Here is a 57,671-nt window from a genome sequence, read left to right on the forward strand (position 1 = left end):
CCAACCACCCCCAGGCAACAGCAGGAATGACACCACACGACGGGACTTGACCCGGGGCGCGGTCGGAGCGCCGGGCGCTGCCCCGCCGACCAGCGCCGGGCGCTGCCCCGCCGACCAGCGCCGGGCGCTGCCCCGCCGACCAGGGCCGGGCGCTGCCCCGCCAACCAGCGCCCAGCGCTACGCCGCAGCCTGCGCCTCGGCGATGAGCTCGAGGGTGCGCGTGCGGCCGGGCGCAGCATCCATCGGCTCACTCTCGTACGCACCGGCGATGGGCGAGATCATGACCTCGTCGACCCCGTAGCGGGCGGCGAACTCGATGATGGATGCCGCGACCGACGCGCCGGTTCCGATGAACCAGCCCGCCCGCGCTGCCTGCCCCATCGTGTCGCCCATCGCGTCGAAGTCGCCCGCACCTGCGAGGGACTGCTCGACGGTCTCCTGCGCGATGAGGGGACGGTTCGTGCGCAGGCGGATCATCGTCCGCAGGTTCGGCAGGGTGCGCTCTTCCGCCTCTTCGTGGGTGGGTGCGGCGACGGCGTTGACCGTGAGGAACGTGCGGGGCTCGGGGTTCTCTTCGGTCGGCTGGTACTGCGTGCGGTACAGGTCGAGCGCGCGCTCGAGTCCCTGACCTGAGAAGTGGTTCGCGAAGACGTACGGCAGACCGTGCGCGGCCGCCAGCTGCGCGGAATAGTCGCTGGACCCGAGCAGCCACACCTCGGGCGTCGTCACGGCGGCGGGAGTCGCGTGCACGTCATAGGTGCCGCCCGAGGTGAATCGCACTGTCGCGCCGTCGCGCGAGACGAGCGAGCGGATGTCGGTGACATGGTCCGGAAAGCGGTCGACGTCGCTCGTGGTGCCGCTCTGCCGCAGCAGCTGGGTGATCACGGGGTCCGAGCCCGGAGCGCGTCCGATTCCCAGGTCGATGCGCCCAGGGGCGATCGCCTCGAGCGCGGCGAACTGCTCGGCCACGACAAGGGGGGAGTGGTTGGGCAGCATCACGCCGCCCGAGCCGACACGGATCCGCGAGGTGCGCGCAGCAGCCGCCGCGACGAGCACGGGCGGAGTGGTGGATGCCACGGCCGGCATGTTGTGGTGCTCGGCGAACCAGAACCGGCGATAGTCGAGCTGGTCGGCACGTGCGGCGAGCGTCATCGAGGCGGTGATCGCCTGGGCGCTGGTCTGCCCGGTGCGCACCGGCACCAGATCGAGAACCGACAGAGCGGGGCGGGGCGTAATACTCATCGCCCCGACACAACGACGGCGGCGGTCAGATATTCCGCTAGGCCGAGCCGCGCCACACCACGGGGCACTCGAGCACGCGCGCCCCGGTGCCGGCATCCTCTCCGCGCAGCTGCCGCAGCACCGACTCGGCGGCGGCGCGGCCCAGCTCAGTCGCCGGCTGGCGCACTGTCGACAGTGCCGGTTCGCACCGCAGCGCCCACGAGCTGTCGTCGAAGCCGACGATGCCGACGTCCTCGGGCACGCGACGTCCTGCGGATTGCAGGACGTCGAGGGCGCCGGCGGCCACGGCGTCGCTCGAGGCGAACAGGCCATCGATGTCGGGTGCCCGCTCGAGCAGTGCACGCATGCCGGCCTGCCCGTCGGAGTACGAGTACAGCGGCACGCTCTGCACGAGCTGCGGGTCGAAGTCTGCGCCCAGGGCGTCGACGAACCCGGCGAGTCGGTCCGAGCCTGAGTCGCGGTCGAGGGCGGCGGCGACCATGCCGATCCGGCGGCGTCCCGTCGCCTTCAGCCGTGTGGTGATCTCACGCGCCGCACCCCGGTTGTCGATCGCGACATACGCGGCTTCGCCGATGTCGCGCGGGTGCCCCACGAACGTGGCGGGCAGGCCGAGGTTGTCGATCGCGCGCGTGATGGGATCGCCGACGCGGGCCGAGACGACGATCACGCCGTCGATCAGCCCGCCGCTCAGATAGCGTGCGAGGCGGTCGATGTCGCGCGACGTGTCGGCTATGAGGCAGGACAGCTGGTAGTCGGCGTCCGAGAGCGCGGCATTGGCTCCGAGCAGGATCGCCCCGATGTTGGGATCTTCCACGAACAGCGAGTGCGGTTCGTGGACGATCAGTCCGATCGCCTGCGAGCTCTGCATCACGAGGCTGCGTGCCGCACGGTTGGGGATGAAGCCGACCTTGGCGATGGCGGCATCGATGGCCGCCCGTGCTTCGTCAGACACGTAGCGCTGCCCGTTGAGCACGCGGCTGACAGTCCCGCGTGAGACGCCGGCTTCGATCGCGACGTCCTTGACCGTTGCGCGTCGCCTTCTGCCGTTGGGTTCGTCCACGCCCTCATCGTATGTGCACGAGCACATGCGATGAAAGAGATGTTGACAAGGATTACGGGTCGACTTAGTGTGTACACGTTCACAGAACCTCAAGGCGGAGAATGCGCGATCGGATCTGTGCACGTTCACAGATCCGAGGAGACCATGACAGCCCCCGCCCGCGAGTTCACGCACGACGGCATCGCCTTCGGCTGCGACTACAACCCCGAGCAGTGGTCTCCTGACGTCTGGGACGAAGACATTGCCCTGATGGGCGAGGCGGGCGTCGACCTCGTGGCGCTCAACATCTTCGGCTGGTCGCACCTCGAGCCGCGTCCGGGGGAATATGACTTCGCGCGCCTGGACGACGTGATCGATCGCCTTCACCGTGCCGGCATCCGTGTGAACCTGGGCACCGCGACGGCGTCGCCGCCGGCGTGGCTGACACGTCGGCATCCCGAGATCCTGCCCATGGCTGCAGACGGCACGCGCCGCTTCCCGGGCGGCCGACAGGCGTACTGCCCGAGCTCACCGGTATTCCGCGACGCCGCCCTGAAGCTTGTCGCTGCGGTCGCCGAGCGCTACGGCTCGCACCCCGCGGTGGCGCTGTGGCACGTGTCGAATGAACTCGGATGCCACAACGCACTCTGCTACTGCGACGAGAGCGCCCGGGCGTTCCGCGAGTGGCTGCAGGCGCGCTACGGCACTCTCGATGCGCTCAACCAGGCCTGGGGCACGGCGTTCTGGAGTCAGACGTACGGCGAATGGGGCGAGATCCTCCCGCCGCGCGCGACGCTGTCGGCGGCGAACCCCGGTCAGGCCCTCGATTTCCACCGGTTCAGCTCGGACCAGCTGCTGGACTACTACCGTGCAGAGGTCGAGGTCATCCGCCCGCGCAGCGCCGTGCCGATCACCACGAACTTCATGGTCACCGCGCACATCGAGAACCTCGACTACTGGACGTGGGCGGGTGACATGGACATCGTCGCCAATGACCACTACCTCGACAACCGTCTGGGCGACCCCACCACCGAACTGGCCTTCGCCGCCGACCTCACCCGTGGCCTGTCGCGGGGAGAGCCCTGGCTGCTCATGGAGCATTCGACCGGTGCCGTGAATTGGCAGCCGCTGAACCTCGCGAAAGAGCCGGGTGAGCTGCTGCGCAACTCGCTCACCCACGTCGCGCGCGGCGCAGACGGGGTGTGCTTCTTCCAGTGGCGCGCCTCGGTGCAGGGCAGCGAGAAGTTCCACTCGGCGATGCTCCCGCACGCCGGCACCGACAGTGCGCTGTGGCGCGAGGTCATCGGGCTCGGCGCGACGCTCGACCGTCTCGATGAGGTCGCCGGGTCGCGCGTGGTCGCCGACGTGGCGATGGTGTTCTCGTGGGAGTCGTGGTGGACCGCCAACACCGAGTCGCGTCCGTCGCAGTCGATCAGCTATCTCGACCAGGTGCACGCCGCCTACGACGCACTCCACGCGCACGGCTGCGCCATCGACATCGTGCGACCGGGCGCAGACTTGTCGGCCTACTCGCTCGTGGTCGTTCCGGGACTGCACCTGGTGTCAGAGGCGGATGCCGCGACCATCACCGACTGGATCCACGCCGGCGGCACCGCGCTGATCACCTTCAACAGCGGCATCGTCGACGAGCAGGACAGCGTCTACACCGGCGGATACACCGGTCCGTTCCGCGACGCGCTGGGCCTGCACATCGAAGAGTTCGCGCCGGTCGTCCCGGGCGTCGAGGTCTCGCTCAGCGACGGCACGAGCGGACGCCTCTGGAGCGAACGCAGCCGCGCGACGACCGCCGAGGTCGTGGCGACCTTCGTCGACGGTCCCTCGGCGGGCCTCCCCGCGCTCACCCGCAACACCTTCGGTACCGGCGCGGCGTGGTACACCGCAACCCTGCCCACCCGCGACGCCTATCGGGGTCTGCTGTCGCGGATCGCGCGCGAAGCCGGCGTGCGAGCGGTCGCCGAGACCGAGGGCGATCCCGCCTCGCTCGAACTCGTGCGCCGCCGCCACGACGACGGCACGACATACCTGTTCGTCGTGAACCACGGTGCGGATGCCGCTGAAGTCACGGCCCGCGGGCGTGAGCTGATCACCGACGAGGGCGTCGCAGGCGTCCTCGTCGTTCCCGGCGGCGCCGTGCGGGTCGTCAAGGAAACAACCGGCGACGTCGCCGGCATCCATCGAGAGGAGGTGGCCGAATGACCGCCACTGAAGTCCTCGTGACCGGCAACGGGTCACGCGACAGACGGCGCGCGCCCAAGCCCCCGCGGCGCAAGACGCCGCACAAGGGCGCGATCGCCATGTTCACCGGCCCGTTCAGCGTGCTGTTCCTGCTGTTCTACCTGCTGCCCATCGGCTATGCGATCTGGCAGTCGCTGCAGGTCGTCGAGCGCGATGGCACATACGGCGAACCGCGCCAGGTCTTCGGCGGGTTGGCGCAGTACGCGCTGGTGTTCCAGAACGCCCCGTTCTGGGAGTCGGTGGGCCGGGTGCTGCTGTTCGGCGTCGTTCAGGTCCCCGTCATGCTCGGCCTCGCCCTGCTGTTCGCCCTGCTGCTGGATTCGCCCGTGCTGAAGGGCAAGAAGTTCTTCCGGCTGGCGTTCTTCGCCCCCTACGCCGTACCCGGCGTCATCGCGGCCATCATGTGGGGTTTCCTCTACTCGCCCAACCTGTCGCCGTTCACCGACGTCACCCGCACGATCGACTTCCTGTCGCCCGAGCTGGTGCTGTGGTCGATCGCGAACGTCGTCACGTGGGTCTATGTGGGCTACAACATGCTGATCATCTACTCGTCGCTGCTGGCGATCCCCTCCGAGGTGTACGAAGCCGCACGCCTGGACGGCGCCGGTCAGGTGCGCATCGCCTGGTCGATCAAGATCCCGATGGTGGCGCCCGCGATCGTGCTGACCGCGGTGTTCTCGATCATCGGAACGCTGCAGCTGCTGGCGGAGCCGCAGGTGTTCCGCTCGTTCAGTGCCGCGGTCTCGAGCACCTACACACCCAACATGACGGTGTACGCGACCAGCGCGATCCCCAACGTCAACCTCGCCGCCGCGTTCTCGGTGGTGCTCGCCCTCGCGACGTTCGTCCTGTCGTTCGCGTTCTTGAAGTTCACCCAGCGGAAGGCGGACTCATGAGCATGCTCACCCGCACACGCGGCGCCACCGCCGACGACCTGAAGCCCGCGCGGGGGCCGCGCGAGAGCGTCGTGTCGCGCAGCGCCGCGCTGATCGTCATGGGCGTGTTCACGCTCTACTTCCTCGTGCCGATCTGGTGGCTGTTCATCGCCGCCACCAAGGATCGCGGCGACCTGCTGACCACCAACGCGCTGTGGTTCGCCGACTGGAACTTCTTCGCCAACGTCGGCGACCTGCTCGCCTACGGCGACGGGGTGTACCTGCGCTGGCTGCTCAACAGTGCAGGCTACGCCGGCTTGGGCGCCCTGCTGGCGACGGTCATCGCCGGCATGTGCGGGTACGCCCTCGCCAAGTACCGGTTCCGCGGGCGCGAGGTCTACTTCAACGTGGTGCTCGGTGGGGTGCTCGTCCCGGCCACGGCGCTCGCCCTGCCGTTGTTCCTGCTGTTCAGCCAGGTCAACCTCACGAACACGTTCTGGGCGGTGCTCCTGCCCAGCATCGTCAGCCCGTTCGGCGTCTACCTCAGCCGCATCTACGCGTCGGCGAGCGTGCCCGACGAGCTGATCGAAGCCGGCCGCATCGACGGGGCGAGCGAGCTGCGCACGTTCTTCACGGTCTCGATCCGGCTGATGACGCCGGCGCTGATCACGGTGTTCCTGTTCCAGTTCGTCGCGATCTGGAACAACTTCTTCCTGCCGCTGATCATGCTGCGCAGCGAAGAGCTGTTCCCCGTCACCTACGGCCTCTACACGTGGAACACGCAGCTCAACCAGATCCCCGAGCTGCGCACCTATGTGCTGGTCGGATCGTTCCTGTCGATCCTGCCGCTCATCGTCACCTTCCTCTTGCTTCAGCGCTTCTGGCGCAACGGACTCGGCACCGGGTCCGTGAAGTGAGTTCCCCCGCCGACGGCCTGGCCACGGCATCCCTCAGAAAAATCCGCATCACACCATCGAAAAGGAACATCATGCAGCACTCCAAGAGAGCAGTCGTCACCGGCGTCGCACTGCTCAGCGCGCTCACCCTTGCCGGATGCAGCTCGACCACCGGATCGACCGACGGCGGCGCGGATGCCGCTGCCTGCGCGCCCGCTGACGGAGACGTCACTCTCGAGTTCACCTCGTGGATCCCCGGCATCGAGGACGTCGCCGCCATGTGGAACGAAGAGAACCCCGACATCCAGGTCGAGGTGCAGACCGGCCCGAACGGCAACTCGGGAACCTACCAGAACTTCTTCAGCCAGCTCGCCGCCGGCAACGCACCCGACCTCGGGCAGATCGAGTACGACGCGCTGTCGAGCTTCCGTGTGCAGGACGGCCTTGAGGACCTCGCCGCGTGCGAGGACGTCGTCGCCGCCGAGTCGGAGTTCATCCCGTGGACGTGGGGTCAGGTCACGCTCGGCTCCGAGGACGCCGTGTACGGCATCCCGCAGGACTCGGGTCCCATGGCGCTGTTCTACCGCGCCGACCTGTTCGAGGAGAACGGCATCGAGATCCCCACCACGTGGGAGGAGTACAAGGAAGCGGCCGTCAAGGTGCGCGACGCGGGCGGCTACATCACCAACTTCTCCACCGCCGACATCAACCAGTTCGCCGGCTTCGTCTGGCAGGCCAACGGCGACTGGTTCACCAACGACGGCGACCAGTGGACCGTCGACCTGACCGGTGACGAGTCGACCACGGTGGCCGACTACTGGCAGGAGCTCCTCGACGAGGACCTCGTGGCGACGTACCCCGCATGGACCGAAGAGTGGAACAACGCCTACAACTCCGGCGAGGTCTGGACCTGGAACTCCGCAGTCTGGGGCGCGAACTCGATCGCCTCGGGCGCTCCCGACACCGCCGGCAGCTGGGCTGTCGCACCGTCGCCGCAGTGGGAAGCCGGCGGCACGAGCTCGGGCAACTGGGGCGGATCGTCGATCGCGGTGTTCAAGGGCACCGATCACCTGTACGAGGCGACCAAGTTCGCCCTGTGGCTGAACACCTCGGACGAGGCGCTCACCGCGCTCAACGAGTCGGCGAACATCTACCCCGCCACCACCGACGGACTCACGCTGCCGTCGCTGCAGGAAGGTGTGGAGTTCTACGGCGGTCAGAAGATCTACGATGTGTTCGCTGAGGCTGCCGCGCAGGTCAACCCCGACTTCGTGTGGGGCCCGACCATGACGCAGACGTACGCCGACGTGTCGGACGGATTCCAGAAGGCCGTCACCGGACAGGGCACGCTGCTGGACGCCCTCGCCTCTGCACAGGAGTCGACGATCTCGACCCTCAAGGCACAGTCGATTCCCGTCGCGGAGTGATCGTAGGGTTGACCGCGTGATTCACCACTTCCGCGCCGCGGGAGTCAGCTTCGTGCTCGACTCCCGCGGCGCGGGCGTTCCCGCGATCCTCCATTGGGGACGCGACCTGGGCGCCCTCGCAGACGCAGATCTCCTGACATTCGCGGAGGCATCGACGCCTGCCGTTTCACCGAGTTCGATCGATAGCCCGCTCCGGTTCTCCGTGCTCCCGGGCCTCGCCGACGGATGGTCGGGTCGCCCGGCCGTCGACATCGCCGGCCCGACCGTGGCGTGGGACCGCGTCTCTACGCGCCGCGACGGTGCCGTGCTCGAGATCTCGAGCGAGCGAGTGGATGCCACGGCCACCACGACGCTCGAACTCACTCCCCAGGGTGTGCTGCTCGTGGCTCACCGCGTGCGCAACGTCGGCGACCGGCCGTTGACGCTCGTCTCGGCCGATGTCGTGTTCCCGTTGCCGGAGCGGGCGCGTGAAGTGCTCGACTTCGCGGGTCTCTGGTCGCGCGAGCGGCGCCCGCAGCGGACACAACCGGGCCACGGAGTCTGGCTTCGCGAAACCCGTCACGGGCGCGGGGGCCATGACGATCCGTTCTTGATGGTGGCCGGCGTGCCGGGGTTTTCGTTTCGTTCGGGAGAGGTGTGGTCGACGCACGTCGCGTGGAGTGGCGATACGCGTCAGTTCGTCGAGCGCGCGGCGTTGGGTCGCACGGTGCTGGGCGCAGGCGAGCGCTTTGACCCCGTCACGCTCGCCCCCGGCGAGCAGTACACGTCGCCGACGGTGGTGGCCACCTGGTCGGGCGAAGGACTCGATGGGCTGTCGGATCGGCTCCACCCGTGGGTGCGGTCGTGGTCGACGATCCGATCACCTCGCCCCGTCACGCTCAACACGTGGGAGGCGGTGTACTTCGACCACTCGCTTGAGCGACTCGAGCCATTGGTGGCGCGCGCGGCAGAGGTAGGAGTCGAGCGCTTCGTGCTCGACGACGGCTGGTTTCAAGGACGTCTGGATGATCGTCGCGCGCTCGGCGACTGGACCGTCGACCTCGCGAAGTGGCCTACAGGGCTGCACCCGCTCGCGGCACTCGTCGAGGACGCGGGCATGCAGTTCGGGTTGTGGGTGGAACCCGAGATGGTCAGCGTGGATTCGGACCTCGCCCGCGCGCATCCCGACTGGTTGCTCACCTCCGCGGAGGGACTCACCTGGCGGTGGCAGCACGTGTTGGATGTCGCCAACCCGGCGGTCGAGCAGTACCTGTTTGAACGAATCGATGCACTGCTGACGGAGTACCGCATCGCGTATCTGAAGTGGGATCACAACCGCGATTTGCTGGTTTCGACCACCCGCCCGCAGGTCGAGGCCCTGTACCGGCTGCTCGATCGCGTGCGGGCCGCGCATCCCGGCGTCGAAATCGAGTCGTGCGCGTCCGGTGGCGGGCGCATCGACCTGGAGATTCTGCGCCGGGTCGACCGGGTATGGACGAGTGACACCAATGATCCCCTCGAGCGTCAGCGGATTCAGCGGTGGACGGGCATCGTCGTGCCGCCGGAGTATCTGGGAAGCCACGTCGGCGACGCACGCGCACACACCACCGGCCGGGTTGCTGAGCTCGGGTTCCGGCTCGCGACGGCGCTGTTCGGACACGCCGGCATCGAGTCTGATCTCACGCGGGTCTCGGCCGCCGACCTGGCGGCGCTGCGCACTTGGACGGCCCTCTTCACCCACCACCGCGGGCTGCTCCACCATGGGCGTACAGTGCGGGTGGATTCCGCCGACCCAGCGGTCATGATCCACTCCGTCGTGGCACATGACCTCGGAGAGGCGATCTGCTCATACGCGGTGCTCGAGGGAGCGGATGCCGCGCTCGCCGAGCCGTTGCGCTTCGCCGGGCTTGACCCCGACCGCCGTTACACGGTGACGGCCGTGGACGTCGGCGCGCCCGCGATGAGCCTGCAGGACGCGCCACCGCCGTGGTTGGTCGAGGGGGTGACTCTCCTCGGTAGCGTGCTGATGCAGGTCGGTCTGCCGATGCCGCTTCTCTCGCCCGGCAATGCCGTGGTCTTGCGCGCTGTCGCGTCGTGACGCCCGCCCGTCCCCGCGTTCCGCACCTCCACTCCGCCCCCACGTTCCGGCCCCGCTCCGCCCCCAGTTTCTGCACCGGGATGGCGCAGATCTTGAGGGCGGAGCCTTGGGGGCTGACGGAAGCACCGCTCCACCCCCACTCTCTGCACCGGGATGGCGCAGATCTTGAGTGCGGAGCCCTGGGCGGGGGCGGGACCGTTCCTCGACCCCCAGAGTCTGCACGCCGGTGAGGCAGATTTTGAGGGGGGAGCAGCGGGGAGTGCCCCTATCTAGTTCGTCAAGCTCTGCGTCGAAGTCGCGGTCGGATATGGCAGGGTGCTGTCATGGCTGATGATGCTGTGCCGCGTATTCCGTTTCGCCCTGTGCCTCGCGATTTCGAGGGTTTCCCGATGCCTGCAACCGTCCCGCCTGGGTTGCGCCTCGAGCTCAGCCGTTCGCGTGTTGTCGAGGGCAAGGAAGACGAGCTGGCGGAGTGGATGTCGATGCTCACGGAGCGATACGACGAATGTCTCGAGACCCTGCCGGCCGAACGCGCGGTGTTCGAAGCGACGTTCAAGCATCGCGAAGCAGATGGTTCGCTCTGGATCTATCATCTGGCGCTGATGGGTGAGGACGGGAGCGGGCTGGATGAGTCGCATCCGGTCGACGCCGCTCACGCTGCTTATAGTCGTCGGGTCAAGGAGCCCGGCTGGGAAGAGATCGAGCCAATGTTCATGCTGACGCCAGCGCATCTGCGTGACGTCATGCAACGGTGGGGTGCTTCGGGCCTCGCCGATTAAGCGCTCAAGCAGCGTCTCGCATTTCGTCTTTGCCCGCGTGCGGCTGGTAAAGGGTGCCGTCGCGGAGCATGGCGTAGAGGACGTCGGATCGACGCCTAGCAAGAGCGAGTAGCGCTTGGTTGTGACGTTTGCCCTGAGCGATCTTTCGGTCGTAGTAGGCGCGGGAGTCGGGGTCGCGGAGCGCGGCGAATGCGGAGAGGAACATCGCGTTCTTGAGGATCTTGTTCCCACGCCGTGACGAGTATTCCCCTCGGATCGAGGACCCGGATCTTCGGGTGACGGGGGCGAGGCCGGCGTAGGCGGCGAGGTGACCGGCGGTGGGGAAGTGCTTCCCGGCGACTTCGGTGAGGAGTCGGGCTGCGGTCCTGACGCCGACTCCGGGCATGCTCGTCAGGACGGGCTGAAGAGGGTGCGCATCGACCAGCTTCTGAACCTCGGCCGCAACCTCATCACGCTGTTGCCGCAAAGTTGCCAGCTGTGCGGCGAGGCGTGGAAGCACCAGTGCGGCCGCGTTCGTGCCGGTGACGACGACGGTCTGCTCGCCGAGCGCGACCATGATTTCGTGCGCCCATTCCCGACCCTTTCGAGGAGCGAGTTTCAGCATCCGCGTGGCGATCCGCTTCTGGCCCGCTGCACGCAGCTCAGCCGGGGACGGCCAGCGTTGCAGCAGATCGAGGACCGCGGGGTGATCGAGCCGTGGCCCGATCACGCGTTCCAGCGCGGGGTGGATCTGGGTGAGTAGTCCTCGGACTCGGTTGCCGACCTGGGTGATCTGGGCGGCCAGGTCATCGTCAAATCCGCAGAGCATCGTGAGCTCGGCCACCTGCTCATCCGTCGCCCGGATCGAGCGAAGCGTGTGCGGCATCGTCCGTGCGGTCTCCGCAATAATCGCCGCATCCCTCGCGTCGGTCTTGGCCTCGCCCGGGTGCAGATCAGCGATGCGTCGCATCGCAAGTCCCGGTAGATATCCGACCAAGGCGCCCGCGGCTTGCGCGACGGCGACAGGTAGCGCGCCGATCGTTGCTGGCTGGTCCACGATGAGCAGCACGACGCCGTGTTTCTGAAGGTCGGCGAGCACGGCTCGGAGTCGTCGCTCGTCGTTCGGGAGCGCCCGATCGTAGAGCTTCGTCCCGGTCCGGTCGAGAGCGACTGCGTGGTGCTCGCCTTTGCCAACATCGAGCCCGACGAACACGTCGACCTGGTCGTAGTTCTCAATCTGTGTGACCACTGCTCCTCCGTTCGATTGGGAACGACAGCTGCGACGGTGCGTCTCGGCATCCACGTTACGAACGACCTCGAGCGTGCTCGGGCCTGGCCCCTATCAGCGATCACCCACCGCCAACCAGGCTCGGTGACAACACCCCCCGGATCATCGAGGACAGGGGGGACCAATCATGCCGAGCCCGGCAGGCTGCCACCGGCCAGCATGCTCGCCGGACGGCTACGAAGAAAGTAACGGGGGGGAGCAGCGGGGAGGGGTAGCGTCGGGGAGGCGCGAGACGCGCGCCAAGTGCGTGCCTCAGCGCGAGCGCTTGACGACGTCGTACGCGTCGAGCGCGCGCTGGCGCGTCTCGCGCAGGTCGACGATCGGCTGCGGAGCCAGCCCGTCGCCGGCGCCGGTGTACTCCGGCGCCCACGAACGGATGTACTCGCCATGCGGGTCGAACTTCTGCGCCTGCAGCTCGGGATTGAACACGCGGAAGTAGGGCGCGGCATCCGCCCCAGAACCTGCGACCCACTGCCAGTTGAACGGGTTGCTGGCGGCATCCGCGTCGATCAGCGTGTCCCAGAACCACTGCTCACCGAGGCGCCAGTCGATCAGCAGGTTCTTGGTGAGGAACGAGGCGACGACCATGCGCACGCGGTTGTGCATGGTGCCGGTGTGCCACAGCTCGCGCATTCCCGCATCGACCAGGGGCACGCCGGTGACGCCCCGCTGCCACGCGCGCAGGTGGTCCTCGTCGAGCGGCGGCCAGGGGAACTCGTCGAACTCGCGCTTGATGTTCTTCGTCGCGAGGTCGGGCGAGTGGTACGCGATGTGCCACGCGAACTCGCGCCAGCCGATCTCAGAGAGGAAGCGATGAGCGGATGCCGCATGCCGGCCCGTTCCGGCGTGCGCGAGCGTCTCGTGCCAGACCGTGTAGGGACTGATCTCGCCCCAGCGCAGGGGTGCCGACAGGCGCGAGGTCGATCCGGCGGCGGGCTCGTCGCGAGCCGAGTCGTAGCTGCCGAGGTCTTCGTCGAGGAACGCCGCGAGGCGCTGGCGCGCTCCGAGTTCGCCGGGCTCGCCCGTTTCGGTGAAGCCGGTCGCCCAGTCGGGGGAGGTGGGGAGCAGCATCCACTCGTCAAGGTCGTCCGAGGCGATGGCGAGGTCGGCGCCGGCGATTTCGCGCGGCTCGGGGAGTGGCTGGCGTGGCGCGGGGAGTGCTTGGCAGGCCTTCCAGAACGGGGTGAACACCGCGTAGGGCGTGCCGGCGCCGGTCGTCACGGTCCATGGTTCGAAGAGCACGGATGCCGCGAATGACGCGACGTCGGCGCCGGCATCTCGCACCCGCTCTTTGATGCCCTGGTCGACGGAGCGCTCGGCGCCGCCGTAGCGTCGGTTCCAGAAGACGGCCCCCGCGTCGGTCTCGTCAGCGAGTGAGCGGATGACGTCGGCGGCGGGCCCGCGACGAAGAATGAGGCGGGCGCCGCGATCGGCGAGCCGCGAGGCCAGCTGGTTGAGGGAGTGGTGGAGCCACCATTTTGCGGCGGCTCCGAGGGAGCGGATGCCGGGGGATTCCTCGTCGAGGATGAACACCGCAACGACGGGGGCGCCGCGATCGACCGCTGCGCGCAGCGCGGGGTTATCGGCCAGCCGCAAATCGTCGCGGAACCAGACGATGCTCGGTCGCGTGGTGTCAGGCGTGTTCGGGGTAGCCATGGCTTCATCCTGCCGCTGTGCGGCGGTGGATCACAGGCCTGTGCGGGGTTGCGGGTGATGTGGTAGCGGTGCGTGCGGTGGCGGGGTCGGTGTGGGGTGCGTGCGGTGCGTGCGGTGGCGGGGCCGGTGCGTGGTAGCGGGCGGGCCGTGCGGTGGCGGGCCGGTGCGGGGCGCGCGGGGCCCCGCTACGGGATGTCGAGGCCCTTCGGGGCCATGACGAGCAGCGCGCCGGCGTCGAGCGTCACGGTGATGCGCGTGGCTTCGCCGAACTCGTCGCCGTCGAGCTGCACGGGGTGTGCCGACTCGGCGCCGACCTCGATGCCCGCACCGCGCGAGTAGCGCACCGCGCTGTCGCGCGTCCGCAACGACAGGACTTTGCGGCCCGCGCGGAAGCGCTTGAGCACGGAGTTGTCCCACGCCACGCGGCGCCACACCAGCAGCCACCCGAGCGTGCCCTTCGGCTGGAACACCACCACGTCCAGCGCGCCGTCCGACACGGACGCTTCGGGGATGAGGTCGAGCCCGGCCGGCAGCTGCCCGCAGTTGGCGAACAGCACGCTCTGCACGCGCGCGGAGTGCAGCTTGTGCCCGGGCATTTGGTACATCACCCGGAACGGCTTGGCGTCGGCGAGCGACCGCGCGGCACCGTCGACGTACGCGACCCAGCCCACGCTCTTCTTCAGCTGTGGGTTGGTGTTGGCGATCATCGCGGCGTCCAGGCCCATGCCGCCCATCACGACAAACGCGCGCTTCTCGGTGTCGCCGTCTTCGCGGACGAGCTCGGCCCAGCCGACATCGATCGCGGTCGACTCACCCGTGAACGCGGCCTTGACCATCGTCGCCGGGTTCGACAGGGGCAGCTTGAGGTTCCGCGCGAGAAGGTTGCCCGTCCCGCTCGGCACGATCGCGAGCGGCACGCCCGTTCCACTCATCGACTCCGATACGGCGCGAACGGTTCCGTCGCCGCCGGCCACGAGCACCACGTCGACGTCGTTCGACAGCGCCTCGCGGGTCACTTCGTAGCCGATGTCCTCGACGGTGGTCTCGAAGAAGAGTGGTTCGTCCCACCCTGCTTTCTTCGACTCGTCGACGACGCTCGCGCGCAGCGTCTCGGCATCCACCTTGATGGGGTTGTACACGAGCGCGGCGCGCTTGCGCGAAGAAGACGAGGAAGAGTCCTGGGCCATGACGGTAACGATAGTCGTCGGATGCCGCGCGCCCGCGCCTGACTAGACTTGTGGGGTGATTGATCCCGTACTTCTCCGCGAAAATCCCGAGCTGGTCAAGCGCTCGCAGCGCTCGCGTGGGGAGTCGGCTGACTCCGTTGACGCGGCGCTGGACGCAGACCGCGACCGCCGCGCCGCGATCACGGCGTTCGAAGAGCTCCGTGCCGAGCAGAACGCGCACGGCCGACTGGTGGCGCAGGCGCCGAAAGAAGAGAAGGCCGCGCTCGTTGCGCAGGCCAAGGATCTCAGCGCTCGAGTGAAGGATGCCCAGCATGCCGTGACCGCGGCGGAAGAGGCATCCGACGCCGCCCTCGCCCGCATCGAGAACATCGTCATCGACGGCGTTCCGGCAGGTGGCGAAGACGACTTCGTCACGCTGCGCACGCACGGCGCCCAGCCCACGTTCGACTTCACCCCGCGCGATCACCTCGAACTCGGTGAGCTTCTCGGCGCGATCGACATGGAGCGCGGCACCAAGGTGTCGGGGAGCCGCTTCTACTTCTTGACCGGCATCGGCGCCCGCCTCGAGATCGCGTTGATGAACCTCGCGCTCGACCGCGCGTTGCAGGCCGGTTTCACGCCGCTGATCCCGCCGACGCTCGTGCGCCCCGAGGTGATGCGCGGCACCGGGTTTCTCGGTCAGCACTCGGACGAGGTCTACCACCTGCCCGACGACGACATGTACCTGGTCGGCACGAGCGAAGTTCCGCTCGCCGGCTACCACATGGACGAGATCCTCGACCTCGACAAGGGCGCGAAGCGCTACGCGGGGTGGTCGACCTGCTACCGCCGCGAGGCGGGCTCGTATGGCAAGGACACGCGCGGCATCATTCGCGTGCACCAGTTCAACAAGCTCGAAATGTTCGTCTACACGACGCCCGAGGATGCCGAGGCAGAGCACGTGCGCCTGGTCGAACTGCAGGAGCAGATGCTGCGTGACCTCGGCCTGTCGTATCGCGTGATCGACGTCGCCGCCGGTGACCTCGGGTCAAGCGCCGCGCGCAAGTATGACGTCGAGGCATGGGTTCCGACGCAGGGCGCGTACCGCGAGCTCACGTCGACATCGAACTGCACGACCTATCAGGCGCGGCGCCTCGACATCCGCTACCGGCTGCCCGCCGACCAGGGTGGGAAGACGCACCCGGTCGCGACGCTGAACGGGACGCTGGCCACCACCCGCTGGATCGTCGCGATGCTCGAGACCCACCAGCGCGAGGACGGATCGGTGCTCGTACCCGAGGTGCTGCGCCCGTTCTTGGGTGGCCTCGAGGTGATGGAGCCGATCGCGTGAGCGAAGAGGCCCACCTCCCCGCGACAGGCAGCATCGAGATCGCACCCGAGACCGATGCCGCCGACATCATCGAGCAGGTGGCCGAGGATGCCGCCGACCCGGCAACTGTCACCGAGCGACTGCTCATCGCCCTCGATATCGATGGCACCGTGTTGCTCGAAGACGAATCGCCGAGCCCCGGCGTGATCGACGCCGTCGCCCACGCTCAGAGCGCCGGGCACGAGGTGATGATCGCCACCGGCCGCAGCTGGGAAGGCACGCGCAGCGTGCTGCAGACGCTCGAGATCGCACCCGAGTACGTGGTGTGCTCGAACGGAGCCGTCGTCCTCAAGCGCGCCGACGCCGTCACGTGGGAGTACGAGCGTCACGTGGTTGAGACCTTTGATGCCAGCGAGGTGCTCGCGCTGCTGGGCGAACACCTGCCCGACGCGCACTACCTGGTCGAGCTCCCTGACGGCGGGCGTCGCTACACCGACTACCTACCCGACTGGAACCTCGCCCGCGCCGACCGTGTGCCGTTCGGCGAGCTCGGAATCGAGCCGGTGTGCCGCGTGGTCGTCGTCGCGCCCGACCAGCACGAAGAGGACTTCAACGCGCTCGTCGATCAGATCGGTCTGCACCACGTGTCATACGCCGTCGGCTGGACGGCGTGGCTCGACATCGCCCCGCACGGGGTCGACAAGAGCACCGGACTCGAGCGTGTGCGCACTGAGTTGGGCCTCGACCCGGCGCACGTTCTGGTGATCGGTGACGGTCGTAATGATTTGGGCATGTTCCGCTGGGCGCTCGAGAACGGCGGTCGTGCGGTTGCGATGGCGCAGGGCCCGCAAGAGGTTCGGGATGCCGCGGGCGAACTCACTATCTCGGTGCGCGAGGGCGGCGTCGCGGCGGTGCTGCGCGCGCTGTAGGCCTCGCCTCGCGCGCGTCCCGCCCGCCGCTGCGCGCGCTGTAAGCCGCTTCGGGGTGCCGGGGAGCGGCATCCACTCTCCTACAGGTGCTCCACAGACACCGCTGGAACAATGAACCGACGGCGCCGTCGGCTAGACTCGACGATTGTTCGATGGATGCCACGTGTGGCATCGATCGGGAGGGTTGTCCGAGCGGCCGATGGACCTGGTCTTGAAAACCAGTGGGCAGCAATGTCCCGTGGGTTCGAATCCCACACCCTCCGCAAACAATGTGTGCCGGGGGCGACGAAACAGACGGAGCATCTCGAGAGGACACACGAGTGGCAGAGGCGACCCACCGCGCACGGCGCGGCCGGCGCACGGTGGCGCGGCATGGTGAGCTGCGTTCGCCGCACCCTCTGGCCCTGGTGATGAAGGTCGTCGGGATCGTCGCGGCTGTCGCGCTGGTCTCGGGCGCGGGGGTGGCGGCATATGCCGTGACCGACATCGCGCAGACCGCCGTCGCGAACTCGGTCGACCTCGAGGGCCAAGAGGCTGTGCCGCCCGACATCGGTGCGATCGAGGGCGGCGTGAACCTGTTTCTCGCTGGAACCGACGCATGCGAGCCCGAGTACGCGCACTACTTCGGCGGCCGGTGCACCGGAGAGTCGGCGCAGGGGGAACTCAACGACGTCAACCTCTTGGTGCACATCTCTGACGCGCCGCGCCGCGTCACGGTGGTGTCGTTCCCGCGTGACCTGATGGTTCCGGTTCCTTCGTGCACGCGCGAAGACGGGACCACGACGTCGGCGCTCAGCAAAGAGCAGATCAACGCCACGTTCTTCTTGGGTGGCCTGAACTGCACGACGAAGACCATCTCTCAGCTGAGTGGGCAGAACATTCCGTTCGCGGCGAAGGTGACGTGGGGTGGCGTGATCGAGGTGACGGATGCCATCGGTGGCGTCGAAGTATGCCTGGCCAGCGGCATCCGAGATTCTCATACCGGCATCGACTGGCCAGCGGGCAACCGCACGATCCAGGGGATCGAAGCGCTGCAGTTCTTGCGCACGCGCCACGGCGTCGGTGACGGCTCGGACCTCGGCCGCATCTCGAACCAGCAGCAGTACATGTCACGCCTGGCGAAGAAGCTCATGGGCGACGAGGTGCTGTCGAATTTGCCGCTGCTGTACAAGCTGGCGACGACCACGGTGGAGAACATCACCCCGAGTAAGTCGCTGGTGAACCCCGCCACGCTCGTGCAGATCGCGCTCGCCGTGAAGGATGTGCCGTTCGAAGACATCGTGTTCGTGCAGTACCCGGTGCTGACCGACCCGAGCGACCCGAACCGCGTCGTGCCCGACTATGCGTCGGCGCAGCAGTTGTGGGACGCGTTGGAAGAGAATCGTCCGCTCGAGATCACCGGCAAGGCCGGCGCCAACGACGGTGTGGTCGTTGAAGAGGATCCGGATGCCGCGGAGGCGACGCCTGAGGCGACCCCCGAGGCAACACCGGGCGCGACGCCGGAGGCGACCGACGAGGCCGTGGAGCTGCCGTCGTCGATTTCGGGTTCGACTGCGGCGCAGGACACCTGCTCCAACGGCAATCTGCGAGGTAATGGGTGATGGGTGCAGCAGGAAGGCCCTCGGGTGAGGGTCGACAGACGATCGCGCGTCACGCGGTAGTGAAGGAGCGGCACCCGCTGCTGCGGCTGCTCGCGATGTGCGCGGTCGCACTCGGTGTCGTCGCGGTCAGCGCCACGGGTGTGGCTGCATACTCGGTCGCGAGTGCGGCGACCGCGGTGACGAATGCTGCGGTCGCGCTGGGTGAGGACGACGTGATTCCGCCGTCGCTCGGCGCGATCGAGGGTGGCGTGAATCTGCTGCTCGTCGGTACCGACTCGTGCGAGGGGCAGGACCTCGAGCTGTTCCCGCGCTGTGCGCACGATGACGGGGGCGAGCGCAACGACGTCACGATGCTCGTCCACATCTCGGACGAGCCGCGCCGCGTGACGGTCGTCTCTTTCCCGCGCGACATGCTGGTGCCGATTCCGTCGTGCCCCGACGGGTCGGGCGGCAACTACTCGGCGATGAGCCAGCAGATGATCAACGTGTCGTACATGTACGGCGGGTTGCCCTGCACCGTGCTCACCGTCGAGGAGCTCACCGGTGTGGACATTCAGTTCGCGGCATCCATTCGCTGGACTGGCGTGATCAATATGTCGGATGCCATCGGGGGCGTCGATGTGTGTGTGGCGGGCGACATCAGCGACTCACACACGGGATTGAATCTCACGGCGGGTAATCACACGCTGGTGGGCGCGGAGGCCCTGCAGTTCTTGCGTATTCGTCACGGAATCGGTGATGGATCCGACCTCGGTCGCATCTCGAACCAGCAGCAGTTCATGTCGTCGATGGTGCGCAAGCTGCAGTCCGAGTCGGTGCTCGCGAACCCCGGTGTGCTGCTGAACCTCGCCAACACGGCTGTGAACCAGGTGACGCAAGACCAGTTGGTGCTGAGCCAGTCGCTGACCAACCCGACCCTGATGGTGCAGATCGCGATGGCCGTGAAGGACGTCGAGTACGAGGACATCGTGTTCGTTCAGTACCCGACCGTCTACGCGAGTGGTACCGGTGCGAGTCGAGTGTTTCCGGTGACGGATGCCGCGGCCGTGCTGTTCACGGCGCTCGCCGAGAACAAGCCGCTGACCCTGACCGGTGAGGCGAGCCAGGGCTACGGCGTCGAGGTGACCGGTGAGGCGGAGAAGCCTTCGGCCACGCCGAGCGCTTCGGCCTCGGCTGACGGCGCGACGGCGACGCCGGAACCGACGGACAGTGCGTCGGGTTCTTCTGATGACTCGGATGCCGCGGATGCTTCGGCCGACGATCGCGTCGACCTGCCGTCGTCGATCGCCGGAACCACTGCCGCGCAGGTGACCTGCACCGTCCCTGAGGGGTGATCGGTTCGTCGCTACGCGCGCGAGCGGTTATGATTGCTGAGGTTGTTCGTGCATTCGTGCTCGTTCACCTGGAGACGTCGCATAGTCAGGCCTAGTGCACCACCCTGCTAAGGTGGAGTCCTCGCAAGGGGACCGAGGGTTCAAATCCCTCCGTCTCCGCAGAAAAACCCCCGGTCAAACTAGGTTTCTCTTCGCTTCTGCCACGAAATCTGCCATTTCTGGCACGTTCGCGACCGCGAGGCCATCGAGCATATTGCGCGAGCTCCCGAGTTAGTCGTTGACATTCTGCGAAGCCTCGACTCGGGTGACAAACAGTTCGACAGTATGAAGGTCGGCACCGGGAGCGCGAATCCCTCGGTCTCGAACAGGGCAAGCCTGGTGGTTTGTAGTCAGCAGAAGCAGGCTTTGGGAGACTGATACACGGATAGGTGGCAGGTTGTAGTAGCGCCGCCAGTGCGACGGTCGTGTTCCTGATGGTCTCGAACTCGATGGACGCCGGGCGCGGAACTAACTTCGATCTTCGAACGCCGCATCCACTTCTGACGAAGGAGTCTTTTGCGATCTGCTCGGTCGTCGCTCCCGGGCTCGCGGTTGCGCGCGACGCGCATGATGTCGTCGCGGAACTCGCTCGGGTAGGGCTTGGGGACAGCAACATCCGTCCGGTCCGGCCGTCGCAGGCAAGCCAGGTCAGATGTCACCTACTCGTGCAGTAGTCCCTTGCGCCACTCTCGCAACGTGCATACTGAAGATCAGCAAGTCGAAGCTCGGTGCAGTGCCGAACGCAATTAAGCGACAGTCTGTTCGCAGAGTGGTGAGACATGGTTAGCAGCGATTCGCGCCCTAAAAGGCTGGTCGGCATGCGGGGCGGTGTCGCCGCTGGCGCTGTTCTGGTCCCCGTGTGCGGGACGGCGGCGCCGTCCGCGGCAGCTGAGATTGACGATTCGAGTGGCGCAATCGGGGTGATTGCAAGTATCGCGCCCGAATCCCTTGAAGCCGTATCCACAGACGAAGGCATCGTGGTCGCACACAAAGAGCTTCTGGACGAGGACGAGTTCGGTCGGTCGGTGGTCACGCACCCGATGCTTGACCCCACCAACCCTGACAGCATCGTCAGGGTGGACATTCCAGTCGACCCCTCGGAAGGTGTGGGTTTTAAGCAAGATGGGGCCGATGAGATTGTGATCGGCCTACCAAATGCTCATCGGGCGGATGAAGCCGACTACGGTGACTTCGGGCTGGCGACATACGATAACAACGACGGCTCCACCACGGTGCCGATTCCTCAGCCAGACGGCACTCTGCAGATCACCACGGTCATCGATGGTCCTGGAGCCCCGAATCGATATGCGTACCCCATCACCTTGCCCAACGGTGGTGAACTCGTCGACGCCGGGAATGGGTACTTTGCGATCCTCAATTCGGAGGGTTTGCCTGCGGCGATGATTGAGCCAGCATGGGCGCTCGATGCAGATGGCGAAGCGGTGACCACGAATTACGAGGTGGTCGGCAACGCGCTAGTGCAAGTGGTAGATCATGGTGATGGTGATGCCTACCCGATCGTTGCAGACCCGGCCGTCAAGGGGGCATACATCTCGAAAGTGAACGTCAACACGGTCACTCAGGGGAAGACGGTCGCTGTATATCCAGTGAACGGCTGGGCCATAACCGCGTTCAACAACTACTGGGCGGAGTACAAGCTATACGTCAGCTCGACTTACGAGGGAACGAAGTACAAGAACCAGCTGCAATGCCATTGGGATTTCGCACCTTTCAAAACTCCGTGGAATCTTGATTCCTGGCGTCCCAACGTCAGCTATTGGGACACTATTGTCGCCGGGTGCAACCCGTGACCTATATGCGGCGCACTATGTTTTGGTCGCTTCTGCTACTTCTTGCTGGGGTAGTCCTTGTTGTTTTTGGCGTCGCTTGGGCAATCGCGGAAGGCTACGCATCAGATAGTGAAGGACGTGCCGGCAATATCATTCCTGCTGCGCTCGTGGGCGGGGCAGGCCTGGTCTGCTTGGTCATCGGCGCGGCCGCGGGGGTCGCAGGCGCATTGAGGCCATCTCGGTCATCTGAGTAAACGGCCGGGAAGACAGCAGATTGGCAGGTGGGACGGGTCTGCCCCGAGTCTTGTTGACAGTCGGGGTTTGGGGTGATCAGGCCGCTTCTGCGTCCTTGTAGATCATCTCAAACTCGATGGGGGTGAGTCTGCCGAGGCCGCGCTGACGGCGTCGACGGTTGTACTTCGTTTCGATCCAGACGACCATCGCGAGGTGGAGTTCTTCGCGACTATCCCAGCGTCGGGTGTTCAACACGTTCTTCTGGAGCAGGCTGAAGAAGCTCTCCATGCTCGCGTTGTCCCCGGCCCCGTAAGACCTACCCATGGAGCCGACGAGGCCGTTGTTCTTGAGCAGGTTCTGGGTGCGCTTCGCGCGGAACTGACCGCCTCTGTCCGAGTGGCAGATCGTGCCGTTCGGTGAGCGCAACGCGATCGCGTTCCGCATCGCCGCCCGCGCGAGAGATGACTTCATGCGGGTGTCGATGGAGTAGCCGACGATCTTGTTCGACCAGACGTCCTTGATCGCGCAGATGTAGAGCTTGCCTTCCCTGGTCGGGTGTTCCGAGATGTCCCAGAGCCAGACCTTGTTCGGCCCGTCGGCGACGAACTCGTGCCGGACCACACCGTGCTCGTCGACGACCGCGAGGAGGTCGTCGTGCGGCGCCGGCCCGGTACTGCCGGGCTTGCTGCGCTTGTGGTGGTGCGACGCGTGAATCCCGGCGATCCGGCAGAGCCGGTGCACCCGGTTCTCCGACACGACGATGCCATGCTCGGTGTCGAGCTCGTCAGTGAGGAACCTGTACCCGAGGGTGACATCATCCGCATGCAGCTCGTAGAGCACATCAATGAGGTGCGCATCGTCCCAGTCACGCTGGGAGACAGGGTCACCTCGACACTGGTAGTACCCCTGCCGGGACAGGCCGAGAACCCGCAACGCCACCGCGACCGGCACCCTGATCCGGGCGCCGGCAGCAGCCATCTCTTGGACGAGCGGGAAGACTATTTTCCCGGCAGGTTCGCCTGCGACAGATACGCCGCGGCCCGCCGCAGCACCTCGTTCTCCTGCTCCAACAGCCGGATCCGCTTGTTCGCCTCACGCAACTGCTTGCGCTCGTCCTCGGTCAGGCCGGACCGCTTGCCGTCCTCAATATCGGCCTGCTTCAACCAGTTCGTCAGCGAGCCTTCGGAGATACCGAAGTCTTTCGCGATCTGCGCCAACGACGCCTGGCCCTTGCGGGCCACGGCCACGACATCGTCGCGGAACTCTTTCGGGTAGGGCTTTGCCACAGAAACATCCTTCCAGCGAGGACGAATCCTCACAGTTCAGATGTCAACCAAACTCGGGGCAGACCCGACTTCGTAGTGAGCGTGAGTTGAGTTGCACCCCGATGGAGTACCTAGAATCGCGGGATGGAGCCGTTCGACGTCGTCGAAGGCGAGCTGTTCCCGGAAACCGATCGTGCTGGCGACGTGGCAGAAGCAGCGGAAGGTGCTCGGCGTCCGCAGGCTCTGTCTCCGTCTCGGTCGCGACGGGCATGACATCGCCTGCTGCACGGTCGAACGCCTCATGCGCGACCTGGGGATCGCCGGTGTGATCCGCGGGAAGCGGCGACGTCGTCGTCGTTGCGACTGAGGAGGAGTGCGAGTCGACTGATGCGCCCTGCGTCTGTTGGAGACTCGCGCTATTCGATTCCCACCAGGTGGCGACGGGCGCCGCGAGCCGCGGGCGACCTGCGATCGGCTCCCTGTCGTTGAGGGATGCCGTGGGTAGGGCTAGCTTCATCTCACCGGTCCGCGTATAGTCGTAACTATTCGTTCAAGCGAAGGGTTATGAATGACTGAGGTGACGACGGCTGACGCTGCGCGGCGTCTTGGGTTGACGCAGGAGCGGGTGAGTCAGATGTTGCGTTCAGGTGAACTCAACGGGCGTCGGATCAGTGCTCGGGGTTGGCTGGTAGACCTTGCCTCCGTCGGCGACCGTTCGCGCAGCGCCACTGTTGGTGGCCGGCCTTGGTCCGAGTTGCGGGTGCGATCTGTGATCGATGCGCTGTCGACTGGTGATGTCGCCGAGGCGAGAACGCGGGATGCGATCCGCGGCGCCGAGGTCGAAGTGTTGTGGCGAAAGCTTGCGCAGTCGGTGTCGGTGCGACACTTCACGGCGCGGCATCCGGATGTTGCGCGGGATGCGTTGGTGCTTACGGGTGAGTCGGCAATCGACATTTTGGGGGAGCGGCTCGTCGGGCGGTCAGCAGTCGTGCATGGCTATCTTCGGGACGGTGACTTTGAGGACCTCGTTGACGATGCTGGGCTTGTCGAGAAGGCGGGTGGCGCTGTCGCTGTCTACAGGTTCAGGTCTGGGAGTCGATTGTGGACTGCTGGTGACCGAGCGCCGCGGGCGCTGGTCGCGGCGGACTGTGCTCGATCCGCGGCATTCCGCGTCCGCTCGATCGGAGTGCGGGCGCTCGACGAGATGAGGCAGGCGTGGCTGACGGAGAACACCTGATCCTCATCCCGGATGCGGAACAGCCGTGGAGCTTGGTGTTCGAGATCGCGGACGTCACGACGCCAGGCGAGTGGGTGCTGGTCGGCGGGCTCATGGTGCACGTGCACGCTCTCCGCGCCCGTATCTCTGCCTCGCGCCCCACTGAGGACGTCGATCTCCTCGTGAACCTCACCGCGGGAAACGTCAGCGCAGTGGCTGGACCACTGCAGGACATCGGGTTCCGCCCGACGGAGTCTCTCGGTAGCCGTGTACTGCACCGATTCCGTCGGGGTGACGAATCCATCGATGTCATGGTGGAGCGCGGCGCTTCCGCGCGGTGGTCGCAACGATCAATCTTCCAAGCACCGGCAGCCCGGCAGGCCATCGACCGCCGCGACTGGTACGACCTGAAAGGCGCCGACCGCATCGTTCGCATCGCTGTGCCGGATGCTCTCGGGGCGATCGTCGCGAAGGCCGCCGCCTACGCCGCCGACCAGCGCGATCGGGGCCGACACCTCGATGACCTCGCCGTGTTGCTGGCAGCTGCCGGCGGGCGGCGTGGGATGGGCCTTGACCGCCTGAGCAGACGGGACAAGCAGCACCTGAGGCCCGCGCTCAGCCAACTTGCCGACAGCAGCCACGATGGGTGGATGCTGCTCGATGCGGACGACCGCGCGATCGGCCAGCGTGCAGCCGATACGATCATCAGGGCCCTCGCGGACGCCTGAGTGGTCCGCTCCGCGGCCTCAGATCGGTGCCACGTTTCTGCCACGAATCGAACCCCGCCGACCTGTGACTCGCCCCGGCATGTCCGGAGAGCGAATTGCTGGTGTCAGCCGGCTCTCTCGACCGGTTCGATGCGAGCGTAGTCGAGCTGTTCGACCTCGAGCGGCGTGAGGTCGTCGATGGAGCCGTGGGTGCGCTCGGTGTTGAACCACAGCACCCAGGACGCAGTCGCCGCCTCGACCTGATCGACGTCCCGCCACGGGCCCTCGTGGTGGATGAGCTCGGACTTGTAGAGCCCAATCTGGGACTCCGCGAGGGAGTTGTCGTACGCGTCCCCGACGGACCCCACCGACGCGTCGATGCCCTCGTCGACGAGTCGGTCGGTGAAGGCGATCGACGTGTAGACGCTGCCCGTATCGGTGTGATGCGTGAGCCCGCCGAACCCAGCGACGCCTTCACGACGGCGGGTCCACAGAGCCATGTCGAGGCAGTCCAGCACGAGCGGCGTGGTCATGCTCGTTGCGGCGCGCCAGCCGAGGATGCGGCGGGAGTGCGCATCGAACACGAACGCGACATAGACCCACCCCGACCACGTCCAGACGTAGGTGAAGTCGGCGACCCAGAGCTGGTTCGTGCGGAACCTCGCGAAGTGCCGGTCGACGAGGTCGGCTGGCCTGGTCTCCCGCAGATCCGTGTCGACCGGGCGCTTGCGCTTCCCGCGGACGACGCCAGCGATCCCGAGTTCTCGCATGAGGCGTTCGACCGTGCAACGCGCGATGTCGTGCCCATCACGGCGGAGCCGCAGCCAGAGCTTGCGGGCGCCGAGAACCTTTCGATGGTCGATCCACGTCTGCAGGATGATCGGCTTCCACCGCTCATCCAACAGTTTCCGCGACGACGACCCGCGCCCGCGAGCATCGTAGTAGGTCGATGGGGCGACCTTGCAGCCGTGCTGGGTGAGCACGGCGCAGATCGACTCGACACCCCATCGCAGCCCGCCATCACGGCGGTCCTTGTGGTCGCTGATGAACGCGACTATCGCTTCTGTGGCCGGTCGAGCTCGGCCGCGAAGAAAGCCGATGCCGCCTTCAAGATCTCGTTCGCGCGACGCAACTCGGCATTCTCCCGCTTGAGCCGCTTGATCTCCTCCGCCGCCTCGGTCGTGACCCCCGGCCGTTGCCCGGTGTCGACCTGGTTGCGGCGGATCCAGGTCCGGATGGTTTCCGGCGAGCCGATGCCGAGCATCTGCGCGGTCGCCGTCATCGCGGCGTACTCACTCGGATAGTCGGGCCGCAACTCGGCGACCATGCGGACAGCGCGCTCACGAAGCTCGCGCGGATACTTGCTGGGACGTCCCATGAGACAGATCCTTCCAAGGAATCTTGTCTCCGGACATGCCGGGGTGAGTCAGTGCCTGATCGGGCCGGCGCATTTTGGTCGCCAGGGGTCCCCCAGGGGGACCCGTGGGGGACCCCTGGAGCACATAAATCCGCTCTGTCGGGCCATCGGTCGCGTCGAGTTCCGCGTGATTCCGCGGTGAAGCAGGCGTCGACGGCGGGGGGAGTGCACTACCCCGCGAGAGTGGCAACCCGTGGACAACTTCGGTAGTTCCTTGTAGGCGCTCGCTGTCCCTGCTGCCCGACCCTGCCGTCGTCGGGTAATGCGCCGCGCTTCCTGGCAAGCGCGGCGGCGAGTCGTTCGGGCAGAGGTTGGCGAAACGTCAACTCATTCGGCACCCAACCGCACGTCTCAGTTGCGGATTCGTCCGCCGCTCGACCGCTGCTGCGATCTTCGCGACAGCGCTAGCACGCGTAGCTTTGGGTGCGGAGCGGATCACGTTACCGCCGCGGTCGCCCTCAGGCGGGTCAGCCGCTGGACTCGCGTACGACGAGTCTGAACCCCACGGTGTGGTCGACGGTTTCTGTCGGTGGCCATGGTCCGGCGATTCGTTGGGTGAGAAGGTCCATCGCGAGTTCGGCGATCTCGTTGTGGTCGGGCGCGATGGTCGTCAACCGGGGCGTGCTGTACTGCGACTCTGAGATGTCGTCGAAGCCAACCACGGCAACATCCTCAGGCACGCGGCGGCCTCGGTCGGCCAGCCCGCGAAGCGCGCCGAGTGCGATGGAATCGGTCATCGCGACGATGGCGTCGAAATCGAGCCCGCGATCGCACATCGACAACGCGCACTGCAGCCCTGTCTCGGTGTCCCAGGCGTCTCCGACGATCACCAGGTTGGGGTCGGGCTCGAGTCCCGCTTCCCGCAAGGCGTGCTCGTACCCGCTCATCCGAAGCTCGAAGCCGTCGTTGGGCATGTCACTGGCGGTGGTTCGCTCTGGTTCCGGCGGGCCCGCCACGATCGCGATCCTGGTGCGACCGCGCTCCAGGAGGTGCCGGACCGCAGACGCGGTGCCGTCATGGTTCGGTAGCCCGATGTGATCCACTCCCGACCCGCTGAATCTTTCGCCCAGCATTACAACTGGGCTGGCTGCGAGAACGTCGACCAGGTCGCGCGCGGCGAGGCCGACCGATGCAATGATCAGCCCGTCATACAGCCGCACTCGAGACCTCGCGATGGCGTCCAGCTCTCCACCGCGACTCGTGCCCGTCTCTTCGACGACGACGCGCAGCCCTCGCGCTGCTGCAGCGCGGACCACCCGCGATGCCAGTTGTGCAGCGTAGGGTCGATCGATTTCGGGCACGGCGAGGCCGATAGTGCCCGTGCGGCCAGCTCGCAGATTGCGTGCGGCGACGTTCACCCGGTAGTCGAGGCGCTGGATCGCTTCCATCACGCGATCGCGCAGCTCGTCGTTCACGGACTGACGTCCGTTCAGCACATTGGACACAGTCATGGGGGACACCCCGGCGGCGGTTGCGACGTCCTGGATCGTTGTCGCCACGGGGCCTCCTTTGGATTGCGGTTGATGCTCCAAGAGTGGGATCAAGTGAATCGTACTGGTCGGTTGACAAACAGTTCTTCGATCAATAGCCTCCATGTATCGATACATGAGCAGGTTACCATCCCTCTGGTGTATCGATACACAGCACCAGATCTCGACAAAGGAGTCTCAATGAAACGACGTACTGGACTTGCCATCGCGGCGATGGCGATCACGGCAATGTCCCTCGCGGCCTGCAGCAGCGGCGACGGCGGAGGAAGCGCTGACGGCCAGGCCAAGCTGAGCATCCTGTCGTGGGACGGTGAGGCCGTGATGCAGCCTGTTATCGACGCGTTCGAGAAGGCGAACCCCGACGTCACCCTTGACGTGTCGTACTCGCCTCCTGTTCAGGAGTACATTTCGACACTGCAAACGCGCGTCCTCTCGGGAACAGCTCCCGATGTCTTCCTGATCGCTGCTGAGAACAAGACCAACCTGATCGACGGCGGCCACGTACTCGACCTCGCGGGTGAGTCTTTCCTCGACGGCATTCCCGACATGAACCAACGAACGTACGGTCGCGACGGCGCGGTATACGGGCTTTCTGTGAGTTCGTGGGGAAGCGGGATCATGTACAACGTCGACATGCTCAAGGACGTCGGGTGGACGGAGCCTCCTGCGACGTGGGATGAGTTCCTGGAGCTCTGCAATGCGCTCAAGGACGCCGGCATCTCGACCCCCTATCTCGAGGCGCTCGACGGCATCCCGACCGCCCTCGTCGCGTTCCTCGGAGCGCGTGATGCGTCGCAGGACTTCCAGATGGATGCGGCGATCTTCGACGGCTCGTCCTCGTTCGAGGAGGAATGGACGCCGGCGCTCGAGCAGTACAACCGCCTGTTCACCGAGGGCATCGAGACATCGACGGTGGCGGGCATTAAGCCCGACCAGATCATCGACGAGTTCGCGGCAGGGAGGGTCGCGATGTTCCCCGCAGGACCGTGGAACGTCGCCGGCATCCGCGAGAAGGCGCCGGATCTCAACATCGCGATGATGCAGGTGCCGGGTGCTGACGGCGGCGAGCCGTACCTCGCCGGCGCGGCGAGCCCTGGGTGGGCGATCAACCCGAAGTCGGAGAACATCGACTTGGCCAAGACGTTCCTCAGCTTCATGGCATCGGAGGAGGGCATCTCCGTCTACCAAGAGGCCAGCAACGCAATCACGGTCACGCCGAACTTCGATCCCGTCGTCGACGAGGCGTTCGCCCCACTGGTCCCGAACATCCGCGAGGGTGCCTTCTACCTTCCGCAGATCGCGTGGACTCGGGCAGAGGACGTGCTGAACATCGAGGCCACGGCGCAGATCCAGTTGATGGCGCTCGGCCAGGCGACTCCCGAACAGGTCGCCGCAGCGCTGGACGCCAAGCTCGCCGCCAACCCTGAGTGAGCCTGTGGGGGCGGCGTATGCGCCGCCCCCACCCCTCAAGCGAGGAAATTCTTGTGTCTGCACTAACAACCGAGCGGTCCGCTGCCGGCCCGCTCGCTCTGATCCGATCGAGCCGAGTGAAAGCACCTGGCCCGCGCCGTCGCGAGGCGACCGCCAATCAGCTATTCCTGATCCCGATCATCGCCGTGTTCGTGGTGCTGTTCGTCATCCCACTCGGCCAGAGCTTCTATTGGAGCTTGACGGACTTCACCGGATACTCCACCGACGTTAACTACGTCGGGCTGGAGAACTACCGACAGATCTTCACCGACCCCTCGATGCTCGCGGGCCTCGGCTTCACCTTGCTGTTCGCCATCTCCACGACGGTCGTCATCACCGCGCTGGCGATCCCGTTGGCGGTCGGACTCAACAAGCGCTTCACCGGACGCAACTTCGTCCGATCGCTTTTCTTCTTCCCGTCCGTACCGAGTCTCGCCCTGCTCGGCTTGGTCTGGAGCTACATCCTCTCGCCCCTCGCCTCCGGTGTGCTCAACCAGTTCCTGGCAGCATTCGGCGCCGGCCCGGTTCCGTGGCTGTCAGACTCAACGCTCGCCCGAGTCTCTGTAATCACGGTCGCCGTATGGAGCGCTGTCGGCTGGCACGCGGTGCTGTACCTCGCCTATCTGCAGTCCATCCCTGCGGATTACTACGAGGTCGCCACGATCGACGGCGCCTCAAGCATGCAGCAGTTCCGCTACATCACGCTGCCGCAGCTCGTACCGGCGATCATCGTCAGCCAGTTCCTCCTGATCACCGGCGGCCTCAAGGTCTTCGACCTGCCATTCACTCTGACGAAGGGCGGACCCGGCTACTCGACGTACACGATCACGCAATCGATCATCACCAGTGGTGTCGGGCAGGGCCGGTACGGACTCGCCTCCGCGCTCGCAGTCACCTTCACCATCGCCGTCGCCGCCATCTCGATAGCGCAGCTGCTGCTGTCGCGCCGCATCGAACGGAGCGTGCTGTGATCCGCATCCATCGCCCCGTCCGGGCGATCATCATGATCGCTCTCGCCTGCCTTGTGGGCGTGCCTCTCTACTACATCGTCATCAACACGTTCAAGACGCAGGCCGACATGGTGCAGTCCCCACTCGGGCTGCCGTCTCCCTGGTACTTCGGCAACTACACCGAAGCGTTCGAGCGCGTACCTCTGGTGCAGAGCTTCATGAACAGCCTCTACGTGACCATCGGAGGCGTCTTCGTCCAGCTCGTGATCGGCGCGATGGCCTCATACGCGATCACCATGCGAGCGACCAAGTTCAACCGGATCGTCGGAGTCGTCCTGCTGCTCGGATTCATCGTGCCGACTCAGGCGACACTGATTCCGCTGTACCGGACCCTGGTCGACTTCAAGCTGGTCGACACCCTCAACGGTCTGGTCGTCCTGTACTCGGCGGGCGCAATCTTCTCGTACTTCCTGATTCAGGGGTACATGAAGACCGTGCCGTTCGAGATCATCGAGGCGGCGAAGATTGACGGGGCCAACACATGGCAGATCTTCTGGCGGATCATGCTGCCGCTGATCCGCCCGATCCTCATCACCGTCGGCATCTTCCAGACGATGTGGATCTGGAACGATTTCGTGCTGCCCAATGTGTTCATCTCATCCTCCGCGAAGCGCACGATCGTGCTCCAGGTCTACAGTGCGGTGGGGGAGTTCGCGACTGACTGGCCGGCATTCATGACGGTGTCGGTCATCGCGCTCATTCCCATGGTGATCTTCTTCGTTTTCACCCAGCGCCAGATCGTCTCGGGCCTTGTCGCGGGAAGCGTAAAGGGATGACCGGCGGAGCCGCTCACAGTGAGAACGATGAGGCTTCCGGGTTCCTTCTCGTCCACTTCGTCGAGGATCACCGCGGACATGGCGAGCGAGTCTACTTCTCGCTGAGCGACGGTGACCCAACCCGATGGGCTCGGCTGAACGATGGTGATCCGGTGCTGGAGTCGCTCCTCGGCACGACGGGGGTCCGCGACCCGTTTCTCGTAGAAGGCGACGACGAGTACTTCATCATCGCGACCGATCTGCGCGTGTACGGAGGCGACGGTCAGGGCTGGGACGTGTGGAAGCGGCACGGCAGCCGCTCGCTGATCGTGTGGCGATCCACTGACCTGACCCAATGGTCTGAGCCGTGGATGCTCGAGGTCGTAGGCCCCGAGGCAGGGATGGCATGGGCACCGGAAGCGGTCTACGACGCCCAACGGCGCGAGTTCTTCGTGTTCTGGGCGTCCACGCTGTTCGGTGAAGACGACCCGGATCACGCCGGCGACACCTACAGCCGCATCCTGGGCGCATGGACTCCGGACTTCCGGTCAATCAGGGACCCGCGAGTGCTGATCGACTATGGGCGCGATGTGATCGATACGACGATGCAGATTCACGACGGCCAAGTGCACCGGATCTCCAAAGAAGACTCCGGACTCGCTGACTCCCGTCGAGTGTTCCACGAGGTCGGCTCCGCGCTAGAAGCGGACGACTTCACGCTCGTCGAAGCTCGAATCGCTGACGAGGCGCACAGCCAGATCGAAGGACCCTTGCTGTTCCTAGACCAGGGGCACGGAACCTGGTACCTGTTCGTTGACCAGTTCGCACACCGGCCTCAGGGCTACATCGCGCTGACCACCCGCGACCTCCATGACGGCTGGACGCTGCTGCCTGCGGACCAGTTCCACATGCCTCCCAACACCAAGCACGGCAGCGTGCTGGCTGTCACCCGATCCCAGGCCGATCGACTCCGGGCCGCTTTCTAGCAGCCCGGTCTCGTTCGCCCGACGACTCACTCCCTACCCTCTGAGGAAATTGATGTCCTACCCGTCAACCGCGCGCATCGTGATCAACGCCGACCTGCCAGAAGCCACCATCAACCGACACCTGTACGGCCACTTCGCCGAGCATCTCGGCCGCTGCATCTACGGCGGCTTCTACGTAGGCGAGGACTCGGACATCCCGAACGTCCGCGGCATCCGGTCGGACGTTGTGGAAGCCCTCCGCAAGATCGCCATCCCCAATCTGAGGTGGCCCGGCGGCTGCTTCGCAGACGAGTATCACTGGCGCGATGGCATCGGGCCCCGCGCCGAACGGCCCCGGATGATCAACACCAACTGGGGCGACATCGAAGAGAACAACCACTTCGGCACGCACGAGTTCTTCGACCTCTGCGAGATGCTCGGCGCCGACGCCTACGTGGCAGGCAATGTCGGCAGCGGCACCGTCCAGGAGATGAGCGACTGGGTCGAATACATAACCCGCGCCGGAGACTCTCCCATGGCACGCCTTCGCCGGGAGAACGGGCGAGAGGAGCCATGGAAGGTACCGTTCTGGGGCATCGGCAACGAGCCCTGGGGCTGCGGTGGGAGCATGGACCCGGCCCACTATGCCGCCGAGGCGCGCAGATACGCGACGTTCTGCCGCGACCACGGCGACAACAAGCTCTACCGGATCGCTGCGGGCGCCTCAGACGACGACGTCGCCTGGACCAAGGCCCTAATGGAGGCGATCAGTTGCTTCGGTTGCCAGAAGGAGCCGACCAACATCTACCAGGGGCTGTCCTTCCATTACTACAGTGCCCTGAATATGGAGCACGGCGCGCGGGGGTCGTCGACCGACTTCGATGAGGGCGAGTACTACGCGCTCATGAGCAAAGCGCAAGATGTCGGCCGGGTCATACAGACCCACAAGAGGGTGATGGACACCTACGATCCTGCTCGCAAGGTCGGGCTGGTCCTGGACGAGTGGGGCACCTGGTGGGATGTCGAGCCCGGAACCCACCCCGGGTTCCTGTATCAGCAGAACACTCTGCGAGACGCACTCGTGGCTGCGGTGCACTTCGACCAGTTCCATCGGCACGCAGACCGGCTGATCATGGCGAACATCGCGCAAACCGTGAACGTGCTTCAGGCGATGATCCTCACCGACGAGCAGACCGGCGAGATGATCCTCACCCCGACTTACCACGTGTTCGAGATGAACCGAGGCCATCACGACGCGACAGCCGTCCATACTCGTATCCTCGACGCTCCCGAGGCACGCGTCGCGGCCGGACGCCGGCTCGAGGTCGCATCCGCCTCTGCGAGCGTGAAGGACGGCGCGATGCTGGTGTCGCTGAGCAACCTCGACCTCGACACCCCGCTCGAAATCGTGTTCGACATCCGAGGCGCCTCCGTTGCGGATGCGTCGGGCCGGCTGCTCGCGGCTGATACCGTCCATGAGCACAACTCTGTCGGCGCGCGCGACGCGGTGAGCCCAGCCCCGCTCCCGGTCGAACCCCACCCCGCGGGAGCAAAAGTGATCCTCCCGCCGCACTCCTTCGCCACTGTGTCGTTCGCAGTTCGCCCTTGACAGTCACCCCGAGATCCTTGCCGCCAGAAAGAACTTGAATTGAACACGATCCCGCACCCCCTCTTCCGGGACCCCGTCTTCGACGGTGCCGCCGACCCTACGCTCATTTGGAATCGGCGTGAGAAGGCCTGGTGGATGATTTACACGAACCGCCGCGCATGGTCTCCTCCCATCGACGACGTGTCGTGGGTCCACGGCACGGACCTCGGCATCGCGACGTCGACCGATGGGGGGATCAGCTGGCTGTATCGGGGCATTGTCGAAGGACTCAACATCGAGCCGGGGCGCCATACGTACTGGGCGCCGGAGATCTTCGATGACGGCGAGAGCTATCACATGTATGTGAGCTTCGTCGCGGGTGTCCCGACCCGGTGGGAAGGGCACGCCAGGACCATCCGGCACTACACGAGCCCGGATCTGATCCAGTGGACCTATCAGTCCACGCTCGCCCTCGGCTCGGACCGTGTCATCGACGCGTGCGTATATCGCCTTTCGGACGGCAGGTATCGCATGTGGTTCAAGGACGAGGCGGACGAAGGGCACACCCACTTCGCGGACAGCGACGACCTATTCAGCTGGACGCCTCGTGGCCTGGCAGTGGGCATCTCCTCGCACGAGGGACCGAACGTCTTCCGACTTGGCGACGCCTACTGGATGCTCGTGGACGAATGGGCTGGCCTGCGAGTTCTGCGATCGGACGACCTCCTGAACTGGGAAGCTCAGGACCGCATCCTCGATGTCCCTGGTACCGGTGACGACGACCAGACAAACGGTCAGCATGCGGACGTCGTTGTCTCAGGCGACGCCGCCCACGTCTTCTACTTCACCCATCCAGAGCGCGATGCGGGCGGCTCTGGCAACGCTGACTACCGCCAGCGGCGGACCTCGATCCACGTCGCGCTTGCCCGCGTGGTGAACGATCGTCTGGTGTGCGACCGCGACGAGCAGCTGGCCGGTCCGATTCTCCCGAACCTCGCCAACTGATCCGGTGAACCGAGGGGCCCGCCAGAACGCAGGGCGTCGTTTGCGAGCTCAGGAAGACCGACTTGGGTGCTCATGCACGGCCATCGTCTCCACGCCTCTTGCCGTCGACCTGGCGACTCCAGCCTGTCTCTGTCGGCGGCGCTGCAGAACTGGTCGATTCCGGCGCTTGAAAAGTGAACGGTTGCGGGCAGTCTAGTCAGCGGTTTCGGCGTACCGAGCATGGTTCCCGTCGCCGCCCGTTCCAGGGCGAACCGGTCGGAACGGCGGGCAGTGTATGCCTCCCGTGGTGTCCGCGATAACTCGAGTTGGATCCTGGAGTGGTTCGCGAGGAGAGCGGACCTCGTCGCAGTCGACCTTCACATCCCGAGAGGCGAACGGCACGAGGCGGCGGCGTTGGGCGGCGAATGTTTCAGATCGCTGGTCGGGAGGAGGGCAACGAACTGGCCGACGATCTCGTCCGCCTCGCGAGCATTCGGATGCGCACCGCGCACCCCGGTGCCCTCAACGGGAGCTCGAACGAGATTGAGCCGGCCGGCGACGGCTTGGCTTAGCCGAAAACTGCGCTCTCCGCCCACCTCTACGTGCGGAAAAGGATAAGGGGCCTCGGCTTGCGCCGGGCCCCTTATGTGTAAGCACCGATCCGCGAAGCGTCCGGTGTTTGTGCGTCTAGTCTAGCCTGTGTGTCACTGATCGAGCGTGTGAGTCCTCGATTCGTCGGAGACGCCCGGCTGCGGCGGATCCTCGCGGACACCGGGGGCGACATCGCTCTCGCGCATGAATTGTTCGAGTGGAACGTTCGCGCTTCGGGCGCCGCCATGGAGGCGATCTATGTCTTCGAGCTCGTCCTGCGCAACGCCATCGATCGCGAGCTACGCGTCTGGAACGACGGGATCGCAGGGACGGAGGACTGGCTCTTGCGCCCGCACCCCTACCTGCTGCGTGCGATGAACCAGAGCGAACTGTCGAAAGCGGTAACGCGAGCGAGACGCATCGCCGCAGACCACGACCGGCCGGTGAGTCACGATGATGTGCTGGCGCAGATGTCGTTGGGAGTGTGGCGCTACATACTTCCGTCGAAGGCGAACAAGTCGAAGCAGAAGCTGTGGACAGTCGCCATCAGCAACGCGTTCCCGGCCTGGCCAGGCGAATGGTCGGCAGACAGCATCGTCGCCCGCGTCGCCAACGTCCACGGCCTCCGTAACCGGGTCGCCCATCTCGAACCACTCCATCGCTACGACCTCCGCAGGGTCCGGCGAGACATGCGAAGCGTCTGTCACGCGATTGGCCCAGATGCGGCTCGATTCTTCGTACAGACGGAGCGGCTCCTGCCCGTGATCGAGGCGAATCCCGCCATCTGACGACGTCGGCGACGGCGAGATCCCTGCCACGTTTTTGCCACGAATTGAACCGGGTCGGCCTGATTGAAACGGCACTCCGCGACGTCAGGTCCCGCGGATTGGTGCGGATTCGATTGACCTCGATTGCCATCGGCGCGATTTCAAATCCCTCCGTCTCCGCCGAAAACCCATTGGCCGGAGACTGTTAATTTCGCTTCCGCCACGAGCGCTGCCACTTCTGCCTCGGTCTGGGTGCGCTGGGCGGTGAGCAGATCGACGATCATGTCCTTTACATGCTGAGCATTCTGTTCAGCTGCCGCGCGACCGAGAAACATCTGAGTCCTCCAGGGATAGCGACGGCGAGAGCCCAGATCCCTGGGTCTCTCCGCCGTCAGGCAGGACGCCGACTTCGCTGACGCCTCGCCGACCACCTCCCATTCCTGTCGGATGAGTCCGCAAGCCCATCTGGGCTCCGTCAGCTGGCCGAACCTAGACGGCGAGGGGTTAGAGAACCGTACTCGGCAACTCATGGGTCATTCGCGGTGACAGCCCGTGAAGCATGTGACCTGACTCCATGCAGAGAACTGGTGCACCTGTAGGACCATCGCCTGGCGGCTGACTAAGCCCTTCGGGTCGGCTCCGGCGCGAATTCGAGGCGTGCGATGCTGCCGTCGCGCCAAATGAGCTTCAGATACACGAAGACGAGCGTGACGATCAGCACCCGGAAGATCAGCTCCTCGACGACCACGCCGAAGACCGTCGTGCCCAACTGCCCGCCAAAGCCGGACCAGTCGTCTGCTCCGCCGGTCACGGTGATGGCTCCGAGCGCCCACTCGGCGAGGAACGCGAGGCTGATCGCAACGAACGGGATGATCAGCCCGACGACGATGTCCAGTGGGGTGCGTGAGGATGCCGTGAGGCCGAAGCTCCGGAACACCGGCCGGTGGTTCCTCAGAAACCAGACGGGGCGAGGTCGGCACCGACGAGTGTCACCGCCGGGGCGGAGACTGCGTCGGCTCTGGTTGTCTCACCCTAGCGAGAGCACCCACCGACCGGGTGTCCAAGGGTCGCGTCACCGATGACTCGCGACGGCGGGCTCAATCACTCGTGATTCCGGGGCAACGGTTGCATCCACTTCAGTTGTGTGTGCGCTCCAGCCACGCGGTGAAGGTCTCGCTGCCGAGTTCGGCGCCGTCGCGCGGGAGGAGGGTGCCGTCACGCTGTGCTTTGCCGAGTGCGCCGGGGAGCGCGACCGCGGGGATCCATCCACGGTGACCGCGTGAGTGTGCCCATCGGCGCACCATGTCGACGAGGGACTCTTCTCTCGGGCCGGCGAGTTCGACGTAGCCGCCTCGTGCGGGGGATTCGGCGAGGTCGACGAGGCGCGCCGCGACCTCGCGCCCGGCGATCGGCTGCGTTCGCATCTTCGGAGCGAGGTGGAGGGGGCCGGCTTTCGCGGTGGCGTAGATCTGCTGCGCGAACTCGTGGAACTGGGCTGCACGCAGGATCGTCCACGGCACCGATCCCGCCTCGATAGCAACCTCCTGCGCGCGCTTGCCGGCGTAGTAGTCGAATGGAGCGAGGTCGACGCCGAGGATCGAGAGAGCGACGTGTCGAGCGACTCCGGCACGTTGTTCGCCCGCGAGGAGGGTGCGGGTAGCTTTCCCGAAGAATGCAGTAGACGCATCCGCATTCAACGTGTTCACGTTCGCGACGTCGATGACCGCGTCTGCACCGTTCAGCGCATGATCCAGTCCTGCACCGGTCGTCAGATCCACACCTGTCGACCGGGCCAGGAGGACCGGTTCGTGCCCTCGCGCACGGGATTCGTCCGCGACGAGCCCTCCCATCAGTCCCGTGCCTCCTGCGATTGCGATTCTCATGTTCTCCCTCTCCGTCTCGAAGCGCCCAGATGGGCCCCTGCTGTGTCGACGACGTGGCTGTGTGGAATGTGAGGCTCACACTTCACCAGTCGGCGTCGTCGATTGAGAGAGCGGACAGAGAACACTGGTCTCGTACTCTGCAGAAGGAGGCAAACCATGAAGGATCGTGATGTCGCCGGCGCGCTCGATGCCGAGCGGCCGGCGCTGCGTGGGCTCGCCTATCGCATGCTGGGCAGCGTGAGCGACGCCGAGGATGCGGTGCAGGATGCGTTCGTGCGGTGGGTGCGCCTGACGAACGATGAAAGGGCATCGATCGAGAATCCGGGTGCGTGGATGATGCGCGTGACCTCGCGCATCTGCCTCGACATGCTCGGGTCTGCTCGCGCACGTCGTGAGACGTATGTCGGGCCGTGGCTCCCTGAACCGGTTCCCGCGCTGGCCGAGCCGCCGGTGTCGGATCCTCTCGAGCGGGTCACCCTCGACGACTCGGTGAGCATGGCGCTGCAGGTCGTGCTCGACACGCTCACTCCGGCCGAGCGGGTGGCGTTCGTGCTGCATGACGTGTTCGAGCTCCCGTTCGCGCAGATCGCCGAGACCGTCGGACGGTCGGTGGAGGCGACGCGGCAGCTGGCCTCTTCCGCCCGCCGCAAGGTGCGTTCCCGCACCGGGGACGCCGCCCCGCGCGAGCGGCACGACGCCGTCGCCGCAGCTTTCGCCGCCGCGACCGGAGCGGGGGACTTCGATGCGCTCGTCGCCCTCCTCGACCCGAATGTGGCGCTCACCTCGGACGGGGGCGGCAAGGTCAGCGCTGCGCGGCGCCCGGTGCTCGGCGCGGTCAACGTCGCGCGCTTCATCCTGGGAGTGCTCACGCAACGCCCGGATGCGCGGATCGACCCGATCGCGACGGGCGACGGGCTCGGCTTCATCGCCAGCGAGAACGGCGTAGTCGACACTGTCATGGTGCTCGGGGTGCGAGCAGACCTCGTGTCGGACGTATGGCTCGTGCGTAACCCGGAAAAGCTCACCAGCTGGCGCTGACCTGTCTCGGCGATGCCGTCCGGTGACGACGACTGCGGTCGCTGCTGAATCCCTCGAGGGCATCGGGACGATCTACACCGCGCCGAGCGGCCACCCCGTGTAGGCCTCGGCGAGGTACGCGCGGCCGGCCTCGGAGTCGACGATGGTGCGGAGCTCGCCGAGTTGGCGGCGGCGGTCGAAGTCGCTGTCGGTCGGATTGATGTGGAGCATCTGGGTCATCCACCACGAGAAGTGCTGGGCCTTCCAGATGCGCTCGCGCGCAGCATCCGCCCACCCATCGATCACCGTCGCGTCGCCCGAATTCAGCAGTGCGTCCAGCGCGCGGGCGAGCAGGATCACGTCGGCGACCGCGAGATTCATGCCCTTCGCGCCGGTCGGGGGCACGGTGTGCGCGGCGTCACCGACGATCGCCGCGCGACCCCGGCGCAGTTCGTGCGCGACGAACGAGCGGAACCGCAACACATCGCGCTGGAAGATCGGCCCCTCGGTGAGCTCGTGCCCGGGCACACGCTTCTGCAGAGTGTCCCAGATCTCCGCCTCGCTCAGAGCGTTCGGGTCGTCGTTCGGATCGCACTGGAAGTACATGCGCTGCACCTGCGGAGAGCGCTGGCTGATGAGCGCAAACCCGTCGGGTGAGTTGGAGTAGATGAGTTCGTCGGCGCTGGGCGGGGCTTCGCACAGGATGCCGAACCAGGCGAACGGGTACTCGCGAAAGGCGCCGCCGTGCGGCCCGGTGATGGCGGTGCGGATGCTCGACCGTGACCCATCCGCACCGACCACGAAGTCCGCCTCGATCGTGATCGCAGCGCCCTCGGCGTCGGTCGCGATCACGCGGGGGCGGTCGGTATCGATGTCTTCGACCCCGCTCACCGTCACCCCGAATCGCAGGTCTTGCCCGGCCGCGAGGCGCGCCGCGATGAGATCCTTCAGTGCCTCGTGCTGCGGGTACAGCCACACCGAGCGCCCCACGAGCGCGGCGAAGTCGATGCGGTGCCCGGCGCCATCGAAGCGCAGTTCGATGCCCTCGTGCTTCGAGCCGACGGTGTGCACGCGCGATCCGTCGATCTGCGCGAGGAGGTCGACTCGGGCGTCCCGGTCGCCAAGCTCGTCGCCGACGCCGAGGTTGACCTCGGGCTGCAGCAGCTCAGCGAACTGATCAGCGCCCTGAAGCGGCAGCACAGTGTGGACGTGCCTTCGGTCTCGTGATGGCATGATCAAGAGTCGTGATGAACGATCCTCGAAGCGACTCCGCTATCGACGAATTTGTTGAAGCCGTGCGTGCGATCGCGCCAGGCGAGCTTGAGGTGACGAGCACTGACGCAGGCTTCGGCATCGCGTACGCCGAGACGCTCGTGCAGCACGGCATCCTGCTGAGGATCGAGCAAACCTACTGCAGCGTCGTGACGTGCGATCCGGTAGGCCGCACCTTCGTCATGGAGGACCGCGGCATGGTGCGCCGCAGTGAGCTCGGAGGAACCAGCCGGTCCGTATCGGGCGCGCGCGGCCGCCTCAACGCGTGGGCGCAGGTCACGTTGTGGGGCGAGAATCCCGATGGGTCGTGGGGCGAGGTCGGCACGCAAAAGCAGGACACTCGCGTCTTGCATGCCGCAGTGCGAGGGGCGGCCGAGGAGTTGGGTTGGATCGAGAAGCAACCGGCAGCCGCGAACGTGGGCAAACTCGTCGCCGGGATCGTTGTCGCCGGGTTCGTTCTCGCGGGCGTGGTCGTCGCCGCGCTCGCGCTCACCGGCGGGTTCGGCTGACTCTGGGTTCGGCGTCGCGGGTTTTGCTGGCCGCCCGCGTCAGCCGTGGTGGCGGTGGTGCAGGTACAGGTGATCGAGTCGATCCCCCAGTTGGTGGGTCCGGTGAGCGGATGCCGCCGCCTACGCGACGTGGGCGGTGAGCGAGGCTGCGGCCGGGCGTTCGTAGGCCACCAGCGACGCGCGGAGTGTATCGAGCTGTGAGATGAGCTCGGCGGCGCTCCGCTCGTCGAGGGGCACAGCCTCGCCCAGGCACTCAGCGACGGGGCCGAGTTGGTCGCGTAGCGCGTGCCCCGCGGCGGTCGCGGTGACGAGCACGCGGCGCCGGTCAGCGGCATCCGTCGATCTTTCAATCAACCCGTCGCGTTGCATGCGGCGCAACAGGCCAGCGACGCTGCTCGAATCGAGCATCAGCGTGTCGGCGAGGTGGCCCGGGGTGGCGACCTCTTCTTCCCACAGCACGATCAGTACCATGAGCTGCTGATAGCTGAGGCCCCACGGGGCGAGGAGGTCGCGGTAGAGCTGGAGCGTGGCATTGGCTGTGGAGTACAGCGCCAGGCACACCGCCTTGCTCAGCGCCGACGTGTGGTCGGTCGAGACGGGCTCGGTCACTGGGGGAGCGCCGTCTCGATGGCCGCGATCACCTCGGGGGCGTCCGGGGTGGTGCGCGGGCTGAAGCGGGTGATCTCTCCGGTGGGGCTGATCACGAACTTCTCGAAGTTCCAGGTAATGCGGCCTGCTTTGCCGTCGGGCCCGGGGACCTTCGTCAGCTCTTTGTAGAGCGGGTGGGCGCTGCGGCCGTTGAGCTTGACCTTCTCGGTCATGGGGAACGTGACGCCCCATGTCGCCGAGCAGTACTCGGCGATCTTGTCTTCGCTGCCGAGTTCTTGCATGAACTGGTTGCTGGGGAATCCGATCACGGTGAACCCGCGCTCGCCGTAGGTGCGCTGAAGTTCCTCGAGCTGCTCATACTGCGGGGCGAGGCCGCATCGCGAAGCAACATTGACGACCAGGGCTGCTTTGCCCGCGGTGAGGGCGCCGAACGTGGTCTGCTTGCCGCGGAGCGTGGTCACGGGGATGTCGCTAAGGTCCATGAAAGAATGCTTGCACGCAAATAGCTTGTGCACAAGCAAATGGTGGTTCGAATATCGGTGAGTGATGCCAGGACGAGAAGCGCACACCCGTCGGTCAGATCTTCAGGGAGTGAAGACGGGACTCGACGCCGCGCCATAGATGGCGCATAGAAACTCCATAGACACCGGTGGTGCGGTGGAACACATGAAACGACTTGCCCTCACCGCCACCGCACTCTTCACCGCAGGTCTGCTCGTCACCGGCTGCGCCGTCACACTCGACGGCTCGGGTGACGAGCCGGCCACGACCTCGAGCACATCGACCGTGGAGTCGACCGCCACCTCGACCGCCGACACGAGCGCGGCCAGCGGTGACGTCGACTGGAGTCAGTTGCCCACCACTGACGTCGTCCTCACCGACGAAGGTCTCACCATCACAGAAGCAGGCACCTACGTGCTCAGCGGGTCGACGACGGGCAGCGTCGTCGTCGACAGCGACGCCGAGGTGCGCATCATCCTTGACGGGGCCGCCATCGAGTCCGCGGACGGCGCCGCGATCCAGGTCGACAGCGCCGAGGTGACGGTCATCGAGCTGGCCGAAGGCTCGAGCAATGTCGTGTCTGACGCATCGACCCGCAGCGACGAAGAGATCGACGGTGCCATCTACTCGGCAGACGATCTCATCATCACCGGTTCGGGAGCACTCGAGGTCACCGCGAACTTCGCCGATGGGATCGTCGGCAAGGATGACCTGTTGATCGAATCGGGCACCATCACGGTGTCGAGTGTTGACGACGGCATCCGGGGCAAAGACTCCCTGATCATCGAGGGCGGAACGATCTCGATCGACGCGGAGGGCGACGGAATGAAGTCGACCAACGACACTGAGGTGGGCGAAGGTCGACTGGTTGTCTCGGGCGGTGACATCACCATCTCCACGGGCGATGACGCGGTCAAGGCCGAACAGCAGGTGACGATCGCGGGCGGCAGCATCGACATCGTCACGTCCGTCGAGGGCATCGAAGCGCCCGTGATCGTCATCGACGGCGGCGAGATCTCGGTGAATGCGTCGGATGACGGCCTCAATGCCGCGGCCTCGGCGATCGTCACGAGTGGGCTCAGCATCACGGTCAACGGCGGCGACATCACCGTCGTGATGGGCGCGGGCGACACCGACGGCTTCGACAGCAACGGCGACCTCACGATCACGGGTGGCACGATCGACGTGACCGGCCAGTCCACTTTCGACTTCGACGGCACGGGCACCCTCGAGGGCGGCACCGTGATCGTCAACGGCGAGCAGATCACCACGCTGCCCAACCAGATGATGGGCGGTGGCGGCGCCGGTGGTGGCGGTGGTCCGCGCCCGTAAGCTCCGCCTCCGGGGCACCTACGCCCGCGCACATCGGTGACGAAACACCCGATGCGCGCGGGCGCGAGGGCGGGTATCGTGAGCCGCGCGGCCGCGCAGGGCTCGCACCTCTACAAAGGAGTTGCACACATGGGAATCGACGACATCGTCAACCAGGGCAAGGACTTCCTGGAGCAGAACAAGGACAAGATCGCCGACGTGCTGAAGAGCGACCAGGCGGAGGATATTTCAGACTCCGCTCTGGAGGCGGGCGCCGAATTCGTGAAGAAGATCGCCCCCGACTCCATCGATGAGCACGTCGACGGAGTCCGCGACTCGATCGACAAGTCCATCGGGAACGAGTGACGCTGCCTGAGCCAAGCGAATACATCGTGCGGACGCGCAGGACCGGATAGGCGGTCGCTACGTGCGAGCCTCGTGGCGGTGGGGTTTCAAGCGAGCGGGCGCGTCCGCGGCATCCACCCATTCCGCCTGAAAGGTGCCGCGGTACCCGAAGAGGAACCCGAACCGGTCGTTGTGAACCTCGAGGTCGATTCGGAAGCACTCGTCGGCGTCGTCGTAGTACTCGCGCAGGTGGGCGCGACCGCTGAAGAGCATCGGGAATCGGAACGCGATCGGGCCCTCGTAGAAGCGCTGAGCGCCGGACGTGAGAACGATTCCGCCGCGCTCGTCGACGCGAAGATCGAGGTCAACGGCGAGGTGTTGGTGAGTGCCGAGGTAATCAACGATGCGCCCCTCGTCGAGGACCATGGTCGCATCGAAGCGCCGGTGCTTGTCGCCAAGCGTGTACTCGCGCACGAAGGTGACGGTCTCACGCCCGAAGGGATCGAGATACGGGTAGTTCTCGATCACGAACGGCACGTTCGAACCGGTGTCGGGGATCAGGATGTTGCGCAGTCGACCGAACTGCAGAAACGGCACCGTCCACCAGGGCCCGCGGCGGATGCTGGTCATGACGCCGCGGCCGACGCACGCGCGGCCTGCGTCGAGCCCGACACTGAACCGCCTTTGCATCATGGGATGGAGGCGCTCGAAGTCTGACCCGAGTGCGGCCTGGAAGAGCGAGGTCATGCTGTGGACCTCCGCGGCGCGCGCAAGCAACGAGCCGCCCGGGGGCGATCGCCCCGCCACCACCACAGCGTGCTCCACAGCGGCCAGCGCTCGGGTTCGGTGCCGGTCTCGAGCCAGATACGCAGACGGTCGAAGCTCCACGCGGTCGCCCATCCCAGCAGGGGGCGCACGATGACATCCAGCGCACCCCATCCCGGTGTGTAGTCGTAGCCGGTGATGAACGTCGTCGTCTGGGCGTCGACGGGGACGTAGCGCCAGTACCCGCGCCCCTGTGTGATGGGGGAGAGGCGGTCGTCGGTCTGGAAGCGCAGCGCCGATGTGCACGTGCCGTCCGGCCGGTCTTTCTCGCCGAGGCTCACCCCCGTGCCGTGCACGGTGTGAAACGGGACGCGTCGTTCGTAGGTGAACGCCGAAGCGCCGGAGCCCGTGGCCCCGCTCGGAGTGATCCGCGAGAACCGCACGTCCCAGCGCGGGTGCTGGTCTGGCTGCTGCGTTGCGTCCCACACTGCCGTCAGATCCGCGCGAATCTGTATCTCGACGTAGATCCCCCGGCGCTGCACATCGCCACCGTACGGCATGACGTCCGTTGCGACGTCCTCACCCGACGTGCAGTTGGTCCTTACCCGCCGCTTTCGACTCGTACATCGCGTCATCGGCACGGTTCAGCAGTTCGTCGGCGGTAGGCCGCCGGCCATCGTCCGGAGAAAACACCGTCGCCCCGACGCTGACCGACACCCGTACCTCGGTCCCGCCGACGTCGATCGGCTCGCGTGCGAGTTCGAGCACTCGTTCGGCGACCGTGGACGCCGCCTGTGCGTCTGCCTCTGTGCAGATCGCGACGAACTCGTCGCCGCCGATGCGTCCGACGAAGTCGTGCGTGCGCACCCCGTGTCGTAGCCGCTGAGCGAGCTCGTGCAGATGTCACGGGGAGGAAGCGCTCCCGCGCGCGAGGAAAATCTGCTACACGGAGCCGGTTCGCCCGTTACAGCATCCGTGACGTCTCCTCACGTTGCATTCTCACGCACGGCGCGCTCAAGCGCCTCACGATCGTGGATGGGGGTCGCGCGCGGATAGCTCGTGGTGAGGAAGTGCTGAGCGAACGGGAAGCACGCGACCTCGAAGGGAGAGGCCGCACGGAAGCCCTCGCCGAAAGTGTTGTCGGTCACGTCCGAGGCGTCGAGGGGAATGTCCAGCGCTTGCGTCATCTCGTCGGGGTCGAACACGAGCCCGAACGGCTCGGAACCGGGATCCATCAGGCGCCCGCCGTAGTCGACGCTGAGGTTCCCTTCGATCCACAGGCGAGGGTCCAGTCCGCGCATGGTTCCCGCCGGAACGGATGCCGTCACCGCCACGCGATTCGGTCTGTCCTTGCTGTGCACATCGATCACCACTTCGCCTCGATGCGAGGTGGTGACCACCGCGCGGCTGGTCGTTGCGGGGGAGAACCCTTGACCAGGGTCGTAGTTGATCGTGTTCGACTCGTAGTCGCAGATGACCCAGGTCAGCATGCCCGTCCGGGTGTTCTCCGCGATCACGTACAGCTCGACGCGCGCGCCCCAGAACACGGAGGCGTGCACGTTGAACATCCCGAGGATCGCGCAGAGTCGGGGCGTGCCATCCGCGAACATCGAGGTCGGCACCAGCCGATAGTCCGGCGGCAGGAGTCGCTGGGCGGCTTTCTCGTCGGTGATCTCATATGCCAGGAAGAGGCAGTACGGGTCGACGACGAATCCCATGTACTCCTCGCCACCCGCGCGCGACACGATCCACCGTTGCAGCTTCTGCGGCATCCGCGCGAGCATCTCCGCGCGCCCGTACAGTGCAGCCACACCTTTCGGACTGATCGTGCTCTCGGTGTGCGCGACGAAACGACGAAGGGTCGACGGGTCGATCTGCGTGGTCATGGGGCAAGGGTATGCGGAAGACCGCGGATGCCGGCCGCGCCCGACATTCCTCCCGAAACGTGCTACAAGGACGGTTCGCCCACGAGCTCGATGTCGTTGAGCTTCCAGCTCTGGTCGAACCACGCCTCCAGCGGTCCATAGGCCCGGAAGATGGGGAACCACGACTTGCCGGGGATCGTCTCGACCCAGTTGCTCTCCTTGCCCTCGGGTGCGGTCGGTCCAAAGTACAGGTCGTACGACCCGTCGTCGTTCGGCACCGTGTGGCCATCGTTGCTGGCGAGGGCGGGCGCATCGGTCGAGGGCACGATCAGCAGGGACCGGGTCTGAGTGTCATACAGGTCGACAGCCCAGAAGTTCTTCGCCGGCGGCTCGGCGTCGACATGCATCCGATACGTCTTGGCGCCGTCGAAGGGATTGCCGTCGGCGTCATCGAGCGCATAGGCGTATGCCGAGCCTGCCCCGATGCGTGCCTTCGCCATCGCCGGTGTGATGACTGTCGCCATGTAGTGGTACTGGGTGCGCGCATCGAGCAGGCGGGCACCGTTCCGCAGGAACTCGTAGCTGCCACCGACGAACGCGTTCCGCCACGAGCCGTACAAAACGGCGTCCGGGTCGCGGGGAGCATACGCGAGCACACGCGCGATCCCCGCCCCGATGAGCGCCGCGTGCTGCAGGATGTCGCGCAGGCGTTCGTCGGGCTCGAACGGCTGTCCGTGTGAGATCCCGATCGCCGCGAGCTGGCCGGCCCTCTCGGCATCCAGAGCCTCTGCGGGCTCCTCATTCACGAGCTGCGCCACCTCTTCGAAGAAGTGGAAGTCGTTCGAGTGGATCGTGTTCATCGACAGATCAGAGAAGTTGACGAATGTGTTCGGCGTCGGCTCGGTTGCCTCGGCGAGCGGATAGATCTTCGTCTGCTTCATGGCGGGAACCCCGCCGAGGGCGCGCAGCACGACGAAGTTGGTGAAGGTGGGGGTGCGGTAGGTGAAGTACCCCTCGGGAACATCGCCGTCATAGCCGGGCGGGAGGAAGAGGTATGTGCCTCCCGCACCGCCGTCCGGACCGGCGATGCCCATGTCGGCGACGTAGCGGAACCAGAAGTCGTCCACGACGCACAGGGACTGGGGCGGCGCTTCGATGACGGTCGGTCCCCACGCCTTCAGGTCGAGCATCATCACGCCGTACGTGGTCTCAGTGTTGGGCGTCAGCAGGAGCGACTTCGACGTGGCCCGCGGCTCGGTGATGCCGATCTCGCGAGGAGTGGTGACCCCGGCCTGTCGCAACCCGGCGCGAAACGCCACGAGCGACGCGCCGGGAACGGCATTGAGAAACACGTCGATGCCGCGCAGGAGGTCGAGCGCGTCGTACGCGCGCCCGACAGTCTGCGGCAGCGGCACGCCGTCGAAGAACTCCAGATCCCCGAACGGCGAGGGAATCGTATCGGGGAGGCTCAGTGACGCGATCGCCTCCGCGAAGTCTTCGGCTGAAAGTCCTGCGGCTGTTGGCTCGGTCATGATGTCCTCCGGTGGTCGGCGATCAGTGGGTGAACGTAGAGGTCTGACCCATGACGGGCATCGGTGACTGCAGGCTGTCGAGCTCGGCGACAGCCTCTCGGATGTCGCTGAGGAGAGACTCCGCAAGGTTCCGACTCAGGCCGTTGCGCACGACGATGCGCTGGACGACGAGGTCGGGCATGTCATCGGGCATCGGGTACGCCGGCACCAGCCATCCCTTCAGCCGCAGCCTCTCGGACAAGTGGTACAGATTCCAGTTCTCGGTGTGACCCTCGGCGAGGCGCCACGCGAACACCGGGATGTCGCTGCCGTCATTCCACAATTCGAAGGCGTCCATCGCGCCGATTTCTCCCGACAGGTACATCGCGACGTCGCGGCACGTCGCCTGCACCTTGCGATAGCCGTCGAAGCCGAGGCGCAGGAACAGGTAATACTGCAGCAGCACCTGTGCTCCGGGGCGCGAGAAGTTGAGGGCGAACGTGGGCATGTGGCCGCCCAGGTACGTCACGTCGAAGACGAGGTCGGACGGCAGGTCGTCGACGGACCGCCACACGACCCACCCCAGACCGGGGTACACGAGCCCGTACTTGTGGGCCGACGTGCTGATCGACACCACCCGGTCGACGCGGAAGTCCCACTCGAGTTCGGGCTGCAGGAACGGGGCGATCATGCCGCCCGAAGCGCCGTCGACGTGGATCTTCACGTCCAGTCCGGTCGCCGCTTCGATGGCGTCCAGCGCCTCGGCGATCTTGAGCACCGGCTCGTACATGCCGGTGTAGGTGACGCCCATGATGGCGACCACGCCGATGGTGTTCTCGTCCACGTAGGTGTCGAGGTCGTGACCATCCAGCACCGGGTGCTCTGCTGAGATCGGCACGTAACGCGCCTCGACGTCCCAGTAGTTGCAGAACTTCTCCCAGCACACCTGCACCGCGCTCGACAGCACCAGGTTGGGCCGCTCGGTCGACTTGCCGGCAGCGCGGCGGGCATGTTGCCAGCGGCGCTTCAGCGCGAGCCCGCCCAGCATGCACGCCTCGGACGAGCCGATCGTGGATGTGCCGATGGCGTTCGCCGAATCCGGTGCGTTCCAGAGGTTCGCGAGCATCCGCCAGCAGCGCGCTTCGATCGCCGCCGTCTGCGGGTACTCGTCCTTGTCGATCATGTTCTTGTCGGCAGCTTCGAGATACAGCTTGTTCGCGTGGGGGTCCATCCAGGTGCCGACGAATGTCGCCAGGTTCAGCCTGGAGTTTCCGTCGAGCATCGCCTCGTCGTGCACGACCTGATATGCCGTGTCGGGGAGGGATTCGGCGTCGGGGAGCCGATCCATCGGAAAGTCGGTGGCCTCGCCGGGGCGCACGAAGATGGGGTTCAGCTGGTTCCAGTCACCGAGACCCGTGAATGCCTGGGATGACTGGTCAGGAGCGACGGGGCCGTCCGAGGATGCGTCTGCGACGCCGGGGCGCGTGTTCATGGTCATGCCTTTCTGCCGGGCTGCATGTCGAGTCTTGCGTGTCGCGGCGGCGACGACATAGGGCTGACGGTTCCTTTCTCGAGTGTGTCGTCAGGTGGCCGCGCTGGCATCGTTCAGATTGTGTGATCCGGTGCGCTCTCTTGCTCGATCGGATGCCGCACCATGCGGGCCGCGATGACAGTGCCGGCCATCACCAGGATCGTCGTGACCAAGCCCAGCCAGACCAGGTCGGTTGCCGCGAGCACGACGTACCCGATGAGAGCCGAACCGCCCGCGATGCCGACGAGGGGCAGCTGCGTGACGACGTGAGTGATCACATTGCACCCGGCACCCGTGGCCGAGAGGATCGTGGTGTCAGAGATCGGTGAGCTGTGGTCGCCCGCGACCGCGCCGGCGAGGACTGCTCCCAGCATCGGCAACAGCAACTCAGGGGCATCCACCGCATTGACGATGCCACCGGCGATCGGCAGCAACAGCCCGAATGAACCCCACGATGTGCCCGTCGAAAACGCCATCGCCGCGGCGAGGACGAACACGACGGGGATGAGCCACGCCGGCGCGAGGTTCGAGGATTCGACGAGTTCGCCCAAGAACGCTCCGGTGCCCAGGGTGTCGATCAGGCTCCCGAGCATCCACGCGAGAATCAGGATGCCGACGGCCGGCAGCATGGCTTTCGCGCCGTCCCGCCAGCCGCGCCAGAATGTGCCCCACGTGAAGTCCGGGTTCGAGTGTGTGTAGCGCACGTAGTAATACAGTGCGCTGAGGATGCCGAGGAGGCCGCCGACCATCAGAGCGGCGCTGGTGTCGGTGGATGCCAGGATGTCGACGAACGACCACGAGCCCGATGCACTTACGCCCGTCCACACGATGCCCGCGAACACGCCGACCACGAGCGCGAGGAACGGCACGATGATCGCGCGCTTCGCCCCCGGCTCATGCACGGGGAGATCTTCGCTCAACTGACCCGGGACGACCTCGCCCTCCGCGAAGGGCCGGTCTTCGAACAGCGCGCGGCGCTCTTCCTTGCGCATCGGCCCGATATCCACGCGGAGCAAGATGGTGAGCCACACCAGTGCGGCAGCAGCGATCGCGTAGTAGTTCGAGACCGCTGCGCCCAGGAACGCCTCGACGGTGCTCATGGTGAGTGTCGACGCCGCGACGATCGGGGCGAGGATGCCCATGATGTAGGCGCCCCAGCTCGAGAACGGCGCGAGCACGGCCACCGGCGCCGATGTCGAGTCGACGATGTAGGCCAGCTTCGCGCGCGACACCCCGTGCTGGTCGGTCACGGGCCGGCTGATTTGGCCGACGGCAAGGGCGTTGAAGTAGTCGTCGATGAAGATCACGATGCCGAGAATCGCCGGCAACATCTGCCCACCCTTGCGCGTGCGGATGCGCGTGACGGCCCAGTCGGCAAACGCCTTCGTGCCGCCTGACATCATGATGAACGCGGCGATGACGCCGAGCAGCATCGTGAAGATCAAGATGTACACGTACCAGGTGTTCACAGCGCCTTCAGCCCAGAAGATCGCGGCGAACGACTCCCAAATGAGCGACAGTGTCTCTAACGGTGCGAAGGTCGCGATGAGCAACGCAGCCGTCAGCACGCCGGCACCGAGGCTCAGCATCACTTTCTTCGTGATGATCGCCAACGCGATCGCGATGATCGGCGGAATGAGCGTCAACCACGGTGCTGATTCCAGCATCCGGCCCCCTTTGCCTGTGCGGTCGAAGCTAGCCTGGCACGCATCGCACGTCAACGAGAATCCCCGGCCTCGGGCCCCGGTGACCTCTATCCTGAGGCGAGGCGCGGCCGGAGGGGGAAGCCATGATCGCAACGGTCTCGGTGCTGGTCATCGTCATCATCTGGAGCGCGCTGTCGCGCCCGCTGGATCGGCGCAGCATCACATCGGCGATGTTCCTCGCCACTGCCGGGCTGGTGGTGGCCCTGATCATCCCCGCGGTGAGCGACATCGAGCTCGAGTCCGAGGTGGTCGAACGCGTCGCCGAGATCGCGCTGGTGCTGCTGTTGTTCAGCGACGCGACCCGTCTCGACCTGCGCAAACTGCGTCACCAGCTGGGGTGGCCGAGCCGCCTGCTGCTTCTGGGGCTCCCACTGACGATCGTTGCGGGCGCTGCCGTCGGCACCCTGCTCTTCCCGGGGATGGCCCTGGCCTCGGTTGTGCTGCTGGCGATCATGCTCGCGCCCACCGACGCGGCGCTCGGGCACCGCGTGATCTCTGACACCGAGGTACCGGCGCGCGTGCGTCAGGCCCTCGATGTCGAGAGTGGTCTCAACGACGGGCTCGCCGTGCCGCTTTTCCTCGTCGCGCTGTCGATCGCGAACGCTGAACTCAAGGGCGGGGTCACCACCGCAGTGCTGTCGGCGATGGGGGCGCAGATCGGATGGGGGATCCTCGGGGGAGCGGTCGGCGGATGCTTCGGGGCGCTCGCGTTCCACTTGGCCGATTCCCGAGGGTGGATCGCGAGTGAATGGCGCCAGATCCTGCCCCTGGCCAGTGCGATTCTCGCGTTCACGGTCGCCGATGGGCTGGGTGGCAGCGGATTCATCGCCGCGTTCGTCGGCGGCATCTTGTTCGGTCGCCTTGCCGGCCCCGCGAGCACCACGACGACACTGTTCGCCGAAGAGGCCGGCGAGGTCTTCGCCGCGATTACCTGGATCACCTTCGGCGGCGTCGTGTTCCTGATCGCCGCACCCCACATCACGTGGCAGATCATCGTCTACGCGCTGCTGAGCCTCACCGTCGTGCGAATGCTCCCCGTGTTCATCGTGATGGCAGGTTCAGGGGCCCGGATGCCGACCAAGGCATTCATCGGATGGTTCGGCCCGCGGGGGCTCGCATCGCTGGTGTTCGTGCTGATCGCGCTCGAGCGCGGCATTCCCGAACAAGCGACCGTGCTCACGACCGTGGTGGTCACCATCGCCCTGAGCATCGTGCTGCACGGACTGACATCCGTGCCCCTCGTCGGTGTGTACCGCAAGTGGTACGCCGCGCAGGCGGCATCCGATCCTGACTCCGAGGAGTCGGTCAACACGGTGCTTCCGCGCCTCCGGCGGCAGTTCAGCGCCCGGTTCTCGCGCGCGGACGGTCAGTGAGCGCCGCTCCAGGCGCCCTCGATCGGGATGTCGCGCCCGAGTACACGGCACGCGGCGCGGTGCCCTGAACACAGCGCCGCGGTGACCGTCGCGGGGTCGTCGGTCCACGTGGCCTCGCCGGCGAGGTGCAGCACACCGCCGCCGATCGGGGTGGCGAGGTCGTCATGGTCGTTCGTGGTCGACCCCACAGTCATGTAGGCGTATGAGCCGAGCGCGAAAGGATCGCCGCGCCAGTCCGTGACATGGACGAGCGTGGGCTTGCCTACACGGTCGCCGTACAGTCGCCGCAGTTGCGCCAGCACAGAGTCGACGATTTCGGCCTCGCTCCAGTCCCACGTCTCGATCGCCGCGGGCCCGGCGGCGAAGGTCAGCAGCGTGGGGGTGTCGTGCAGGGCGGTGAGGTCGTACCACGAGTGCCACCACTTTCCTTCGGGCCCCTGCTGCCTGATCGCGTAGACGTCCTCGTCCCAGAACTTCTTCTCGAAACGAAGGAACACCTTCTCGAATGCGTTCATGCGCAGGCGTGACAGGGCGCCAGCCACGGGTTCGGGGAGCGGCGGATCGATCGTGAAGTCGTCGCCGCGCAACACGCCGACCGGCACCGTGATGATCGCGCGGTCGGCGCTGAAGTCGCCGAAGTCGGTGGTGACGTGCACCCCGGCATCCGACCACTGCACTCGCGTCACGACGTGCTCGAGTCGCACATCCAGCCCCGTCACCAGGCCGTCGGCCAGGCGATCGTAGCCATCGGGGAACACCACTTCATCGCCCGAAATCTCATCGTCGTCGAGTCCGTGCGCGGCGAGATCATCGATGTGCACCCCGTACTGCTCTTCGGCGCGGTGCTCGAAGTACTCGCGCACGCGCTGAGTGCGCTCGGGGGCCCAGCCCTGCTGCGCCAAAGCGGCTTCGGTGACATCGCGGTACGACGCATCAGGCGCAGACTCGGCGATCACCGAGACGAGCGCGGCATCTGCCTCGTGGATATCGGTGGTGTAGCGGTGGGCTGCCTCATCGCTCAGGCGCGTGCCCTCAGGGTCATAGTGCGCGATCGGGCGCGAGTCGGGCTGGTAGCCGCCCACGGTGAACTCGCGCATGCGCATGCCGAACGCCTCGGCCGCGGCGGCGACCGGACTGTCGACGATGCCATGGATCCACGACGCGCCCATGTCGGTGGCCATGCCGTGAGTGCGCACCGTTGTCACCCGCCCGCCGATGCGGTCTCGCGCCTCGAGGACGACGACTTCCTGACCGGCGCGCTGAAGCAACCGCGCCGCGGTGAGTCCCGCGATACCCGCGCCGACGATGATCGTGTCCACGCGCTTCATCCGCGGCCTCCTCGGTGATGTTTCCGCGCGTCCGACGCTACCGCCCTTGGAGTCTCGGGGCGTACTTGTCAACCCCCTGCACTGATCGTTCCGGGCTACCTAACGTGGCGTCCATGGAACTCAACGGAAAGCGCATCGCGTTCTTGTCCACCGACGGATTCGAAGATTCCGAGCTGACCTCGCCGTGGAAAGCGGTGACGGATGCCGGAGCACACGCGACAATGATCTCGCCCGAATCGGGAACCATCACCGGTAAGAACGGTCATGAGCAGCAGGTCGACCTGGCGGTCACGGACGCGGATGCCGGCGCGTTCGACGCGCTCGTCCTCCCGGGTGGCGTCGTGAATGCCGATCACCTCAGGATGGACGAGACATCGGTGGCATTCGCAGCCGCGTTCTTCGAACAGCACAAGCCGGTCGCCGCGATCTGCCATGCCGCATGGACGCTCATCGAATCGGGCGTGGTGAACGGGCGTAAGCTGACCAGCTATCCGAGCCTGAAGACCGACCTTGTCAACGCTGGTGCCACGTGGGTTGATGAGGAAGTGGTGGTGGATGCGGGTTTCGTCACGAGTCGCACCCCTGATGACCTGCCCGCCTTCAACGCCAAGCTCATCGAAGAAGTCGCCGAAGGGCGTCACGCCGATCAAACGGCGTGACCGACAGAGGGAGAGACATGATGACTGGCAGTGAGCAGCATCCGACATCAACTGAGGAAAATTCACCCCATGAGGGCGTTCGCAGCGAGACCATCCTCATGGGGCGAATCTTCCTCATGGGCTGTCGCGAGTAGCGAGCCGCCCCGTGCAGCGCTCGAGGCAGCTCGGGGAGCTCAATCCTGTGCGGTCTTGGTGCGCTTGGGCAGCAGGCGCAAGGTCAGGATGAGTGCGGTGATGGGCACGATCGCCGCTACGAGGCTTGTCAGCTGCAGAGAGTGAGCGAACTGATCGCGGATGCCGTCGGTGATCGCCGCCACCTGATCGGGATCGAGGACTTGGTTGCCGCCTCCGCCGGTGCTGCTCGAGGTCGACGTGGTCGAGTCCAGAGAATCGCGAACGTCATCGGGGGCGACGCCATCGGGGAGCGAGGCGCCTGAGGTCGAGAGGAAGAAGCTCGCGATGACCATGAACACAACCGGTCCCAGGGAGTAAAAGGTCTGGCCGATTCCGGACTTCACACCAGCGATCGAGCCGCCCAGTTCTTTGGGGGCGTAGCTCATCATCAGGTTCGACTCGGGTGTCTGGGTCAGCGCGTTGGAGAGCGACAGCATGATGAAGGCGATGAGCACCAGCCACAAGGATGCGTTCGGCCCGAGCGAGGCGAACACGAGGCACGTGACGGTGCAGGTAGTCAGGCCGATGAGCAGAGCGTTTCGTGACCCGAGCTTTGTGATCAGACGGCCGGCCCAGCCCGCGGCGAAGGCCTGAATGATGGCGGCCGGCATCATCAGCAAGCCGAGGATCGCCGTCGATGTCTCCTGCACGACGACCAGGTAGTACGAGACGAGCAGCGTGAAACCACCGGTCATGAAGTTGAAGGTCGCCCCAGCGGCAACGCCGACATTGAAGCGTCCTCGGCTGAACAAGCCCAGGTCGAGGGCCGGTTGATCGATCCGCCGTTCGACGAGAATAAAGCCCACGGCGCCGACGATTCCGATCCCGAGGGGGATCAGGGATGCCGTGTTGATGCCGTCCTGCAGGCGTGAGATGCCCAGCACTAGGCCTACGAGCGTGACCGCCGCGAGGAGAATCCCGACGATATCGAACCGCCGGCCGGTGGCCTTGGGGATGACGTCGATGAACGCCCACGCGAGCAACGCGGTGATGAGGGCGAACAGGGCGAAGACCAAGAACCCTGTACGCCATCCGATACTTGTGGCGACCAGACTCGCGATCGCGGGCATTGGTGCCGTACACGCGAACGCCATCGCCAGGTAGCTGCCGATGGCGCGGGGGCGTTGCGCGGGGGTGAACGAAGAATTCACGATCGTCAGCGACAGCCCGAGCAAGAAGGCAAACCCGACACCGACCACGATGCGCGCGACGATGAGCACCGGGAAACTGCCCGACAGGCTCACCATGACCTCGCCGACCAGGGTGATCACCGCGCCGGCGATGAACATCTGCTTCTTGCCGAGGATGTCGCCCAGCACGCCTGCGCCGAGGATCGTTGCCGCGAGCATCAGCGTGGCGAGGGATGCGATGAAACCCGTCTCGGATCCCGACAGCCCGAGATCGGCGCGGATCAGTGAGATGTTTGCGGAGAACACGGCAGGGTCGGCCCCGGTGATCGCGAAGCCCATGCCGCATCCGATGAGGAGCATCCACTGCCGAGCACTGAATCGCTCGGGCGCAGCGGTGGTCAACGATGACGTCATGGGGCTCCCTGCTCGGTGATGGGCGCGGCCGCCTCTCCTCGCCGAACGTATCGCAAACCGCCCCTGACCGGCATCACTTTCGCTCTTTCGCGGCGACAACCGGCTCTGCTAGTGTCTGGCCCGCGAGGGTTCCGCTGATGATGCCGCTGGAGGCACTGGTGACTGAAACGACCGGCAGTAGGGTGAAAAAGGGAACGACGGCGGCGCTCATCGCACTGACCGCGGCGTCGTGTCTGCAGGTGGTCGACCCCACGGCGAACAACATCGCCATCGTCGGGGCATCCATCGATTTGGGGATGTCCGCATCAGAGCGGGCCTTTGCCGCGAGCATCGGCACGCTCGCCCTCGCGGCGTTCATCCTCACCACCGGCTCGCTCGGCGACCGGTTGGGTCGACGCAAGGTCATGCTCGCCGGGCTTGTCGTCGCCGGTTTGGGTGGCGTGATCACCGCGATCGCCCCGACCACTCTGGTCTTCATGGCGGGGCGCGCCACCACCGGGATCGGCATCGCCGCCGCCTTCGGATTGAGCTTCGCTCTGCTACGAGAAGTCCTGCCCAACAACATCCCCAAAGCCGTGGCATTCTGGTTGGCCGGGCAGACGGCCGCGGCCCTCGTTCTCGGCGTCGTCGCGGGCTGGATGGCGGGAATCGGGTGGCGATTCGGCTATCTGCTGATGCCTCTCGTGGCCGCCATCGCGTTCCTGATGTGCATGAGAGGTCTTCCCGAGGCGAAAGCACCAAACCCCGGAAAATTCGACTACGTCGGGCTCTTGGCCATCGCCGTCACCATGGCCGGCATCATCTACGGGCTCTCCAGCGCGGCAAGCGCGGGCTGGACCTCGGCCGTGGTTCTCGTGCCAATCGGTGTGGGGGTTGTCGCGTTCATCGTGTTCGTGTGGTGGGAGGCGCGCACCGCATCCCCCGCGTTCCCGGTCAAACTGTTCAAGGACCCCGAATTGGCCGGCTCGGTCGCGGTGGGCTTCTCGTTCAACATGTGGCAGGCCGTGGTGATGATCCAACTGTCCATGCTGTGGCAGTACGTGTTCCTCTACCAGCCGCTCCAGGTGAGCCTCGGCCAAATGCCGATGAGCATCGCCATGGTGATCGGTGCTACCGTCGCCGGCCGCCTGCTGTCGAAGGGTATTCCGGCGGCGGCGAACCTCATCGTCGGCCACGTCTTGTTGATCGGGACGCTGATCTGGTTCGGCTTCACCACCGTCAGTGCGCCGTACATCTTCTTCTGCATCCCAATGGTCATCGGTGGGTTCGCCCGCATGCTCAACGAAACCACGATGGGTCAATACTTCGTCAGCAAGCCGCCGCCAGCGCTGACCGGCGCCATGGCGTCGTCGAAGACTGCTATCGGGCAGATGAGTTTCGCCCTCGGTACGGCGCTGTCGTCCACGTTCCTGTTCGGTCAGTACGGGCGAGGGATCGCGGAGGCGTTCGCGGAGGCGAACGTCGAGCCGAGCCAGCAGGGGCAGTACACCGGCCTCATCACGCAGTACGTTTCCGGCGGAGACATGTCGGAGTACGACCCCGACCTGGTGGAGCAGGTGATCGCACAGGCATCCGAGATCTTCGTCACCTCGTTCAACGGCACGAT

Annotated in this window: 53 protein-coding genes and 2 tRNA genes (1 of these 55 running past the window's edge); 32 read left to right on the plus strand and 23 right to left on the minus strand. The window is 65.9% G+C overall.

The genetic code is table 11. From position 1 onward, the window contains the following. Positions 1-177: 177 nt before the first annotated feature. Positions 178-1,242, minus strand: a complete 1,065-nt coding sequence (locus ON062_RS13100; protein ID WP_274647586.1) for an LLM class flavin-dependent oxidoreductase — start codon at positions 1,240-1,242, stop codon at positions 178-180. A gap of 37 nt (positions 1,243-1,279) precedes the next feature. After that, the gene (locus ON062_RS13105) at positions 1,280-2,302 is read right to left on the minus strand and encodes a LacI family DNA-binding transcriptional regulator (protein WP_274647587.1); all 1,023 of its coding nucleotides are present in this window, start codon (positions 2,300-2,302) and stop codon (positions 1,280-1,282) included. 144 nt (positions 2,303-2,446) lie between these two features. Here ON062_RS13105 and ON062_RS13110 point away from each other — a divergent pair, with 144 nt between their 5' ends. The 6 genes from ON062_RS13110 (at position 2,447) to ON062_RS13135 (ending at position 10,591) form a co-directional block, all read left to right on the plus strand. Further along, a complete protein-coding gene (locus ON062_RS13110; RefSeq protein WP_274647588.1) occupies positions 2,447-4,498 on the plus strand; it encodes a beta-galactosidase in 2,052 nt (683 codons plus the stop codon). After that, complete coding sequence (locus ON062_RS13115) at positions 4,495-5,433, plus strand: carbohydrate ABC transporter permease (protein WP_274647589.1); 939 nt, start codon at positions 4,495-4,497, stop codon at positions 5,431-5,433. The genes ON062_RS13110 and ON062_RS13115 overlap by 4 nt, the downstream gene beginning before the upstream one ends. Beyond that, on the plus strand, positions 5,430-6,329 hold the full coding sequence (locus tag ON062_RS13120; protein WP_274647590.1) for a carbohydrate ABC transporter permease: 900 nt from the start codon (positions 5,430-5,432) through the stop codon (positions 6,327-6,329). The genes ON062_RS13115 and ON062_RS13120 overlap by 4 nt, the downstream gene beginning before the upstream one ends. A gap of 71 nt (positions 6,330-6,400) precedes the next feature. Continuing rightward, a complete protein-coding gene (locus tag ON062_RS13125) occupies positions 6,401-7,735 on the plus strand; it encodes an ABC transporter substrate-binding protein (protein ID WP_274647591.1) in 1,335 nt (444 codons plus the stop codon). 16 nt (positions 7,736-7,751) lie between these two features. Further along, complete coding sequence (locus tag ON062_RS13130; RefSeq protein ID WP_274647592.1) at positions 7,752-9,812, plus strand: alpha-galactosidase; 2,061 nt, start codon at positions 7,752-7,754, stop codon at positions 9,810-9,812. A gap of 389 nt (positions 9,813-10,201) precedes the next feature. Beyond that, on the plus strand, positions 10,202-10,591 hold the full coding sequence (locus ON062_RS13135) for a DUF6176 family protein (RefSeq protein ID WP_274647593.1): 390 nt from the start codon (positions 10,202-10,204) through the stop codon (positions 10,589-10,591). A 4-nt stretch (positions 10,592-10,595) separates the two neighbouring features. Here the strand turns inward: ON062_RS13135 and ON062_RS13140 are convergent, their stop codons facing one another. The 3 genes from ON062_RS13140 to ON062_RS13150 all read right to left on the minus strand — a co-directional run bounded on the left by ON062_RS13140 (position 10,596) and on the right by ON062_RS13150 (position 14,701). Continuing rightward, positions 10,596-11,807, minus strand: a complete 1,212-nt coding sequence (locus tag ON062_RS13140; protein WP_274647641.1) for an IS110 family transposase — start codon at positions 11,805-11,807, stop codon at positions 10,596-10,598. Between the two features lie 303 nt (positions 11,808-12,110). Beyond that, on the minus strand, positions 12,111-13,514 hold the full coding sequence (locus tag ON062_RS13145; protein WP_274647594.1) for a deoxyribodipyrimidine photo-lyase: 1,404 nt from the start codon (positions 13,512-13,514) through the stop codon (positions 12,111-12,113). Between the two features lie 185 nt (positions 13,515-13,699). Then, positions 13,700-14,701 carry a diacylglycerol kinase family protein gene (locus ON062_RS13150; RefSeq protein ID WP_274647595.1) on the minus strand — a complete coding sequence of 334 codons (1,002 nt, stop codon included), beginning with the start codon at positions 14,699-14,701 and terminating at the stop codon, positions 13,700-13,702. 55 nt (positions 14,702-14,756) lie between these two features. Here ON062_RS13150 and serS point away from each other — a divergent pair, with 55 nt between their 5' ends. The 7 genes from serS to ON062_RS13185 all read left to right on the plus strand — a co-directional run bounded on the left by serS (position 14,757) and on the right by ON062_RS13185 (position 21,724). Then, on the plus strand, positions 14,757-16,031 hold the full coding sequence (serS, locus tag ON062_RS13155) for a serine--tRNA ligase (RefSeq protein WP_274647596.1): 1,275 nt from the start codon (positions 14,757-14,759) through the stop codon (positions 16,029-16,031). Continuing rightward, positions 16,028-16,939, plus strand: a complete 912-nt coding sequence (locus tag ON062_RS13160) for an HAD family hydrolase (RefSeq protein ID WP_274647597.1) — start codon at positions 16,028-16,030, stop codon at positions 16,937-16,939. The genes serS and ON062_RS13160 overlap by 4 nt, the downstream gene beginning before the upstream one ends. A 178-nt stretch (positions 16,940-17,117) precedes the next feature. Next, positions 17,118-17,202 (plus strand) — tRNA-Ser (locus ON062_RS13165). A gap of 57 nt (positions 17,203-17,259) precedes the next feature. Then, the gene (locus ON062_RS13170; RefSeq protein ID WP_274647598.1) at positions 17,260-18,540 is read left to right on the plus strand and encodes an LCP family protein; all 1,281 of its coding nucleotides are present in this window, start codon (positions 17,260-17,262) and stop codon (positions 18,538-18,540) included. After that, positions 18,540-19,874, plus strand: coding sequence for an LCP family protein (locus ON062_RS13175; RefSeq protein WP_274647599.1), 1,335 nt, complete (start codon positions 18,540-18,542; stop codon positions 19,872-19,874). Before ON062_RS13170 ends, ON062_RS13175 begins: the two co-directional genes overlap by 1 nt. Positions 19,875-19,944: 70 nt before the next feature. Continuing rightward, positions 19,945-20,033: transfer RNA gene (locus ON062_RS13180), tRNA-Ser, on the plus strand. A 659-nt stretch (positions 20,034-20,692) separates the two neighbouring features. Then, on the plus strand, positions 20,693-21,724 hold the full coding sequence (locus ON062_RS13185) for a DUF2599 domain-containing protein (protein ID WP_274647600.1): 1,032 nt from the start codon (positions 20,693-20,695) through the stop codon (positions 21,722-21,724). Between the two features lie 309 nt (positions 21,725-22,033). On the opposite strand, the gene ON062_RS13190 is transcribed toward ON062_RS13185, so the two are convergent. After that, a protein-coding gene (locus ON062_RS13190) for an IS3 family transposase (protein WP_274647601.1) occupies positions 22,034-23,223 on the minus strand; the annotation gives its coding sequence in 2 pieces (ribosomal slippage) (positions 22,034-22,942 and positions 22,945-23,223; 1,188 coding nt in all). A 123-nt stretch (positions 23,224-23,346) separates the two neighbouring features. On the opposite strand from ON062_RS13190, the gene ON062_RS13195 reads away from it, so the two are divergent. From ON062_RS13195 to ON062_RS13205, 4 genes are all read left to right on the plus strand, one after another. Next, positions 23,347-23,475: a hypothetical protein gene (locus tag ON062_RS13195; protein WP_274647602.1), complete on the plus strand. Its 129-nt coding sequence runs from the start codon at positions 23,347-23,349 to the stop codon at positions 23,473-23,475. Beyond that, positions 23,426-23,569, plus strand: a complete 144-nt coding sequence (locus ON062_RS13990; RefSeq protein WP_368859987.1) for an IS3 family transposase — start codon at positions 23,426-23,428, stop codon at positions 23,567-23,569. The genes ON062_RS13195 and ON062_RS13990 overlap by 50 nt, the downstream gene beginning before the upstream one ends. Positions 23,570-23,770: 201 nt before the next feature. Beyond that, complete coding sequence (locus ON062_RS13200; RefSeq protein WP_274647603.1) at positions 23,771-24,439, plus strand: hypothetical protein; 669 nt, start codon at positions 23,771-23,773, stop codon at positions 24,437-24,439. After that, positions 24,418-25,146, plus strand: coding sequence for a hypothetical protein (locus ON062_RS13205; RefSeq protein ID WP_274647604.1), 729 nt, complete (start codon positions 24,418-24,420; stop codon positions 25,144-25,146). Before ON062_RS13200 ends, ON062_RS13205 begins: the two co-directional genes overlap by 22 nt. A 104-nt stretch (positions 25,147-25,250) precedes the next feature. On the opposite strand, the gene ON062_RS13210 is transcribed toward ON062_RS13205, so the two are convergent. Continuing rightward, a protein-coding gene (locus ON062_RS13210) for an IS3 family transposase (RefSeq protein WP_274647605.1) occupies positions 25,251-26,503 on the minus strand; the annotation gives its coding sequence in 2 pieces (ribosomal slippage) (positions 25,251-26,221 and positions 26,221-26,503; 1,254 coding nt in all). Between the two features lie 506 nt (positions 26,504-27,009). After that, positions 27,010-28,041: a LacI family DNA-binding transcriptional regulator gene (locus tag ON062_RS13215; protein WP_274647606.1), complete on the minus strand. Its 1,032-nt coding sequence runs from the start codon at positions 28,039-28,041 to the stop codon at positions 27,010-27,012. A gap of 171 nt (positions 28,042-28,212) precedes the next feature. Between ON062_RS13215 and ON062_RS13220 the strand changes: the two genes are divergently transcribed. From ON062_RS13220 to ON062_RS13255, 8 genes are all read left to right on the plus strand, one after another. Then, positions 28,213-29,463: an ABC transporter substrate-binding protein gene (locus tag ON062_RS13220; protein WP_274647607.1), complete on the plus strand. Its 1,251-nt coding sequence runs from the start codon at positions 28,213-28,215 to the stop codon at positions 29,461-29,463. A gap of 53 nt (positions 29,464-29,516) precedes the next feature. Then, positions 29,517-30,473, plus strand: a complete 957-nt coding sequence (locus tag ON062_RS13225) for a carbohydrate ABC transporter permease (protein WP_274647608.1) — start codon at positions 29,517-29,519, stop codon at positions 30,471-30,473. Beyond that, entirely contained in the window at positions 30,470-31,288 is an 819-nt protein-coding gene (locus ON062_RS13230; RefSeq protein WP_274647609.1) for a carbohydrate ABC transporter permease, read from the plus strand. The genes ON062_RS13225 and ON062_RS13230 overlap by 4 nt, the downstream gene beginning before the upstream one ends. Beyond that, on the plus strand, positions 31,285-32,253 hold the full coding sequence (locus ON062_RS13235) for a glycoside hydrolase family 43 protein (protein WP_274647610.1): 969 nt from the start codon (positions 31,285-31,287) through the stop codon (positions 32,251-32,253). The genes ON062_RS13230 and ON062_RS13235 overlap by 4 nt, the downstream gene beginning before the upstream one ends. Before the next feature lie 52 nt (positions 32,254-32,305). Then, the gene (locus ON062_RS13240; RefSeq protein ID WP_274647611.1) at positions 32,306-33,841 is read left to right on the plus strand and encodes an alpha-N-arabinofuranosidase; all 1,536 of its coding nucleotides are present in this window, start codon (positions 32,306-32,308) and stop codon (positions 33,839-33,841) included. 39 nt (positions 33,842-33,880) lie between these two features. Then, positions 33,881-34,825 (plus strand): hypothetical protein, encoded by a 945-nt coding sequence (locus tag ON062_RS13245; protein WP_274647612.1) that lies wholly within the window; start codon positions 33,881-33,883, stop codon positions 34,823-34,825. Positions 34,826-35,229: 404 nt separating this feature from the next. Then, positions 35,230-35,376, plus strand: coding sequence for a hypothetical protein (locus tag ON062_RS13250; protein WP_274647613.1), 147 nt, complete (start codon positions 35,230-35,232; stop codon positions 35,374-35,376). A 129-nt stretch (positions 35,377-35,505) separates the two neighbouring features. Next, positions 35,506-36,183, plus strand: a complete 678-nt coding sequence (locus ON062_RS13255) for a hypothetical protein (RefSeq protein WP_274647614.1) — start codon at positions 35,506-35,508, stop codon at positions 36,181-36,183. 140 nt (positions 36,184-36,323) lie between these two features. On the opposite strand, the gene ON062_RS13260 is transcribed toward ON062_RS13255, so the two are convergent. The 3 genes from ON062_RS13260 to ON062_RS13270 form a co-directional block, all read right to left on the minus strand. Next, a complete protein-coding gene (locus tag ON062_RS13260) occupies positions 36,324-36,446 on the minus strand; it encodes a hypothetical protein (protein ID WP_274647615.1) in 123 nt (40 codons plus the stop codon). 335 nt (positions 36,447-36,781) lie between these two features. Beyond that, entirely contained in the window at positions 36,782-37,099 is a 318-nt protein-coding gene (locus ON062_RS13265; protein WP_274647616.1) for a hypothetical protein, read from the minus strand. 199 nt (positions 37,100-37,298) lie between these two features. Continuing rightward, positions 37,299-38,045: an SDR family oxidoreductase gene (locus tag ON062_RS13270; protein WP_274647617.1), complete on the minus strand. Its 747-nt coding sequence runs from the start codon at positions 38,043-38,045 to the stop codon at positions 37,299-37,301. Between the two features lie 156 nt (positions 38,046-38,201). Between ON062_RS13270 and sigJ the strand changes: the two genes are divergently transcribed. Further along, positions 38,202-39,083 carry an RNA polymerase sigma factor SigJ gene (gene sigJ / locus ON062_RS13275; RefSeq protein ID WP_274647618.1) on the plus strand — a complete coding sequence of 294 codons (882 nt, stop codon included), beginning with the start codon at positions 38,202-38,204 and terminating at the stop codon, positions 39,081-39,083. 72 nt (positions 39,084-39,155) lie between these two features. Here the strand turns inward: sigJ and ON062_RS13280 are convergent, their stop codons facing one another. Next, on the minus strand, positions 39,156-40,295 hold the full coding sequence (locus tag ON062_RS13280) for a 4-hydroxybenzoate 3-monooxygenase (RefSeq protein ID WP_274647619.1): 1,140 nt from the start codon (positions 40,293-40,295) through the stop codon (positions 39,156-39,158). A 14-nt stretch (positions 40,296-40,309) separates the two neighbouring features. Between ON062_RS13280 and ON062_RS13285 the strand changes: the two genes are divergently transcribed. Next, entirely contained in the window at positions 40,310-40,843 is a 534-nt protein-coding gene (locus tag ON062_RS13285; RefSeq protein WP_274647620.1) for a hypothetical protein, read from the plus strand. A 120-nt stretch (positions 40,844-40,963) separates the two neighbouring features. Here ON062_RS13285 and ON062_RS13290 read toward each other — a convergent pair whose 3' ends face one another. Next, positions 40,964-41,452 carry a MarR family winged helix-turn-helix transcriptional regulator gene (locus ON062_RS13290; protein WP_274647621.1) on the minus strand — a complete coding sequence of 163 codons (489 nt, stop codon included), beginning with the start codon at positions 41,450-41,452 and terminating at the stop codon, positions 40,964-40,966. Then, on the minus strand, positions 41,449-41,934 hold the full coding sequence (locus ON062_RS13295) for a glutathione peroxidase (RefSeq protein ID WP_274647622.1): 486 nt from the start codon (positions 41,932-41,934) through the stop codon (positions 41,449-41,451). The genes ON062_RS13290 and ON062_RS13295 overlap by 4 nt, the downstream gene beginning before the upstream one ends. Positions 41,935-42,118: 184 nt before the next feature. Here ON062_RS13295 and ON062_RS13300 point away from each other — a divergent pair, with 184 nt between their 5' ends. Next, positions 42,119-43,285: a carbohydrate-binding domain-containing protein gene (locus ON062_RS13300; RefSeq protein WP_274647623.1), complete on the plus strand. Its 1,167-nt coding sequence runs from the start codon at positions 42,119-42,121 to the stop codon at positions 43,283-43,285. 129 nt (positions 43,286-43,414) lie between these two features. Further along, positions 43,415-43,630 carry a hypothetical protein gene (locus ON062_RS13305; RefSeq protein WP_274647624.1) on the plus strand — a complete coding sequence of 72 codons (216 nt, stop codon included), beginning with the start codon at positions 43,415-43,417 and terminating at the stop codon, positions 43,628-43,630. Positions 43,631-43,687: 57 nt separating this feature from the next. Here the strand turns inward: ON062_RS13305 and ON062_RS13310 are convergent, their stop codons facing one another. From ON062_RS13310 to ON062_RS13340, 7 genes are all read right to left on the minus strand, one after another. Further along, complete coding sequence (locus tag ON062_RS13310) at positions 43,688-44,356, minus strand: DUF4166 domain-containing protein (RefSeq protein WP_274647625.1); 669 nt, start codon at positions 44,354-44,356, stop codon at positions 43,688-43,690. After that, the gene (locus ON062_RS13315; protein ID WP_274647626.1) at positions 44,353-44,916 is read right to left on the minus strand and encodes an SRPBCC family protein; all 564 of its coding nucleotides are present in this window, start codon (positions 44,914-44,916) and stop codon (positions 44,353-44,355) included. Before ON062_RS13315 ends, ON062_RS13310 begins: the two co-directional genes overlap by 4 nt. 37 nt (positions 44,917-44,953) lie before the next feature. Continuing rightward, positions 44,954-45,274, minus strand: coding sequence for a GGDEF domain-containing protein (locus ON062_RS13320; protein ID WP_274647642.1), 321 nt, complete (start codon positions 45,272-45,274; stop codon positions 44,954-44,956). A gap of 86 nt (positions 45,275-45,360) precedes the next feature. Beyond that, entirely contained in the window at positions 45,361-46,260 is a 900-nt protein-coding gene (locus ON062_RS13325) for a hypothetical protein (RefSeq protein WP_274647627.1), read from the minus strand. Between the two features lie 62 nt (positions 46,261-46,322). Next, on the minus strand, positions 46,323-47,771 hold the full coding sequence (locus tag ON062_RS13330; RefSeq protein ID WP_274647628.1) for a DUF1254 domain-containing protein: 1,449 nt from the start codon (positions 47,769-47,771) through the stop codon (positions 46,323-46,325). Between the two features lie 22 nt (positions 47,772-47,793). After that, entirely contained in the window at positions 47,794-49,248 is a 1,455-nt protein-coding gene (locus tag ON062_RS13335) for a glutamate decarboxylase (RefSeq protein WP_274647629.1), read from the minus strand. Between the two features lie 107 nt (positions 49,249-49,355). Next, positions 49,356-50,948: a Na+/H+ antiporter NhaC family protein gene (locus tag ON062_RS13340; protein ID WP_274647630.1), complete on the minus strand. Its 1,593-nt coding sequence runs from the start codon at positions 50,946-50,948 to the stop codon at positions 49,356-49,358. Between the two features lie 122 nt (positions 50,949-51,070). Here ON062_RS13340 and ON062_RS13345 point away from each other — a divergent pair, with 122 nt between their 5' ends. Then, positions 51,071-52,360 carry a sodium:proton antiporter gene (locus tag ON062_RS13345; protein WP_274647631.1) on the plus strand — a complete coding sequence of 430 codons (1,290 nt, stop codon included), beginning with the start codon at positions 51,071-51,073 and terminating at the stop codon, positions 52,358-52,360. Here ON062_RS13345 and ON062_RS13350 read toward each other — a convergent pair. After that, positions 52,354-53,688, minus strand: a complete 1,335-nt coding sequence (locus tag ON062_RS13350) for an NAD(P)/FAD-dependent oxidoreductase (protein ID WP_274647632.1) — start codon at positions 53,686-53,688, stop codon at positions 52,354-52,356. The two genes, ON062_RS13345 and ON062_RS13350, sit on opposite strands and share 7 nt — an antisense overlap. A gap of 113 nt (positions 53,689-53,801) precedes the next feature. Here ON062_RS13350 and ON062_RS13355 point away from each other — a divergent pair, with 113 nt between their 5' ends. Next, positions 53,802-54,347 (plus strand): type 1 glutamine amidotransferase domain-containing protein, encoded by a 546-nt coding sequence (locus ON062_RS13355; RefSeq protein WP_274647633.1) that lies wholly within the window; start codon positions 53,802-53,804, stop codon positions 54,345-54,347. 173 nt (positions 54,348-54,520) lie between these two features. On the opposite strand, the gene ON062_RS13360 is transcribed toward ON062_RS13355, so the two are convergent. Continuing rightward, complete coding sequence (locus ON062_RS13360) at positions 54,521-56,065, minus strand: MFS transporter (RefSeq protein ID WP_274647634.1); 1,545 nt, start codon at positions 56,063-56,065, stop codon at positions 54,521-54,523. A gap of 158 nt (positions 56,066-56,223) precedes the next feature. Between ON062_RS13360 and ON062_RS13365 the strand changes: the two genes are divergently transcribed. Next, positions 56,224-57,671: the 5' portion of an MFS transporter gene (locus ON062_RS13365; RefSeq protein ID WP_274647635.1), read on the plus strand. 202 nt of this gene lie beyond the right edge of the window; 1,448 of the gene's 1,650 nt are visible here — the first part of the coding sequence; its start codon is at positions 56,224-56,226; the stop codon falls past the right edge of the window.

This window comes from Microbacterium sp. C7(2022) (assembly GCF_028823665.1).
Taxonomy (GTDB): domain Bacteria; phylum Actinomycetota; class Actinomycetes; order Actinomycetales; family Microbacteriaceae; genus Microbacterium.

Excerpts from the sequence above, each read along its gene's own strand:
- ON062_RS13100 (WP_274647586.1), bottom strand. The coding sequence starts at position 1,242 with ATGAGTATTACGCCCCGCCCCGCTCTGTCGGTTCTCGATCTGGTGCCG.
- ON062_RS13110 (WP_274647588.1), top strand. The coding sequence starts at position 2,447 with ATGACAGCCCCCGCCCGCGAGTTCACGCACGACGGCATCGCCTTCGGC.
- ON062_RS13115 (WP_274647589.1), top strand. The coding sequence starts at position 4,495 with ATGACCGCCACTGAAGTCCTCGTGACCGGCAACGGGTCACGCGACAGA.
- ON062_RS13120 (WP_274647590.1), top strand. The coding sequence starts at position 5,430 with ATGAGCATGCTCACCCGCACACGCGGCGCCACCGCCGACGACCTGAAG.
- ON062_RS13125 (WP_274647591.1), top strand. The coding sequence starts at position 6,401 with ATGCAGCACTCCAAGAGAGCAGTCGTCACCGGCGTCGCACTGCTCAGC.
- ON062_RS13135 (WP_274647593.1), top strand. The coding sequence starts at position 10,202 with ATGCCTGCAACCGTCCCGCCTGGGTTGCGCCTCGAGCTCAGCCGTTCG.
- ON062_RS13145 (WP_274647594.1), bottom strand. The coding sequence starts at position 13,514 with ATGGCTACCCCGAACACGCCTGACACCACGCGACCGAGCATCGTCTGG.
- ON062_RS13150 (WP_274647595.1), bottom strand. The coding sequence starts at position 14,701 with ATGGCCCAGGACTCTTCCTCGTCTTCTTCGCGCAAGCGCGCCGCGCTC.
- ON062_RS13175 (WP_274647599.1), top strand. The coding sequence starts at position 18,540 with ATGGGTGCAGCAGGAAGGCCCTCGGGTGAGGGTCGACAGACGATCGCG.
- ON062_RS13185 (WP_274647600.1), top strand. The coding sequence starts at position 20,693 with ATGGTTAGCAGCGATTCGCGCCCTAAAAGGCTGGTCGGCATGCGGGGC.
- ON062_RS13195 (WP_274647602.1), top strand. The coding sequence starts at position 23,347 with ATGGAGCCGTTCGACGTCGTCGAAGGCGAGCTGTTCCCGGAAACCGAT.
- ON062_RS13200 (WP_274647603.1), top strand. The coding sequence starts at position 23,771 with ATGACTGAGGTGACGACGGCTGACGCTGCGCGGCGTCTTGGGTTGACG.
- ON062_RS13220 (WP_274647607.1), top strand. The coding sequence starts at position 28,213 with ATGAAACGACGTACTGGACTTGCCATCGCGGCGATGGCGATCACGGCA.
- ON062_RS13235 (WP_274647610.1), top strand. The coding sequence starts at position 31,285 with ATGACCGGCGGAGCCGCTCACAGTGAGAACGATGAGGCTTCCGGGTTC.
- ON062_RS13240 (WP_274647611.1), top strand. The coding sequence starts at position 32,306 with ATGTCCTACCCGTCAACCGCGCGCATCGTGATCAACGCCGACCTGCCA.
- ON062_RS13250 (WP_274647613.1), top strand. The coding sequence starts at position 35,230 with ATGTTTCAGATCGCTGGTCGGGAGGAGGGCAACGAACTGGCCGACGAT.
- ON062_RS13260 (WP_274647615.1), bottom strand. The coding sequence starts at position 36,446 with ATGATCGTCGATCTGCTCACCGCCCAGCGCACCCAGACCGAGGCAGAA.
- ON062_RS13270 (WP_274647617.1), bottom strand. The coding sequence starts at position 38,045 with ATGAGAATCGCAATCGCAGGAGGCACGGGACTGATGGGAGGGCTCGTC.
- sigJ (WP_274647618.1), top strand. The coding sequence starts at position 38,202 with ATGAAGGATCGTGATGTCGCCGGCGCGCTCGATGCCGAGCGGCCGGCG.
- ON062_RS13280 (WP_274647619.1), bottom strand. The coding sequence starts at position 40,295 with ATGCCATCACGAGACCGAAGGCACGTCCACACTGTGCTGCCGCTTCAG.
- ON062_RS13285 (WP_274647620.1), top strand. The coding sequence starts at position 40,310 with ATGAACGATCCTCGAAGCGACTCCGCTATCGACGAATTTGTTGAAGCC.
- ON062_RS13295 (WP_274647622.1), bottom strand. The coding sequence starts at position 41,934 with ATGGACCTTAGCGACATCCCCGTGACCACGCTCCGCGGCAAGCAGACC.
- ON062_RS13300 (WP_274647623.1), top strand. The coding sequence starts at position 42,119 with ATGAAACGACTTGCCCTCACCGCCACCGCACTCTTCACCGCAGGTCTG.
- ON062_RS13305 (WP_274647624.1), top strand. The coding sequence starts at position 43,415 with ATGGGAATCGACGACATCGTCAACCAGGGCAAGGACTTCCTGGAGCAG.
- ON062_RS13310 (WP_274647625.1), bottom strand. The coding sequence starts at position 44,356 with ATGACCTCGCTCTTCCAGGCCGCACTCGGGTCAGACTTCGAGCGCCTC.
- ON062_RS13325 (WP_274647627.1), bottom strand. The coding sequence starts at position 46,260 with ATGACCACGCAGATCGACCCGTCGACCCTTCGTCGTTTCGTCGCGCAC.
- ON062_RS13330 (WP_274647628.1), bottom strand. The coding sequence starts at position 47,771 with ATGACCGAGCCAACAGCCGCAGGACTTTCAGCCGAAGACTTCGCGGAG.
- ON062_RS13335 (WP_274647629.1), bottom strand. The coding sequence starts at position 49,248 with ATGACCATGAACACGCGCCCCGGCGTCGCAGACGCATCCTCGGACGGC.
- ON062_RS13340 (WP_274647630.1), bottom strand. The coding sequence starts at position 50,948 with ATGCTGGAATCAGCACCGTGGTTGACGCTCATTCCGCCGATCATCGCG.
- ON062_RS13345 (WP_274647631.1), top strand. The coding sequence starts at position 51,071 with ATGATCGCAACGGTCTCGGTGCTGGTCATCGTCATCATCTGGAGCGCG.
- ON062_RS13350 (WP_274647632.1), bottom strand. The coding sequence starts at position 53,688 with ATGAAGCGCGTGGACACGATCATCGTCGGCGCGGGTATCGCGGGACTC.
- ON062_RS13355 (WP_274647633.1), top strand. The coding sequence starts at position 53,802 with ATGGAACTCAACGGAAAGCGCATCGCGTTCTTGTCCACCGACGGATTC.
- ON062_RS13360 (WP_274647634.1), bottom strand. The coding sequence starts at position 56,065 with ATGACGTCATCGTTGACCACCGCTGCGCCCGAGCGATTCAGTGCTCGG.